Here is a 57,671-nt window from a genome sequence, read left to right as displayed (position 1 = left end):
CAAGATGATTATTTCGGGCAAAACCAATGACATCATTTATGGTAAATCCTGAATCGTCCTGTTTCAGCAGATCTCCCTTCCAGTTTTCGCCAATGCCGTCGCTGTTCAACAACAGTTGTTTTGAATTGCTTAAAGCAAAAATATTGATATTGAGATTTCGCCTTTTTAAAATATCTTTTCTGCTCTTTAAAATCTGTTCTATCAACGTTCCTCCAACCAGGCCAACCCCAAAAATTGCTACATTAATATTGGTGGAAACCCCAAAGATCTGTCCGTGAATTACATTCACCGCCTTATTAAGGTCCTGATCTTCCAGAACCAGGCAAATATTATCTCCTGTAACCGTATTATTGATCAATATTGGTTTTATCTTATTTATCGTTAAGGCATTGTAAGATTTATGGAAGCTTGAAAGGTTCTGCCCGATGATAGATACGATTGAAAGATCCTCTTTTACATAGATCCTGTTCACATCTTTCATTTTAATGTCAAGCGCAAACTCTTCTTCAAGTATTTCCTTTGCCAGGAAAGCGTCATTGGAACTCACAACAAATCCAATACCCCGCTCTGAAGATCCCTGTGAAATTATACTTACATTAATCCCGCCTTTACTTAATGCTGTAAATATTCTGGCGTCTACACCAATTTTACCAAGCAACCCTCTTCCTTCAAGGTTGATCAGCGATACATTATTCTGCACCGTTACGGAGCGTATACCTTTGTTGGTGGCATGAGACTTGATCAGAGTTCCTTTATTTTCCTTATCAAAGGTGTTGAGAAGTCGTAAGGGTATGTTCTTTTCAACCAAAGGAATAATGGTCTTGGCATGCAGAATATTTGCCCCAAAACTAGCCAGTTCATTGGCCTCCTGATAAGAAAGTTCTTCAATCATCTGGGCATTCGATACAAGATCGGGATTTGCCGTATATATTCCATTGACGTGGGTGTAACTTTCAAGCTCCGCTGCATCCAGAAAATTAGCAAAAAGTGAAGCTGAATAATTGCTTCCGTTTCGTCCTAATGTCGTGGTCTCTCCTTTTGAATTTGAAGCGATGAACCCCGTTACCAATTGTAATTCATGTCCGTTTTTGCCAAAGTATTTTTTAAAGTTGTCTTTTGATACCTCTTCTAATACATGGGCTTCCCCAAAACTACTATCCGTTTTCAGCAAGGTTCTTGAATCAACTGCCTTTGAAGGAATTCCTTTTTTATTCAAAAGGTGGCTTAGCATTTTTACAGAAAGTACTTCTCCCTGGGCAAGCACTCTGTCTTTTATTTTTTCACTGTAATCTCCCAATAAGGCAACCCCTTCAAAAATCTCGCTCAGGAGATTGAATTCGTGCTCAAAATCGATATCCCTGGAGGGTAAAATCTGGTATTCCATAAACGAATCCAGGCTTTCTTTATAATCCTCTCCGGCTTTCGATTTCTCAAGAATATCTTCCAGGTCATCCGTTGAATTACCTCTTGCAGACAACACCACTACAAACCGATCTTCCTGCTTTACCTTGTTCTCAATGATTTCCAAAACCCTTTCCAGGCCGTTCCCGTTTGCCAGGGATTTACCTCCAAACTTCAACACCCTGATACCCTTATCTTTCAAACTCTTACGTTTTGGCTGCTTGAAAATCGGGGTTAGTATTTTTTCCATTTGTTCAAACTCGATCAAAAAAGCATCATGCCCGTGAATCGATTTAATCTCTTCATAATAATTTTCTACACCTGCTTCGTTCAGAAGTTTTTGCGTTTCCTTATTTTCTTTGGGAACAAAAAAGAAATCAGAATCAACCCCTACCTGAGTCACTCGGGCCCTGATCTGGCTTGCAACCTCATTAAATGTCCCTCTGTCCCTTGTAATATCCACAGAACTCAATAAATGATTCATCATCTTGTACGTAGGTAGTGAAAACCTGTCTTCAAGTTTTCTACCATGATGAAGTAACCAGCTTTCGGTATTAAAGTTGCCCTGCTCTTCGTTCCTTGTACGGTTGAATTTTTCTTTAAACGAATCAGCAGTTCTGTAAAATAACATTGCCATCATACGAGCATCGTGAACCGGCTTGCTCGAATTTGATAAAATCTGCTGTTGCGTTTTATTATGCGCCAGTATCCAGTCAGAAGCCTTCCAATCGGAAGCCACCGGGATAAGATTTTCGATCAATTCAGGAAAAAGAACTGCCATCTCCCAAGCAATTCCTCCGCCAAGAGACCCTCCAATAACGGCGTACAAATTGTCAACCTCGATCTTTTCCAAACCAAGTCCGAATAATCTTGCAATGTCTCTTGCTGTAAAATCTTCGTAATTATCTATTCGGTTGGCCTCAACCTCGTCATAACCATTTCCGGGAATGTTAAACGCCAAAACTGTATATCTGCTGGTATCTATCAACCGGCCGAGTCCAATGAGAGACCTCCACCATCCTCCGTCTCCCGCTACATTTGAATTTCCTGTAAGGGCATGGTTTACCAACACCACTGGAGCCTGACCCAATGGAAGCCCAAATAACTGATAGGACAGACCAAATTCAGGATAATAGTATCCTGTTTCCGTCGTAAAATTCTCTATTTGTATATTAAGTAACTGTTTCAATTTCTTGCTTTTTTTAAATCATTATTGTCTGATAAGCTGATAAATCAGGTATCATTCTGTGCAATGGGTCAAAAGAAATTGTGATAAAGAAAAGGTATGGGTTCAAAAATGATGAGTTATCTTTCCAAATTGGGTAGAATGTAGCACCTTCTTATAGCTTCTTCAGGAAACATATAAGGGTTGCTAAGGCTTCAAAGGGTCTAATCCCTCCACCTTTCTTTATAACAAAAACTATTTTAATGAACTTTTTGCAAAGAAACATAATATTTTGTTTCTATACAACCACTATGTAAAAAACTTACCGGTTCTAATGAAACCGGTAAGTTTCAGATATTACAAACTTTTAAATGCGTTTTCAAGATCGGCCTTAAGGTCATCTATATTTTCAATTCCTACTGATAATCTGATCAGGTCCTGGCTCACACCCGCATCAGACTGCTGCTCTTCGGTGAGTTGCTGATGTGTTGTGCTTGCCGGATGAATGATCAGGGATTTGGTATCACCTATATTGGCAAGAAGAGAAAATATCTCTGTAGCATCCGTGAACTTTTTCGCCGCTTCAAACCCTCCTTTAATTCCAAAAGTTACAATACCGCTTTGTCCGTTTGGAAGGTATTTATCCGCAAGTGATTTGTATGGACTGCTTTCAAGTCCCGGATAATTGACCCAGGCAACTTCATCTCTCTGTTCCAGCCACTGTGCTAATTCAAGTGCATTCTCACTGTGCTGCTTGATCCTAACCGGCAGCGTTTCCAATCCCTGAATGATCTGAAAAGCATTGAAAGGACTTAAGGCCCCACCAAAATCTCTTAATCCTTCGAGTATCAATTTAAAAGTATAGGAAGCATTTCCAAGAACTTCATGATATTTCAGACCATGATAACCGGCAGAAGGTTCTGTAAATTCCGGGAACTTACCATTGGCCCAGTCAAAATTTCCGGCATCAACAATTACGCCTCCCAAAGAATTACCCTGTCCTCCAATGTACTTGGTCAAGGAATGAATAACAATATCTGCTCCGTGTTTGATCGGGTTTAAAAGTGCTGGGGTGGCCACTGTATTGTCAACTATAAAAGGAACCTTCGCTGTTTTTGCATGACCGGATATCGCTTCGAGGTCAAGAACATCCAATTTTGGATTTCCTAAGGATTCCACGAAAAATGCCCGGGTGTTGTCCTGAACAGCTGAAGAAAAGTTTTCAGGGTCGGAGGCATCTACAAAGGTTGTTTTAATTCCCAGTCGTGGCAAGGTTACATTTAATAAATTATAGGTTCCACCGTACAAACTGCTGCTCGCTACAATATGGTCTCCCGCGGTCAGCAAGGTCAGTAATCCCGTGGAGATGGCCGAAGTTCCGGACGCAAAGACAACCGCTCCGATCCCCCCTTCAATGGCCGCCAGCCTGTTTTGAAGGATATCATTGGTTGGATTGTTCAACCGAGTATAGATAAAACCAAGTTCAGCCAGAGAAAACAGATTGGCGGCATGATCCGTGTCATTAAAGACATAGGATGTGGATTGATAAATTGGAACCGCTCTTGTCCCGGTAGTTTGGGTTGTGTCGTGTCCTGCGTGAAGTGCTTTTGTTGAAATTTGTTGATCGCTCATAATAATATTTTTAATTTCTTTAGTGTATAATTTTTAAAAAAATGCCCTTTTTGCCTTGGTATTGCTAAGCGGGCACAAAAATAAGTCATTTTTTATTAATGAATATAGCAATACCTTATCATTTTGTTAAAGCACATCATATTGTGTTATTTTGTTGTTCAACTTCAATTCTATTCGGTTCTGGTCAAAAAAAAACCTCTGAAAAATTTCAGAGGTTTTTTTATATATGATCGTTTAAAATTATAGCATAAAAATCCTCTGCGTGCAACAACGCATCATCATTTCTGCCATATTTAATTTATAGTTCTTCATTGGTAATGAGCTAGCAAATATAGAAATTATTTTTAAAACAGTTCAATTATAAATAATGCCAGGTAATATACTATTACTTTAAATTTTACGTTTTGTTGATTTATAATATTTATTTTACTTAAATTTGGTGCCGTTAATCTGAGGAAAAATTTGAACTGATTGCAACCTCATGAAAAAATGCTAAAGCAGTAATTCTACTTTAGCCCCTGTTTTTCAATTCGGTTTTTTCTTAAAAATATAAAATTACTATGTCTTATTTATTTACGTCTGAGTCTGTTTCTGAAGGGCATCCCGATAAGGTTGCCGATCAAATATCAGATAATCTTTTGGATAATTTTCTAGCCTTTGACCCGCATGCTAAAGTTGCCTGTGAAACACTGGTGACAACGGGCCAGGTGGTACTTGCAGGTGAAGTTAAAACGACCACCTATATTGATGCTCCGATTATTGCTAGAGAAACCATCAAAAAAATCGGATATACCAAAGGTGAATACAAGTTTGAAGGTGAAAGTTGTGGAGTGATCTCTCTAATTCACGAGCAGTCTCAGGATATCAATCAGGGAGTTGACAGGGGGCCCGAAGAGGAACAGGGCGCCGGGGACCAGGGAATGATGTTTGGTTATGCTACAAATGAAACGACAAACTATATGCCTCTCGCTCTGGATCTTAGTCATAGATTACTGAGAGAACTCGCAAAGATAAGACGAGAGAATAAAGATATCAAGTACTTAAGACCGGATGCCAAAAGTCAGGTAACCATTGAATATTCAGATGATGGTATTCCACAAAGAATAGATACCATTGTGCTTTCAACGCAACATGATCAATTTGATGAGGACGATGCCATGCTGGCAAAAATTAAAGAAGATATCGTTGGTATATTGATCCCTCGTGTGGCCGCTGATCTTCCGGCATCTATACAATCATTGTTCAATGACCAGATCAAATACCACATTAATCCTACTGGTAAATTTGTTATTGGAGGCCCACATGGTGATACGGGTTTAACCGGGAGGAAAATAATCGTTGATACCTATGGCGGAAAAGGAGCTCACGGTGGAGGAGCTTTTAGTGGAAAGGACCCCAGTAAGGTGGATCGATCAGCCGCCTATGCTGCTCGACATATTGCGAAAAATATGGTTGCTGCTGGAGTATGCGATCAGATTTTGGTTCAGGTTTCGTATGCTATTGGTGTGGCTGAACCTACATCGATCAATGTGGAAACATACAATTCCTCTAAAATCGGGAAAACTGACGGAGAAATATCCCGAATTGTAGAAGGTATATTCGATATGAAGCCGGCTGCCATAGAAAAAAGGTTAAAACTTCGAAATCCAATCTACAGCGAAACTGCAGCTTACGGGCATATGGGTAGAAATCCAAGGACCGTCACTAAAAAGTTTTCATCGCCTTATTCAGGAGATAAGACCCTTGAAGTTGAGCTTTTTACATGGGAAAAACTTGATTATGTTGATCAGATTAAAGAAGCCTTTGGACTGTAAATAATCTTTACATTCTATGAAATACCTTGCCTTTTTGTTACTTCTCTATTTGAGTATCTCAGCCAGCGCACAAGAGCTGAAAACTGAATTTATCGAGAAGTTTGCGATTGAGGCCGATAGATTTGTAGGGATAGATGAATTCAGCAATCTCTATTACATAAGCGATAATGTACTGTATAAGAAAACCGATAAAAAAGTCTTTTCATACAGCAATCCAGAATTAGGAAGGGTTCATAAGGTTAATATTCAAAATCCTTTTAAAATCATTCTTTTCTATGCTGATTTCAATGCTGCAATTCTGCTTGACAATAACCTGAATGAGCTAAGCCCGGTTCTGGATTTTACAAGAGAAACAAAATTCAATAATGTTTCCTTTGTTACTGGTTCTTCGCAAAATAATATCTGGTTGTACGCAGATGATAATAAATTGCATTTATACGATTACAAAAGAAATACTGAACTTCTTCAGACCCTGGCACTGACATTTTACAACCCCGAATTTAAACCTATTGACCTGGTGAGCAGTTTTAAAAATGTATGGGTACTGGCAGATATTGGGGTTTTTGAATTCAACGAGTATGGTGTTTTTATTCGAGGTTATCCGTTAAAGGATACTTCGCGAATATTTCCGTTTCAAAAAGGATTTATTTATGAATCCAAAGGAGAATTCTTCTACAACGACCTGACTCAGGTTTTACCGATAGAATTCAATTATGAAGGCCCTTCGGAAACGATTTTTATCAATAGCTCTAAATTTTACGTTTATAACGGTAAGGAAGTTTATGAATTCCAAATAAAGAGCTGAAAATATCCACAATTAAAGGAATTACGCCATATTTTTTTTAATTTCGCTTTCCATTGCTTTTTAACTAAAATCAAACTAAGAAACCTATGCATATTGCTATTGCCGGAAATATTGGAGCAGGAAAAACGACATTGACCAGTTTATTAGCGAAACACTATAAATGGGAGCCTCATTTTGAGTCTGTTGCAGAGAATCCTTATCTCGATGACTTTTACGGATCCATGGAGCGCTGGTCCTTTAATTTGCAAATCTATTTCTTAAATAGCAGATTCAGACAAATTCTTGAAATTCGTGAGAGCGGAAAGAATATCATTCAGGATAGAACTATCTACGAGGATGCCCATATTTTTGCGCCGAATTTACACGCCATGGGATTGATGACTAACAGGGATTTCGGCAATTATGGATCTTTGTTTGAATTGATGGAAAGGCTGGTATCCCCTCCGGATTTGCTGATATATCTAAGGGCAAGCATACCAACCCTGGTGGGGCAGATACACAAACGAGGCAGGGATTTTGAGAATACCATCAGCATTGACTACTTAAGCCGATTAAATGAGCGTTACGAGGCCTGGATAAGCACTTATAAAAAAGGAAAATTACTGATCATTGATATTGACAATTTGAATATTGTAGATAATCAGGAAGACCTGGGCTCGATTATCGACCGAATCGATGCACAGATTCACGGCCTTTTTTAATTTTCATTTTCTGAGATCCTAATTTCATAGGCTTCGAGGAGCATCTCATAAAATAAAAAAACCCTCATGATTCATGAGGGTTTTTTAATTAAAAGCTTAACTAAACTATTTAACGTTATCCATAACATCTCCCTTGAGGGTAGAGTAATTTATTTTTAACGCATTGATGTTTCTCAATTCTTCCTTAATGTCAGTAATCGTACCCACATTAGATTCAATATCTGCCTTAATCGATGTCGTGAGCAAAGGAATTTCATCCTCAGGATGTGTTTCCCTTTCCGCAAAAATAAAGTACTTCACATCTTTAACATCAGCAATACGGTCATTCAGCTGAATCTTGTCTCCTTTTTGATCTTTTACTTTACCAACATAAATGTAACTGACCAAACTCTTGCGCTCTAACTTCTTGACTTCCGTCGCCTTTGGCAATTGAGGCTTCTTTATCTTCAACTCCGTTTCACGCATCACCGTGGTAACCATAAAAAAGAACAAAAGCATAAATACAATATCCGGCAATGATGCCGTAGATATACCCGGCATTCCTTTTTTCTTCTTTTTAAACTTAGACATAAGAATTTACTTTGTGGGTTCAGCTTCAGAAATGATCTGAGGATACTTACCCTTAATTATTTTTATTCTCTCCTTTAAGGTTTCATTGTTCGGATTATTACCCTGATCCTTTAACATCTGAGTATACGAAACCCCGTACATCTTCTCTGATAACCTGTTTCTCAAATCCGTATAGGCACCCACCAATTCATTTTGAACCGAAATGTAGGTTCCGTATGAGGTTCCTCTGTCACTTTCCAGCGATATGACCGCTTTGTTCGGATGATCTGATGATGCCGGATCTTTGGCACCTTCACACCAGTCGCATTCAGCGGGTTCGGCTCCGTCAATCGGGTTGCCCAGGCCTCCACCATTGTCGATAAACTTAATGGCTTCCTCACGAATCTGATCAATCGTCATAAAGGTTTCCCCTTCGACCAATATATCATTGTTACGGTTTACCGTTACAACAAACACATTCTTTTCTTTCAATTTCGGAGGCTCCGGGGCATCTGGCGGTTGTTTTTCAGGCAACTTCCTGCTAATTCCAGTGTCCACATCCATTGTCGTCGTTACGAGAAAGAATATGAGCAACAAGAAAGCAATATCGGCCATTGACCCTGCATTGATTTCCGGTACATCTCTTTTTGCCATAATATTATTTCGTTGAAACTAATGATTTTACAAAATCCCATAAAAAGAAGCCTAATCCTATACCTCCCAAAATCATTGAATACCAGATTCCGGTACTCACCCATTTTGAGACAGGACCAGCCTCACCATCCTTGATCACATTCCCTGAAACATTTGTTACCGCCGCATCTGAAGCCATTGCATAAGAAATCATCAATAAAACTGCCAGTCCGGCAAGTGAAATCAAGGTCTTTTTCAAAAGCTTTGGTTGTCTAACTAAATTCCATAAGGAGAATACTATTGCAATAATCGCAGTGATTATAAGGATCACCCTCGCAAATGATACAAAAGGAGATACAAGGCTATTTTGTAACTCTAAACTCTCCTTAACAGCATCATCGCCTTCCATAATTATCCTTACCAGGAAGTAAATCGCAATCAAGCCGATCAGTCCTGAGGCAAGTGATAATATTTTTGCTATCTTACTGTTCATAGTTCTCTTATTTATTTCTGATCAAAAGATCCACTAATTTAATAGAAGCGTCTTCCATGTTATTTACAATACTATCAATCTTTGAAATGATGTAGTTGTAGAAAATCTGAAGAATAATCGCTACTACCAAACCAAATACCGTTGTTAAAAGTGCTACTTTAATACCACCGGCAACAACCGCAGGAGAAATATCACCCGCCGCTTCAATAGAGTCAAATGCAGAAATCATACCAATTACCGTTCCCATGAATCCAAGCATTGGGGCAAGAGCAATAAACAGAGATAACCATGATACGTTTTTCTCCAATAATCCCATCTGGACACCTCCATAAGCTACAACAGCTTTTTCAGCAGCGTCAACTCCTTCATCCATTCGGTCTAAACCTTGGTAAAAGATTGAAGCAACAGGGCCTTTTGTATTTCTACATAATTCCTTTGCAGCTTCTACACCACCTGAACCCATAGCTTCCTCAACGCTGTTAACTAATTTGTCAGTATTAGTTGTAGCCATGTTAAGGTAAATAATTCTTTCTATGGCTATAGCCAAACCTAAAATCAAAGTTACTAATACAATCCCCATAAAGAAAGGACCACCTTCAATAAAACGCTGTTTCAAAACTTGATGAAAAGTTTTTTCAGCAACTGGTTCTGTTTGTGCGTAAATGTCTTGTACTGAGCTCAAGAACATCAATCCTGTCATTGCAAGGATAGTAAATACTTTTTTCATTTTTTTAATGTTTGTTATTTAAATTTAGTTAACGGGTTTAAAGATATAAAAATTTTTGGAACATAAGCACATCTTCCGCGGAGAGGAAGGGATTCGAACCCCCGTTACGATTTCTCATAAACACGCTTTCCAAGCGTGCGCCTTAAGCCACTCGGCCACCTCTCCAATAAGTCAAAATTTTATATGAGCGGCAAGTAACAAAAAAATATTTACTTGTAAAAGTTTTTAGCTTAAAACTAACTCATTTCACCCCTTATTTCAGTCTCGAATTTTTCTTTGAATTCATTATACGGAATCTTCAAACCCAGCATTAATTTCAGTTTGGCCACGGCAGATTCTGTTGTGATGTTTTTTCCATTTATAACTCCAATACTTTTCATTTTGGTACTGGTTTCATAGAGACCCATTAAAACTCCTCCACTGATACATTGGCTGACATTCACAATAGGTATTCCTCTTTGAATCGTTTTAATGAGTATTTCAAAAAACCAGGAATCAGTTGGAGCATTTCCTGCCCCATAAGTCTCTAATATGACTCCGTGAAGATCAGGATAATTCAAAATATATTCGACCATGCTTCTCTGAATGCCCGGAAATAATTTCAAAATAACCACATTGGCATCAAGATTTTTTTGAACTTTCAGGGGGAGGTCTTTTTTAGTTCTTTTCAGAAACTGTCGATTAAAGATCAAATGAACTCCGCTTTCTCCCAGATTGGGATAATTTGGCGACTGAAAAGCCTCAAATTGCTCTGCACTGACTTTTGTGGTCCTGTTAGCTCTGTAGAGTTTATATTCAAAATAAAGGGCCACTTCCTGCACTACAGCCTCTCCGTTCTCAAAAGCTGAAGCCACCTGAATGGCCGTAATTAAGTTTTCTTTTGCGTCCGTCCTTAAATCTCCAATAGGAAGCTGAGAGCCGGTAAAGATCACTGGTTTACTTAAATTCTCAAGGATAAAACTCATGGCAGAAGCCGTATATGACATGGTGTCAGTACCGGTAAGGACCACAAATCCATCCGTTTGATCGTGGTTTGATTCAATGATCTCGGCAATGTTGATCCAATGGTCAGGCGACATGTCTGAAGAATCAATAGGTTGCTCAAAGGCCGTTGTTTTCAGGCTGCATTCGAGTAAATTAAGTTCCGGAATCTTCGTTTTCAGGTTTTCAAAATCAAAGGGTTTTAATGCATTTGTTTCATAGTCTTTAACCATACCTATGGTTCCCCCTGTATAAATAATCAGTATCTGTGGCACCCTTTTTTCCATAAAAACCAAGTTAGCACGCTTTTTGATATAAAAGTATTAATTAAAAATTAAGATAAAATAGTTATGAGTGGTTCTTTTTTATTGATTATTATCATCGGGCTTTTAGGAATGCTGGTTCAGGGAAGATTGAAAAGCAAGTTTAAAAAGTATTCAAATCTCCGACTGCAAAATGGAATGAGCGGACGTGAAATAGCTGAAAAGATGTTAGCAGATAACGGAATTTACGATGTGCAGGTGATATCTACTCCAGGAATGCTGACCGATCATTACAATCCTCAGAACAAAACAGTTAACCTTAGTGAAGGGGTATACGCGGAGAGAAATGCGGCTGCGGCAGCTGTTGCTGCTCATGAATGCGGCCATGCCGTACAACATGCAAAAAGTTATGCCTGGCTTCAGTTGCGTTCAAGACTGGTACCAGCAGTAGGGATCTCTTCGAAACTTGCCTCGTTCTTATTGATTGCAGGTATTTTTACGGTTCAGATTTTTCCTCAATTGCTTTTACTGGGAATATTGCTGTTTGCTTCAACAGTTCTATTTACCATCGTGACCCTTCCCGTGGAATATGATGCAAGTAACAGGGCTCTGGCCTGGCTTGAGGACAAGCAAATGGTAACAAACGAGGAGCACGATGCTTCTAAGGACGCCCTGAAATGGGCAGCACGGACCTATGTCGTGGCCGCGCTGAGTTCGATCGCCACCTTACTTTACTACATCAATATTTACAACAGCAGAAGTTAGATCTTTATTTGACGGTCAATTTGCTGATCGAGAGAAATAAATGTTTCTGTTCGTGCAACACCTTTGATGTTCTGAATTTCGTGATTCAATACCTGCATAAGGTGTTCATTATCGCGACAAAGAATCTTGACAAATATTGCGTAATTACCTGTAGTGTAGTGGCTTTCAATAACCTCGTCAATTTCCTTCAGTCTTTTGATGGCTTCTTTATATTTACTTGAACTATCAAGAAAAATTCCCACAAAGGCAAGGGTTTTATAGCCCAGTACTTTGGGGTTAATGACAAACTTGGAGCCTGAGATCAGACCCGAAGCTTCAAGTTTTCTCAAGCGCTGATGAATGGCTGCGCCCGAGATCCCCACGTCCCGGGCGATACTCAAAATGGGGGTTCGCGCATCTTCCATTAACTGGTTGAGGATCATTTTGTCAATTCCGTCTATCTTAACACCCAATTCCTTCATCTTCAAAATATTTAATGTTTATGCTTTCAAATTTTAAGCAATTCCCTGTTTTTTTGTTCTGTTTCATATAAAATTAAAAAAAAAGACATGAATAAATCATGTCTTCTCTAAATATCTTAAAAATTTGTTAGCTAAGCATCTCCCTGGATCACAAATTCATCCATAAACGCTGTAGTGTAATTTCCGGCAATGTAATCAGGGTCATCCATCAACTGCCTGTGAAAAGGAATTGTTGTTTTAATTCCTTCGATAACAAATTCGTCCAGTGCCCTTTTCATCTTACTAATTGCTTCCTCCCTGGTCTGTGCGGTTACAATAAGCTTAGCAATCATCGAGTCGTAATTTGGAGGGATCGTATATCCTGCATATACATGGGTGTCCAATCTAACCCCATGCCCTCCGGGAGCATGAAAAATACTTATAACTCCGGGAGAAGGCCTGAAACCGTTAAAGGGATCCTCCGCATTAATCCTGCATTCAATGGCATGCTGTGTTGGAATATAATTAATTCCGATTATGGGAACTCCGGCTGCAACCTTAATCTGCTCCCGAATCAGATCGAAATTAGCAATTACCTGCTCGGTTATGGGATGCTCCACCTGAATTCGGGTGTTCATTTCCATAAAATAGAAATTTCTGTGTTTATCGACAAGGAATTCTATGGTACCTGCTCCTTCGTATTTAATGTATTCGGATGCTTTTACTGCAGCTTCTCCCATCTTTTCTCTGAGTTCATCAGTCATAAATGGGGAAGGAGTTTCCTCAGTTAGTTTCTGATGTCTTCTCTGAATAGAACAATCCCTTTCCGAAAGGTGACAGGCTCTTCCTTTAGAATCTCCTACGATTTGAATTTCAATGTGTCTTGGCTCCTCAATAAGCTTTTCCATATACATTCCGTCATTGCCAAAAGCAGCCTTAGCTTCTTGTCTTGCAGAATCCCAGGCATCTTGTAAATCATCAGGTGACCAGACAGCTCGCATCCCTTTTCCACCTCCACCGGCAGTTGCTTTAAGCATTACAGGATATCCAACTTTTTCCGCAGTTTTCTTCGCAACCGAAAATGAGGACATGATGCCATCCGAACCCGGGATTGTGGGAACTCCAGCCTTTTTCATGGTTTCTTTGGCAGATGCCTTATCTCCCATCAGATTGATCATTTCTTCCGTTGCTCCGATAAACTTGATACCATGCTCCTCACAAATTTTTGAGAATCGGGCGTTTTCTGATAAAAACCCATATCCCGGATGAATCGCATCTGCATTTGTTATTTCCGCAGCAGCAATAATATTTGATATTTTCAGATACGAATCCGTGCTTTGAGCTGGTCCAATACAAACGGCCTCATCGGCAAATCGGACATGAAGACTTTCAGCATCAGCAGTTGAATAAACAGCAACAGAACTAATCCCCATCTCACGACAAGTACGAATGATACGAAGCGCTATTTCACCCCGATTCGCAATTAATATTTTTTTAAACATAATCCTATCATATTATATGAATACTGAATCACTATTTAGTGTATCTACTAAAGGAAGTGATTACTTAAAACTTAAGAAGGATCGATCAGGAATAAGGGTTGATCGAATTCTACAGGTGAGGAATCTTCAACTAAAACCTTGACAATCTTACCTGATACCTCTGACTCTACCTCGTTGAAAAGTTTCATTGCTTCAATGATACAAACTGTATCTCCTGCTTCAATGGTATCTCCAACTTTTACAAATACAGGCTTGTCCGGTGACGGTTTTCTGTATAAAGTTCCTATGATAGGTGATTTTATTTCTATATATTTTGAAGTGTCTTCCGCTGTTTTTTCTTCTGATGGAGCAGGGTCAGCTGCCACAGGTGTTGCGGGAGCCTCAGCCTGCACAGGAACCGGAATCTGAACTGGAGCTGGTTGCTGGTAATAGGTTGTGGTTTCATTTTTATCACCACCCGTTTTAATGGTGATCTTGACATCACCCATCTCCAGTTTCACCTCATTGGCACCGGATTTGGCGACGAATTTGATCAGATTTTGAATTTCTTTTAATTCCATAATGTTTTGTTTAGAATATTTATGAATTGTAACACCACTTAAAATAAATGGATCCCCATGAAAAACCGCCTCCAAAAGCGGCAAGAATCACGTTATCACCCTTTTTAAGTTGAGTCTCATAATCAGCCAGAAGCAAAGGTAAGGTAGCTGAAGTAGTATTTCCGTAATATTGAATATTTAGCATTACTTTTGAAGGGTCAAGCTTAATTCTTCTGGCGGTCGCCTCAACGATCCTCTTGTTGGCCTGATGTGCTGCAAGCCAGTCAATATCTTCATATTTAAGATTGTTCCTTTCAACTATTTTTTCAGATACATCAGCCATATTGAAAACGGCATTCTTAAACACGGTCTGTCCGTCCTGTCTGGCAAAATGTAATCTGTTTTTCACGGTTTCCTCAGTTGCCGGCATAACAGAACCTCCGGCAGGAACCTTTAGGAACTCTCTCCCGGTTCCGTCGGTTCTTAAAAGCTCGTCCTGTAATCCATTACCGTCTGTTGTAGGCTCAACTAAAACGGCTCCAGCACCATCTCCAAATATAATACAGGTAGCCCTGTCCTTATAATCAATCATTGATGAATTCTTGTCTGCCCCAATCAATAAGATTTTCTTGTACCTGCCGGATTCAATATAACCGGCGGCTACTGACAATCCGTAAAGAAAACTTGAACAAGCAGATTCCAGGTCAAAAGAAAAGGCATTAACTGCCCCAATCTCGGAGGCTACAAAAGCTCCTGTTGAAGCCGCCTGCATGTCAGGTGTGGCTGTACAAAGAATAACCATTTCGATCTCCTTGGGATCCAGGTTGGTTTTTGAAATAAGATCTTCGGCTGACTTAATAGCGAGATAGGAAGTTCCTTTCCCTTCATCTTTCAAAATTCTTCTTTCCTTGATACCTGTCCTGGTGGTGATCCATTCATCATTGGTATCCACCATGGTTTCCAACTCCTTATTTGTGAGAATATAATCAGGAAGATATTTCCCTACAGCGGTAATCCCGGCTCTAACTTTAGTCATGTCTTTTTATTTGCTGTTTTATAGGTAAACAAAAGATTTAAAATAAATAAAACAGAGTCCAAAAGTAATAAAATTAAATATGTCAATTCATCAAAAAAAGACATTTTTTGTCTCTTTTCGGCTTAAATCAATAAAAAAACCCTCATAAATGAGGGTTTTTTACATATAAGTTGAAATCCGACCTAAGCCTGATTTTCCTGTGAATCAATCAAAACCTGACCTCTGTAGTAAAGCTTTCCTTCGTGCCAGTGGGCACGATGATATAAATGAGCTTCGCCAGTAGTAGGATCTTTCGCGATCTGAGGAGTCACTGCTTTGTAGTGAGTTCTTCTTTTGTCTCTTCTTTGTTTCGACGTTTTTCTTTTAGGATGTGCCATCTCTACTTCTTTTTATCTATTAGTAATTTCTTCAAATCATCCCACCTGGGATCTGTATCTTTAACTTCTTTGTTCTTATCTGGACTCAATTCTTCAAGCTTCTTTAGTATATCCGATTGCAGCGTCCCGTCCTCAATACCCGGGTGCAGCTTTTTCTGGGGAACTGCCAGAACGATCATCTCATATATATACTGAGATAAGTCTAACTGATGTTCTCCATGAGGCAGAATCAAAACTTCCTCATTATCATCGTCAAATTCCTCTCCGAATTTAACAACTAAATTCAATGCCCCTTCAATCGGCAGTTCGAATGGCTCATTTGTAACGTCGCAGGCAACAGTTGCCAAACCTTTTGACGAAAAATACAATTCCAGTAAGGTGCTTTTTTTTATAAATTCAAGAGTTACCCTGAAATCAGCAACCAAAAACTCATCGAACCCAAAGAACTCAAAGAACTGTTTATCAATTTTATATTCAAATATGTGCTTTCCTTCTTTTAAACCAAAAAACGACAACACAAAATCATTTGACTTTTTCATCTGAACATAATTTTGAGCGCGCAAAGATATGAAAAAATTGAGTATTTAAAAATAATTTATCTAGAATATTGTTTTTTCTTGTCCTTATGAATTTTTAATTTGTCGGAAACAAGCTGATGGTATTCGTTTCTAGCCTTAAACAATTTGATTCCCATAAAGATAGCTTCTTTAAAAGATCCGAAATCCGCACTTCCTTTTCCTGCAATTTCATAAGCTGTACCATGGTCCGGGGATGTTCTTATTTTCTCAAGACCAGCGGTAAAATTAACACCTTTACCAAAGGCTATGGTCTTGAACGGGGCCAGCCCCTGGTCGTGGTACATGGCTAAAATACCATCAAATGATTTGTAGGTTCCATTTCCAAAGAAACTATCAGCGGCATAGGGTCCGTAAACTAACTGTCCCTTTTTCTGAATTTTTTCAAGAACCGGCCTTACCACATCATCATCTTCTCTACCAATAACTCCCTGATCTCCACAATGTGGATTAAGTCCAAGAACAGCTATCCTGGGTTTCGAAATATTAAAATCCTCTACCAGCGACTTATACATGATATCAACCTTTTTAGTGATCAATTCTTCGGATATCAATTCAGCCACCTGGCTTACGGGAACATGACCAGTAATCAGTCCGACACGTAAATCTCCAGAGCACAGTATCATTAGGGCTTCTCCTTCAAGATTACTTTCTAAATATTCTGTATGCCCTTTGAACGAGAATTCCTCTGATTGAATATTGTTCTTGTCAATTGGAGCCGTCACCAATATATCAATTTCCCCTTTTTTCAAAGCTTCCGTAGCTTTTTCAAGTGATTTAAGAGCGTATTTACCCGAAAGTGCTGATGGCTTTCCAAGTTCTAAATCCACTAATTCCTTCCAAACGTTTAAAAGGTTAAGTTTTTGGGGAATAATCTTTGAAAGAGAATCTATCCCGTGAATATTTGTGTTGATTTTCAGCGCTTTCTTATGAAAACTGACTGCTTTTGATGAGGCAAAAATAACCGGAGTGCAGAAATCCAACATTCTGTTATCCTCAAAGGATTTTAAGATGATTTCGATACCAATTCCATTTAAATCTCCAACCGAAATCCCTACTTTTATTTTATCCGATTTTTTCATCCAACTGTTTAATAATTCTTAATTTTGACTGGTCTTTCAAATATACCAAACACAAATTTAAACAATAATTTAAGAATATGTTTACCGGAATAATAGAAGCGCTAGGAGAGGTTACCGAACTGGTTCAGGATCAGGAGAATCTGAATATTACCGTTAAAAGTAAATTGTCTGAAGAACTAAAGATTGATCAAAGCCTGGCACATAACGGGGTTTGCCTTACAGTGGTGAAATTAGGGCCGGAATCACATACGGTTACGGCTATAAAAGAAACAATTGATAAATCAAATATTGGAAAATTAAAAGTAGGATCTAAGCTAAATCTTGAACGAGCCATGAAGATGGGTGCTCGCCTTGACGGACATATCGTACAGGGCCATGTTGATCAGACAGCTGAGTGTACAGAGGTTCTTCAAATGGACGGAAGTTGGATGTACACATTCCGGTTCAAGGATACATACAATAACATAACCATTGAAAAAGGATCGATAACAGTTAATGGAGTAAGCCTGACCGTAGTGAATTCAAAGGATCAGGAATTCAGCGTAGCCATCATTCCTTACACATATGAACATACTAATTTTCATCAGATCATAAAAGGAACAACTGTAAATCTTGAATTTGATGTTATAGGGAAGTATGTAGCAAAATTAATTGGAAAGTAATTACTTTTTAGAGTTCTCATGAATCTTCTTCACTGCATATCCAACTCCTAATAAAAGTAATCCTATAACTCCTCCGTCAATGGGGTACTTGGGTGGAGGTGGTGGCGGACCCTGCGCAAAAGAGGTACTGGTTACCAAGAGTAAAGCAAGAAAAAAAATTGCCTTAAAGTATTTATTTGCCATATGATATTGCCCTTTTTAGATTTTTATAACGAAAATAAATCTAATTTGTTGCAAATATATGAAAAGGAATAAAAAATATATAAACAACAGTTAAATTATTTAACATTTATCAATTTCCATGTTTCGATGTTAACAAGGAAACTAAAAAACAAATATAAAATTAAATATTTTGGTTTCAATAAAAAAGGAATCCTTTAAAAATTACTGTTTTATTACAAGTTCTTTAATCGTCATTTAATTCAAACCCAAAAGAACGAAACATTTCTTTCAAAATCTTCATTAAACAAAAAAACCTGAAAGAATCCTTTCAGGTTTATGTGGACCCACCAGGGCTCGAACCTGGGACCACCTGATTATGAGTCAGGTGCTCTAACCAACTGAGCTATGGGTCCAAAATTGGAGTGCAATATTACTATTTTTTTACGTTATCTACAATATTTATCATTTAATAATTATATTTAAAATCTAATCCTAAAAGAAGAATAAAATGCGTCAACGCTTATATATCTCATTATTTTTTTCATTTTGTTTTCTAATTGTCAGCGGACAGGAAACTAAAGTCATCGAAACTGATGCTGATTATCAGTTTCAATCTGAAAAGAATCAATCCGCACAAACGGAATCCCAAAGGCAATCACAAACACAATCACAGACACAATCAAAAAAATCTTATCAATACCAGCCCTCATGGAGCTTTGGAGGCAATATCGGACTTTCCTTCTGGAATAATGGGACTGATATACTAATCGCTCCTAAGGCATATTATAATGTTTCTCCACAATTCTTAGCAGGTTTTGGACTCACTTATATCTATTCGAGTCAGGAAGATGATTTTGCCAAATACAGCCAGAATTCATTTGGCCCCAGTGTAATGGGTGCATTCAGACCGGTTCCTTTTTTACAATTATCAGCAGAATACGAAGGACTGCAAACCAATGGGGACAGCACGATAAAAGTGGGTGACCGCGATAAAAACAGTTATTCCTATTGGAACAATGCCCTGTACCTCGGTGCATCTTTTGTTTCGAGAAACGTATCTTTTGGGGTCAGATATGATGTATTGTATGACTCGACAAGAAGCGTATACAGTTCGGCCTGGTCTCCCGTTATTGGTTTTTACTTTTAAGATAAACTTTTTGCCATTCTCTTTTCAGCAATAAAATGGTCACCTCTTTAGCAATTTCATGTGGTTGAATTTGATCAATGGATTTTAAATCCTTCTCTGAAATATCAACGCGATAGAGAAAATTCAGATATGCTCCAAAATCATTGATGATAAGATCTAATAGGAATTTGTAAACTACTTTGACCAATTCTTCGGCTGAGATACTTGTCAAACACTTAAAATCAAGCCCTGAAAGCCGAGCATCTTTCTTGACCTGTTCAATCAGAGAAGAAATGAGGTTCGAAGATTCCAGATTGTTTATAAGCGCTAATTCAGCGTCTGTTTTCATGATTATCAGGTAGTACGATTCATCAGGTTTAATGCAAATTCCTTTAATAATTTTTTCTTTTCTGAAGCGATGGATAATTCTTCAATATCAGTCAAAGCTGCCTTTGTATATTCTTCAATCTTTTCCAAAAGCCCTTTATCTACCTGGTACTTGTTAAATATAGACTTAACACCTTCTATCTTGTCTTTGGGATCCAATTCAGACGAATACAAGGCGAGTAATTTATTTTTATCACTCAGATCTGATGCTTCCAGAGCTTTTATGTAAAGAAAAGTCTTTTTCCCTTCCAGAATATCTCCACCTATGCGTTTGCCAAAATCATTTCCTCCATAGGTATCCAGGTAATCGTCCTGCAATTGAAAGGCAATCCCCAGATTTAATCCAAAATCATAAATCCTTTGCTGATCCTGAGAAATTGCTTCTCCAATAATGGCCCCCATTTTTAATGAGGCCCCAACCAAAACAGCTGTCTTGAAACTGATCATCTTTATATATTCTTCAAGCTGTACATCAGTTTCTTCCTCAAAATCAACATCCAACTGCTGTCCCTCACAAACTTCAAGTGCGGTTTTATTGTAGAGGGATATCAAGGATTTAAATATGGATCCATCATAAGATTCAAGCCTTTGATTTGACATGATCATAAGGGCGTCACCAGAAAGAATTCCAGTATTAAGGTTCCATTTTTTATGCACTGTTTCTTTACCTCTCCTCAAATCAGCGTTATCCATAATATCATCATGGATCAAAGTAAAATTATGAAACATTTCCACTGACATGGCGGCTTCCATGGCTTTTTCATATTCTTCAGAAAACAGATGACAACCCATCAGGACCAATACAGGCCTCATTCGTTTTCCTCCCAATGTCAATATATAATTGATCGGAGTGTATAAATTTTGTGGTTCCCTGTCACCAATTTTTTCATTTAAATAGTTCAGAAAAGCATTTCTGTATTCTTCTATATTCAAAGTAATTGTTTTTTGTAAAAATAACCATTCTTGGCTAAAAACCTCCAATCGAACCTCGTAATAATCGGCATAAAAAAAACAGAACCTCCCTTGTAACTTTGGCCGCTTTTATTCGTCAAACGTGACGCATATTAATTTTATGTAAACTTTGGAAACTTTTTTTGTTTTTAAAGTTTCCGCGCTTATCTTTGCGGCCTTATGAAAGAAAAAATATTAGAAAAAGCTTCGGATATGTTCCTGAACCTGGGCTTCAAAAGTGTTACCATGGATGACATCGCCCACGAAATGGGGATCTCAAAAAAAACCATTTATGCCCATTTTCCAACCAAGCAGGAATTGGTTCAGGCGACTACTTTTTTTGTCTTAGAAAAGGTTCACGACACAATTTGTATGGTTTGTTCAGCCAAACATGACCCAATCAAAGAGATCTTTACGATAAAGACAATGGTCAATGATCAATTGAAAAACGAAAAATCAAGTCCGAGTTATCAACTCCAAAAATATTATCCAAAAATCTTCAAACAGTTAAAGGAAGAACAGTTTCAATCCCTGAATCTTTGTATTGAAGATAATCTGAAAAGAGGAATTAAAGAAGAATACTACAGGAAAGGTATTGATATTGATCTGATCACCCGGTTTTATTTAAGTGGTATCATGAATCTGTCTAACAGAGAATTCTTTCCCTCGGAAACTTACAGATTGCCTGATTTAAAAGATGCATTTCTCGAATATCACGTCAGAGCTATCGCTACCGAAAAAGGACTCAAAACATTATCAAATATTCTAAGAAAATGAAAAAGATATTTACCCTATTTTTTGTAATGTGCTGGATACCCGCAACAATGGCACAGGAGGCTTATTCATTTAGCCTTGATGAGGCGATTCAATATGCCCTAAAAAATAATTATACGGTTCGAAATGCGTCGCTTGATATCGAAGCTGCCGAGAAACAGAAATGGGAGGCCACTTCTTTCGGTCTTCCTCAGGTTGATGCTGGTATAGATTATCAAAACTGGATCAAACAACAGGTTTCATTTATTCCTTCAGAAATAATTGGAGGCGAGCCAGGTGAATTCACCCCGGTTGTATTTGGTACAAAACAAAATATGAATGCCACTGTTACGGTAAATCAATTGATTTTTGACGGTTCCTATCTTGTTGGTTTACAATCTGCCAAAACCTTTTTGATGATTTCCAATCTTGCCAAGGAAAAAACAGATCAAACCATAAGGGAGGCAGTAATTAATGCCTATGGCAATGTTTTAGTTGCTCAGGAAACCCTGGCAATTCTATATAAGAATAAAGAAGTTCTTGAAAAAAACCTGAATGAAACTCGAATCTTACTACAAAACGGATTCACTGAGGAACAGGATTTTGAGCAACAGCAAATCACGCTCCTGAATATTGAAAATGAGATTAACAGATCTTCAAGGCTGGAAACTATTTCCAAGCAGGCATTGAACATTACTTTAGGAATACCCATTGAAACAGAGGTTGAACTCACAGAAAATCTGGAGAATCTGGCTTTAAAAAGTACAGACCTGCAAATGCTTTATCAAGATTTTGACCTGGAAAACCATGTAGATTACAGAATCGCTGATAATCAGGTGCTTTCAGATGAGCTTTTGGTAAAGTACGAAAAAAGTAAAAGTATTCCGTCGATAAATGCCTTTGTCAATTACAGTACTTTTCAGTATGGTGACGAATTGGCATTTCAAGAATTCGATGAAAACTGGTTTGATTCATCTTTATTTGGGATCAGCATGAAAATACCTGTTTTCAGTAGTTTACAAAGAAGTTCAAGAACTCAGCAGGCAAAAATAAATTTGATGCAATCTGAAATTGAAAAATATGAGATTTCTGAAAATTTAAAGCTTCAGGTAAGTACAGCCAAAAATAAATATCAGTTTTCTCTTGATCAGTTTCAGACTTCTAAAAAGAATCTTGCTCTTGCTGAGCGGATCGCCGAAAAAGAGCAGATAAAATTCTTTGAAGGCCTCAGTAGCAGTATTGACTTAACTAACACCCAAAATCAATTGTTTGGATCTCAACAGGATTACATACAATCTATACTTGAAATTATTCAATCAAAAGTAGAATTAGAAAATGCACTTAACTTATTTTAATATGAAAAAGATTTTCCCCATTTTATTCGTTATACTTTTCACGGCTTCATGCGGTAGTGGAGACAATAAAAGTGTTGAAGATGTGATCGAGTCGAGAGATCTTGAATCCATCAGAGCAAAAAAATCTGAACTGGTATCTGAACAGAACTCGATCAAACAGGACATTAAGAAACTGGATATTATCATTGCAGAACTGGATGAGAGTAAAAAAATCCCTCTTATTACAACTTATAAGCTTGAAACAACTGACTTTAAGCATTTTCTTGAGCTACAAGGAAACGTTACCACTAAAAACCTACTGATTATATATCCGGAATTCTCGGGGGTTTTATCTACTGTTTTCGTCAAGGAAGGTCAAAAAGTGAAAAAAGGTGAAGTATTGGCTCAAATAGACGACGGAGGTCTTAGTCAGCAACTTGCTCAGTTGAAAATTCAGGCTGATCTTGCAAAAACCACTTACGAAAGACAACAACGCTTGTGGGACCAAAAGATTGGAAGTGAAATGCAATACCTGCAGGCCAAATCCAATTATGAGGCTCAGATACAGGCTATAGCTCAACTGGAGCAGCAAGTCGATAAAACGATCATTAGAGCTCCTTTCTCAGGGACCATTGACGATGTTCTTACAGAACAAGGAAGTGTTGTCATGCCCGGACAGTCTCAAATCATGAGAATTGTAAATCTTGACAATATGTATATCGAAACCGATGTCCCAGAAAAATATATTAGGAATATCACCAGAAACAAGAGGGTGCAGGTTGAATTTCCTGTCTTAGGCAAAAAGATCGATTCGAAGGTCAGACAGGTTGGAGATTTTATTAACCCAAATAACAGAACCTTTAAAGTTGAGATCGACCTTCCCAATAAAGACAGATCTATAAAGCCAAATTTGACGGCAAAATTAAAAATCAACGATTACTCAAATGAAAATGCCTTGTTGATTCCTCAAAGTATTATTTCAGAAAACGCAAGCGGAGAACAATATGTATACGTGATATCTGAAAACGATACGAAAAATGAAGCTACGGCGGAGAAAAGAGTAATTGTTACCGGCCTTACACAAGGTGACTATATTGAAGTGACCCAGGGCCTTCAAGCCGGAAACGAAATTATCATGGAAGGAGCACGAAGTGTAAACGACGGCCAAAAAGTGAAAATAATCAATCAAGACTCTTAATTATGGTCAAACAGAAAAAAGTCATCGATAAGGAGTTTGGTTTATCATCATGGGCCATTAACAATAAGACAACAATTTACGTTGTCATTCTGATCATACTATTCTCAGGTTTGTCAGCTTACAACAGTATGCCCAGAGAAAGCTTTCCGGAAATAAAAGAAACCAAAATTTATGTCAGTTCGTTATATCCGGGTAATACGGCAGAAGATGTTGAAAAACTGTTGACGGATCCTATTGAGGAAAAATTGAAAACCATTTCAAATGTTGTTGAAATCACTTCTACTTCTCAGGAGGATTATTCAATGGTAATCGTTGAATTTGATGAAAACATAAGTGTTGACGCTGCCAAACAAAAAGTAAAGGACGAAATTGACTCTGAAACTGCAAGTGAAGACTGGCCAACTTTTAATGGTGCCAAAGTAGAACCTAATGTTTTTGAGTTAAACCTTTCAGAGGAAATGCCCATCCTTAATATCAATATTTCAGGTGATTATCCGGTTGAAAAGTTGAAACTTTATGCTGAATATCTGGAAGATGAAATTGAAGGATTACCAGAGATCAAGCAGGTAGATATTCGAGGAGCTCAGGAAAGAGAAGTTGAAGTGGCTGTTGACATTTATAAAATGATGGCTGCAAAAGTAAGTTTTGAAGATGTTATCAGTGCGGTCAGTAACGGAAATGTAACCATGTCGGCCGGTAATCTCGTTTCCAGCGGGCAACGTAGAACCATCAGAATCATTGGAGAAATTGATGACCCATCGGATCTTGACCTTTTTGTGGTCAAATCTGAAAACAATAGCCCTATTTACCTGAAGGATGTTGCGGATGTCAGTTTTAAGGAGAAGGAAAGAACAACCTACGCCAGAGATTTTGGAGAAGTCGTTGTAATGCTCGATGTAAAAAAACGGGCAGGAAAAAATATGGTTGCTGCAGCCGAAAAGATTCGAGTCATTGTTGAAGAAGCCCGAATCAATGAGTTTCCAGCAGATCTTGAGATCAGTATAACTAATGATCAGTCTTCAAAAACCATTGGTCAGGTTGATGACCTGGTCAATAATATTGTTTTTGGAATCATATTGGTTGTCACTGTTTTAATGTTTTTCCTTGGATTTAGAAATGCACTTTTCGTAGGGTTTGCGATTCCTATGTCGATGTTACTTTCCCTGATGATTTTGAATGCACTGGGATATACTATGAATACCATGATCCTTTTTGCCCTGATCATGGGATTGGGTATGCTGGTTGACAATGGAATTGTGGTGGTCGAAAATGTGTACCGCCTGATGGACGAAGAAGGAATGAGCAGGAAAGCTGCGGCAAAAAAAGGTATCAGCGAAATTGCTTTTCCCATCATTATTTCAACGGCGACAACAATTGCCGCATTTATTCCTCTGGGATTGTGGCCCGGGGTAATGGGTGAATTTATGATTTACCTTCCCATAACGCTTTCTGTGGTATTGGGCTCCTCACTTTTTGTTGCCATCTTCTTTAATTCTGTATTGGTCTCGCAATTCATGAGTACTGAAGATAAGAACATGTCTCGTAAAAGTATTTTTTCAATAACCGGTATTTTGGTCCTTTTTGGCCTTCTGATACTTTTTGTTGGAGGAGAATACAAAATATTCGGGTCGATCATGCTGACAACTGCGCTTCTATTATGGATCTACAGGCTTTTTCTGAGAAAAATGGCCAATTATTTTCAGAATAATATCCTGACAAAATGGGAAGTCTTGTACGAAAAAACCTTAAAAGGAGCTCTAAGCAGCTGGAAACCTTATGCCCTATCCGTTGGAACCGTTCTTCTGCTGTTTCTTGTGTTTTCAGGATTCGGAGCTTCCGTTCAAATGCAGAGAACAAAAGTGGAGTTTTTTCCTGACAATGTTCCAAATCAGATTATTGTATATATAGAATATCCTGAAGGTACTGATATTGAAAAGACAAATGAAATCGCCAGTGATATTGAAAAAAGAGTGTATTCCTTTTTAAATGCTGAAGAATACAGGGATAATGATTTTAATTTTTTAGTAGAAAGTGCCGTGGCCCAGGTGGGTGAAGGTGCAGGAAATCCGCAAACGGATGGTGGTTCGGCGGCTGAAATGCCTCATAAGGCAAAAATAACGGCCTCCATGCGCGAGTTTAAATTCAGACGCGGAAAAGACAGTGAAGCCCTCAGGCAAAGAATCCAGGAAGCCCTTGTTGGCATTTACCCGGGTGTGGCCATTAGCGTGGAAAAAGATGCGAACGGACCTCCTGCAGGATATCCTATTAATATTGAGATAGAGGGAGATGATTATGCTGAACTCATATTTACTGCTGAGAAGATGAAAGATTTCATCAACAGGCAAAGTATTGAAGGAATTGATGAATTAAAAATTGACGTAAACCGATCAAAGCCCTCCATGTATGTTTCTGTCGACAGGCGTAAGGCAGGAGAATTGGGTGTCAATGCGGGCCAGGTAGGACAGCAGCTTAGAAATTCAATTTTTGGAGCCAAGGCAGGAATATATAAAGAAGATGGTGAGGATTATGATATATACGTAAGGTTTAATGAACTGAACAAGAATAACAAAAGCGCGGTATTCAATCAAAAAATTACTTTCAGAGATCCCGCAACAGGTAAGATCAAGGAAATTCCGGTATCTGCCGTAACAAGTCAAAAAAACAATTCAGGATTCAGTGCAATTAAACACAAAGATGTAAAGCGAGTCGTAACCTTGTACTCGGCTCTTTCACCTGGTTTTACAGACGCCGGGGCAGTAGTAAGCAGAATTCAGTCAGAAATGGAAGGATTTTCCGAGTTACCGAATGGCGTAAAAATTGACTATACAGGTCAGATAGAAGAGCAGAATAAACAGATGACCTTTTTAGTAGGTGCTTTTATATCAGGACTGGGACTCATCTTTTTGATCCTGATCTTTCAGTTTAACTCAGTTTCAAAACCAGGAATTATCATGTTGGCCATTTTCCTGAGTCTGATAGGTGTATTTAGCGGCCTTATCCTAACTGGTAATTCTTTTGTTATCATGATGACCATGGTAGGAATTATTTCTCTTGCGGGAATCGTTGTGAATAATGGGGTGGTATTACTTGATTATACCCAACTACTCATAGACAGAAAAAAGGCTGAGCTGGAACTCGATGAAGATGATTATCTGGATAAGAAAGAATTACTCGGATGTATTGTAAAAGCGGGTAAAGCAAGGTTGAGACCTGTGCTTTTAACGGCTATAACGACTATTCTGGGGCTGATACCTCTTGCAATAGGATTCAATATAAACTTCTACACTTTGTTTACCCAGTTAGATCCGCAAATCTACGTTGGAGGTGACAATGTTGTTTTCTGGGGGCCGTTGGCATGGACGGTTATTTACGGCCTTTTTGTAGCAACATTTTTGACTTTGATCGTGGTGCCCATTCTGTTCTATTTGGTCACAAGGTTCAAAATGTGGTTAAAAAGAAAACCTGAAGAAAAAAAAGTAGCAGCATAAAAAAAGTAATTGAAATAAAAACCGGGCAAAGCCCGGTTTTTTTGTTTAGAACCAGAAACCTACATTGATGTACCAGTGATTTTGTTCATTGTCAGGATTCCATGAATAAATCAGTTCCACCGGTCCAATAAAAGTGTTGACTCCGTATCCCGCAGCATAACCCGATCGGGTATCTTCAAATATTCTGCCATCATTCCAGATATCTTCGTTCAATCTTCCAAAATTGCCCGTAAAAGAAAGGAAATTCTTCTTAAAAATTTCATACCTGAAAGTCAATGCCGTTCTTAAAAATGCAGATTCATTTAGCTCTGCAAATCCATACCCGTAAAATGGTATAAAGGTATTTATGTAGTTTTCATTATAACCCCCAAGATGGTAATCCAAAACCTTATTCTCATTGTTGCCAATGGTAACACCTGCCTCTGAAATTAGATGTAACGTAAGTTTATCAAAGAAAGAATACGCGAGACCCACCCTTCCGTACAATTGTGAAAATGTATTGAAGTTATTGTTAAAATCGCTTGACAGTCCGTAGAGAAGATATTCGGAATTCAGATACACTCCTTTTTTGGGAAAATAGTTGGAATCATAGGTGTCCAGCATTACTTTTCCAAAAGCACTGAAAAAATGACTTTTCTCAAAATAGATGCGATTGGTCACGTTATCAATGACCTCATCCGTATAGGTATTAAGGAATTTGTGTTCGATCCCCACTCTAAAGGCCCACCTGTCTTTGATGGTGGATTGAAGAAATAGCCTCGTTGTAAAATCTAAATATTTTATGGGAACCTTTAAGCCGGTATCAAGACTCCCGTTACTTCTTGTGTCAGGAAGCGTACTGGTAACCACATCTGCCTTAAATGTATTGTAACGGGAATTTATTCCAAAACTCCAGTTGAATCCATTGTCGTAAAAATAATCGATATTGTATCGGATATTATCACCGATCACAAGGTCCGCCGAAACAAAGTCATTTTTGAAAAATAAATGTTTGTTCGTAAAATTAACGAGGATTCCTGTTTTGTAAAGGTCATCATAGTGTGCCCCAAATTGAATGTAAGTCTCTTCATTATTTTCATTAATCTCAAATTCTACCCTGACCCCTTCCCCATCCGAGATCAGCTTATAAAAAATACTTTCAAAATTACCCGTAGCAGTCAATACATCGATTCCACGCATAAAATCTTTTCTGCTTATTCTCTCGTTCTTTTCCAGGCCCAGTTTCTTTATACAATACTGATCCGTGTAATTCCGATTTCCTTTAATCTTTATATCCGTTATAAGGAAATCATCTCTGAATCTGAACGATTCAATGGTTCTTGTCATGGGTTCTCCCTTTTGTCGGCTTGCAATATCTTTTAATTCCACTTCAACCTTTTGCATGGCTTCTTCACCTCTTTTCAATATTTCCTCACTTTCATCAAATGAAAATGTAGTGAACTCCTCTAAGTCAGGACGTATGTAAAGATCGCATTCGTCAATTTTATCATCCCATTGTTTATACATCTGGAAGCCTGCTATCTGCAACAGGATCTCTGGAAGTGTTTTAATGTTTTCAATATCCTTTAATCCTCCTGAAACATTGACTCCAATAATGTAATCAACACCCTTCATTCTCATTTTCTCAACAGGGAAATTATCAACAATCCCTCCGTCTACAAGTACTTTTCCATCCACTTTTACTGGTGTTAAAAGTCCGGGAAAAGCACCGCTTGCTCGAATTGCCTCGGGTAAAAAGCCTTTGTCCATAACTACCTCCTCACCTGTTTCCAGATTTGTGGCGATACAAAAAAATGGAATATCCAACTCACTGAAATCATCGACTTCATGAACATGTTCCGTTAATTGTGAAAAGATATTGAAAGCATTCTGGCCCTTTGACACGGCGGAGGGCAATTCAATTTTACCTTTCGTAAGAGGCAGCGAAATCGCATATTTACCATCGTTTTCTTTCTGATAAAATGACGAAACTTCTCTTGGAAGGTCATCTCGGACCAAGCCACTCAGATCGTTTACCCTTAAAACCGAATCCAATTCCCGGGCATTGTATCCGGAGGCATAAAGGCCTCCAACGATGGCTCCCATGCTTGTCCCAGCTATATAATCAACCCGAATACCAGCCTCTTCGAGTTTTTTCAATACGGCTACATGAGCAAAACCTTTTGCTCCTCCTCCACTTAAAACCAGGCCTATTTTCAGATCTTCAGCGGGTTCAGCCCTTTCCTGCCCAAAAACAGGATGCATGAAAATAAATATCAAAAGGAAAAGATAATATTTCATGAAACTGAATTTGAAGGGTTTTCAATATTAAAATGACTGCATATTTTCAATGCCTTGTCCTTACCTATAAGTTGCTCTAAATCCTTAAACGTTGCAGATTTTAAACGTTTTATCGACTTGTATTTCTTTAATAAGGTCAAAACCGTTTTTTCACCAATTCCGTTAATATTGGTTAATTCACTGTTAATGGCCCCTTTACTCCTTTTATTTCTATGATGCGTGATACCAAATCGATGAGCTTCATTTCTCAACTGCTGAATGATCTTCAGCGATTCCGATTTTTTATCAAGATACAGCGGAATGGAATCGCCAGGATAATAAATTTCTTCCAGTCTTTTTGCTATTCCTATGATGGCTATTTTACCCCTAAGCCCAAGTACTTCAAGACTCTTTAAGGCCGAAGACAACTGCCCTTTGCCTCCATCGATAACAATAAGCTGAGGCAAATCCCTTTCTTCTTCAAGCAGCCTCTTATATCTTCTGTGAACCACCTCTTCCATAGAAGCATAGTCATCAGGACCATCTACTGTTTTAATATTAAAATGCCTGTATTCCTTTTTATCAGCCTTTCCGTTTTTAAACACCACACAGGCAGCAACCGGATGCGATCCCTGAATATTGGAGTTGTCAAAACATTCAATATGACGTGGTTCGTCTTTGAGTCTCAGATCTTTCTTCATTTGAGCCATGATCCTGTTCACATGTCTGTCAGGGTCAATAATCTGAATTTGCTTAAAACGTTCCTGTCTGAAATATTTGGCATTTCTTTCGGATAGTTCAACAATACGTCTTTTATCTCCTTGTTTTGGGACGGTTACTTTGACTATACTGCCTATCTCCACCGGAAAAGGAGTATAAATTTCTGTTGAAACAGAATTAAACCGATCCCGGATCTCAACTATAGCCAGTTCCAGTAAATCCTTGTCCTTTTCGTCAAGTTTCTTTTTAATTTCTACCGTATGCGATTGTATTATGGCGCCATTGGTAATCTTTAGAAAATTAACATAGGCAAAGGACTCATCAGAAACGATACTAAAGACATCTACATTAGTTATTGAAGGATTCACAACCGTAGATCTCGCCTGATAGTTAGATAGCAATTCTATCTTTTCCTTAATCTTCTGTGCCTCTTCAAATTCTGCATTTGAGGCAAATTCCAACATTAAGCTTTCAAACCGCTTGATAGAAGATTTGAAATGACCCCTGATAATATTCCTTATTTCCTTGATATCCTGATCATATTCATCTTCCGACTGCAAACCTTCACAGGCTCCTTTACAATTTTTTATATGATATTCCAGACATATCTTATACTTGCCTTCCCGAATATTCTCCTTAGATAAATTATATGCACAGCTGCGTAAGGGGTATAATTCCTTAATCAGGGAAAGCAAGGCTCTTACCGTTCTGACAGAAGTATAAGGGCCAAAATATTCTGATCCATCCTTCCAAACATTTCTTGTTAGAAAAACACGGGGAAATGGTTCTTTCTTAATGCAGATCCAGGGATAAGTTTTATCGTCTTTTAAAAGGACATTGTACCTGGGCTGATACTTTTTGATCAGGTTGTTTTCAAGCAACAAGGCATCGGTTTCAGTCTCCACAACTATATGCCTGACCCGACATATCTTACTGACGAGTACCCTGGTTTTTCCATTCTCATGTTGTTTGGTAAAATAAGAAGAAACCCTCTTTTTAAGATTTTTGGCCTTGCCTACATACAATAGTTTTTCATCCCGATCAAAATATTGATATACACCGGGGGAGTTGGGCAGGGATTTTATTTGAACTTCTAAATCCAATAAATTCATTCAATTTATGAGACCTGTTTCTAATTTCTCATTGAATTGAATTCTTAACATTCGTTTTTGTCTCTTTTTCGAAAACCCTTAGTCAAATATTCGGGATTTTCTTACATATTCTAATGAAAAAGAATTACCAGACAATTTCAAAATATATATTGAAACCATCATTTTTTTTTCTTTATGACACCTGGCATATCGAAAAATACTGAATTAAACAACTTAAAAAATAAATATTTAAAGAATCAATAAAAATTGCTAACTAACTCATTAAGTTTGATTTAAATCCAATTTCTATGATCAATATTCGTATTTTTGCGATATGATATAACCTTATAAAAATAAGGCATAAAACTTCAAGGACATGAAATATTGGAAAAAACTTCCACATCAAAGTTTACAATCAAGAATTGAACAGGCACTGAAAGAAAATGTAGATTTCGAAAAAGATACCTCACTCGGATATCCTGCATCCAAACTGGATGATAAAGTGTTTTATTCAGATGCTCCTTTCCTGAAAGATGCCCCTACCCTGAAGACCTATGTTGCCAATCCGAATCATATCGGATGTCACACCTATGGGAGTTCTGAAAGTGCCTTCAAAGGAACCCAGGAAATCGAAAGAGAGGTTTTAAGAGTTCTTGCCGTTGATTTTTTCAAAATGGAAGATGAACAGTTTGATGGTTATATTGCCCCTGGAGGAACCGAAGCCAATATTCAGGCCATTTGGGTTTTTCGAAACTATTTTAATCATAATTTTGATGCCTCGAATGATGAAATAGCGATTCTGGCTTCTGAGGATACCCACTATTCCATCCCCAAGGCTTCCAATCTTTTGAATCTTGATTTATTACAGGCTAAAGTTGAGTTTGACACCAGGCAAATTGATCCGGAAGCCCTTAAATTGATGATTGAAGAAGCGGTTTTAAATGGGAAAAAATATTTTATTGTAATTGCAAATATGGCAACGACCATGTTTGGTTCAGTTGATGATCCAGACGTTTACACAGATATCCTGGAGTCTATGAACCTGGAGTATAAAATGCATATTGACGGTGCTTATGGAGGGTTCGTCTATCCCTTTAGCAATCTCAAATCTGATGTAAACTTCTCTAATCCAAAGATTTCCTCTATTACAATTGACGCTCATAAAATGTTACAGGCACCATACGGAACCGGAGTATATTTGGCCAGAAAGGGATTGATCGAAAATGTTTTGACCAAAGAAGCAGAATATGTTGAAGGAATGGATCTCACACTTTGCGGAAGTCGATCAGGAGCCAATGCCATTGCCGTTTATATGATTTTATTTACCTACGGACCTTATGGCTGGTATGAAAAAATAAGTATTCTTCAAATGAGGACAGATTGGTTCTGCAAACAACTCGATCAATTGAACGTTCCATATTTCAGAAATGAGCACATGAATATAGTTACCCTATATTCCTCGCATGTTCCAAAGGACATCGCAGAAAAATTCGATCTTGTTCCGGAACAGCACAATGATAACAATAAATGGTACAAGGTGGTCATCATGGACCATGTGGAAATTGATAATCTGCTTCAACTTATTGATGCTCTGAAGGAAAGAATTGAAATTGCCTAGTTTAGGTCGTCTTCTTCTGTAATATTTTCAGTGATTCCTTCCTTCTTTTTTGAAAATATAGTTTTATTGAACACAATCAATAGACCCACTCCTGTGCTTATAGCTGTATCCGCGACATTAAATACGGGATCAAAAAATGTAAGGTTCCTGTTTTCGAATAATGAAAACCTGTCTCCTCCAAAAACAGGGATCCATTCCGGAAGATCGTAGCCAATACTTGGTACCCATTCCGGTAAAATGGTATCAATTACAGGGAAATACAGCATGTCAACTACTTTTCCGTAAAACAAAGAGTCATATCCTCCTTCAGGAGGAAGAAACTCGGCTACTCTCCGATAGCTGTCACTAAATAAAATCCCGTAAAAAACGGAATCAATGATGTTGCCCATGGCTCCGGCAAAGATCAGGGCAATGGCGGTGATCAAAATATAATGTCCTTTATTTCGGATGGCATCATATAACCAATAACCAATACCTGCGATGGCCACCAGTCTGAAAAGTGTCAGGAAAAGCTTTCCGGATCTTCCGCCAAATTCCTTTCCCCAGGCCATTCCATTATTTTCAAGGAAATGAATCCGAAACCAATCAAGTCCCAAAACCTTTATTTCTTCACTAAGAACAAAATGAGTTTTGATATAGACCTTTGATATTTGATCAATCAACAAAATCAAAATAATAATTACAACTGCTCTTTTCACGGGTTTCCTTTCTTTGTTATCCTTTTCAAAAGGCTTTTTTAAGCGCTACAATAATACTAAAAAATTAGCCTTTTCTTTCATATAAATAAATATTGGCCATAATGGTTCTTATATTGATTGATTGCCCAGATGTTCCCACAGTGTGATGGAACAGTTTTTTAGACTCAATTAAACTATCCCCTTCGAAATCAGTATTCAAAATTCCCATTTTTGTTTCAGCATCTATAACCCCTTTTTCAATATCTTTAATGATGACACTCCCGGTATTTAGTCTGATATTAATATGATCTTCAGGATTGCTGAGTTTGATAATGCCGTCCTCAACCTTTAGATTTATCTCCCCATAAAAGGAATCGGAATAAAAATTACCCTCAATAATTGAAACGTAAACAATTTTATCTTTAGGAATCTGAACCCTGTAGGAAGTATAGTTGGGTTCAATACTGCATACTTTATCTAATCCTTCGACTTCTTCAGTTTGAATCGGTCTCGCATCTTTTATGAAAACTGTATTTCCTTTTTCCTCAATCTTAAAGTTCGGAGCCTGGGTCAATGCTTCTGCATAAACAGCTATTTCACCCTCTTTTACAGAATTTTCCAGCCTTATGTGATCAATAAGATCTAATTCGATGAGAATTTCATCGGCAGATGAGAAAATTTTCTTTTCGACCAGTTCCTGACAAAACACAGGAAGAGACATAAAAAGCAGGAGGATCCATGAGCAAGATCCTCTTAACCTGCCATATATTGTTTCAGACTTAATACTGTTGCTTCTTAGCCTCTATACTTAAAGTAGCATGAGGAACCAGCTTGAGCCTTTCTTTCTGAATAAGATTACCGGTAACCCTGCAAATTCCATAGGTCTTATTCTCGATTCTTAGCAAGGCATTCTTTAAATCCCGAATAAATTTTTCCTGACGAATCGCCAATTGCACATTAGCTTCTTTTGACATTGTTTCAGACCCTTCTTCAAAAGCTTTAAAGGTAGGTGATGTATCGTCAGTACCATTGTTACTGTCATTCTTAAACGTACTTTCTATCAGAACCAAATCTTCCTGGGCGTGTCTGATTTTTTCTTCTATGATCGATTTAAACTCTGCTAAATCCTGATCTGAATATCTAATTTTATTCTCGCTCATTTCTCTACTTTTTCTAAGGACATACTTGTGTTAACCTGATCAAACACAATTGTATTTCCATTTTCGACTTCTTCTTTTAATATTAATTCTTGCGTTAAGGTTTCATTTTTTATGTATTCGGCATTTTTATTTACCGCTTCATCCAGAACTCCGTCTTTTTTGATGGATAGCCTTATTTTGTCGGTCACTTCAAGGCCACTCTCTTTTCTTAAATTCTGAATTCTGTTCACCAGTTCTCTGGCAATTCCTTCATTCCTAAGCTCCTCTGATATAGAAACGTCCAAAGCTACTGTTAAATTGCCTTGATTCGCTACCAGCCAACCTTCAATATCCTGAGTAGATATCTCTACTTCATCCAGAAGTAAATCAACTTTGTCCCCATTTAACTTAATTGTAAGCTTCCCTTCGGTTTCAATAGTTGCAATATCTTTTTCGGAAAGATTATTGATTGCCTGACCAACGAACCTCATATTCTTTCCATATTTTGGCCCAAGGACCTTAAAATTTGGTTTGATATTCTTTATAAGTATGCCAGAGGCGTCTTTTAATAACTCAACCTCTTTAACATTTACTTCCGACCGAATCAAATCTGATACGGCCTCAATATCCAAAGAGTCCTGTTTATCCATAACAGGAATCATTATTTTTTGCAAAGGCTGGCGTACTTTGATCATTTCCTTCTTTCTGAGAGACAGTACCATAGAGGAAATGGACTGTGCCTTGTGCATCTTTCTTTCCAAAGAAGGATCAATCAATGCTTTGTCAGCTTTAGGAAACTCTCCCAAATGTACAGAACTTAATTTATTTTTTGAAACGTTTTTAGTTAAATCTCTGTATAAATTATCCATAAAAAACGGAGCAATAGGAGAAGCCATTTGCGCTATCCTCAACAAACATGTATACAATGTCTGGTAAGCAGAAATCTTATCTTTCTGATAATCACCCTTCCAGAATCTTCTTCTTGACAATCTTACATACCAGTTACTCAAATTCTCACCAACAAATTCCTGTATCTCCCTTGCTACTTTTGTAGGCTCATAATCATCATAAAAACGCTCAACCTTGTTATTTAATGTATTCAGCTCAGAAAGGATCCAGCGATCTATTTCGGGCCTCTCATCAAAAGCTATCTCATCTTCCTCATATGAAAACTGATCAATATTGGCATAAAGTGAAAAGAATGAATAGGTATTGTAAAGCGTTCCGAAAAATTTTCTTCTTACTTCTTCTACCCCGTCCAGATCAAATTTTAGGTTGTCCCAGGGATTTGCATTTGAAATCATATACCAACGTGTGGCATCAGGACCATATTTTTTCATCGTTTCAAACGGATCCACAGCGTTTCCAAGTCGCTTGGACATTTTCTTGCCGTTTTTATCAAGTACCAGGCCATTTGATACTACATTTTCATAGGCAACACTGTCAAAGTTCATAGATGCTATGGCATGCAGGGTATAAAACCAGCCTCTTGTCTGGTCAACTCCTTCAGCTATGAAATCAGCGGGAAAGAACTCCTTTCCATCTATTTTATCTTTGTTCTCAAAAGGATAATGCCATTGTGCATAAGGCATTGCTCCTGAATCGAACCAAACATCGATCAAATCCGATTCTCTTTTCATAGGTTTTCCGGAAGGAGAAACCAGAACGATCTGATCAACTACATTCTTATGAAGGTCAATTTTTTCATAATTTTCTTCACTCATATCACCAACTACAAAGTCCTTGAAGATATCCTCTTTCATAAAGCCTTTCTCAATTGATTTTTGCATTTCTGCTTTCAATTCAGCAACAGATCCTATGATGACCTCTTCTGACCCGTCTTTGGTTCTCCATATGGGTAATGGTGTACCCCAGAAACGTGATCTTGATAAATTCCAGTCATTTGCATTTTGCAACCAGTTTCCAAACCTTCCTTCACCCGTCGATTTAGGTTTCCAGTTGATAGACTGATTCAATTCATACATCCTGTCTCTTTTGTCAGTCACCTTGATAAACCAGGAATCCAACGGATAGTACAAGATCGGCTTGTCAGTCCTCCAGCAATTTGGATAACTGTGTTTATACTTTTCAACCTTAAAGGCCTTGTTTTCTTCTTTTAGCTGAATTGCCAGTTCAACATCTACTGATCTTTCAGGGGCCTGACCTTCATCATAATACTCATTCTTAACATACTTTCCTGCATATTCTCCCATATGACTGGTAAACTTCCCTTGCAAATCAACCAATGGGACAGGGTTATCGTGATCATCAAGGACCAGCATAGGAGGAACTTCAGGATTCGCCTGCTTTGCAACCATTGCATCGTCAGCCCCAAAAGTTGGTGCAGTATGTACGATTCCGGTTCCATCTTCCGTTGTAACGTAATCTCCTGAAATCACCCTAAACGCATTTTCAGGATTTTGATAAGGCAAGGCAAATTTCAACAATTGTTCGTATCTGATTCCAACCAATTCAGAACCTTTGCATTCAGTGAGAATTGAATAAGGTATGGATTTGTCTCCTTCCTTGTAGGATTTCAATTCCTCTGTATCCTTGGCTATTTTGTACTTTTTGCCGAATTGATAATTCAATAAAGCCTTGGCCAGTATAACCTTAACAGGTTTGAACGTATACTGATTGTAAGTACTTACAACAACATAGTCAATTTTATTACCAACAGTCAGAGCGGTATTTGAAGGAAGTGTCCAAGGCGTCGTGGTCCATGCGAGCATGTACAAATCATCCCCAAGATATTTTAAGTTTTCCGGAAGTGAATCCTCTTGCACCTTAAACTGAGCTACAACCGTTGTATCCGTAACATCCTGATAGGTGCCTGGCTGATTCAGTTCATGACTGCTTAAGCCAGTTCCTGCCTTTGGTGAATAGGGCTGAATGGTATATCCTTTATACAATAAACCCTTCTGGTAAAGTTCCTTTAAAAGCCACCACAGGGTTTCCATGTATTTTGGTTTATACGTAACGTAAGGATCATTCATATCCACCCAGTGGCCCATCTTCTTCGTCAAATCCTCCCAGATATCGGTATATCTCAAGACTGCCTTCTTACAGGCCTGATTATATTCTTCGATACTGATCTTGGTACCAATATCTTCCTTTGTAATTCCAAGTTCCTTCTCTACACCTAATTCAATGGGTAAGCCATGGGTATCCCATCCTGCTTTTCTTGGCACCTTGTATCCCTGAAGTGTTTTGTACCTGCAAAATAAATCCTTGATGGCTCTACCCATCACATGATGAATTCCAGGCAGTCCATTTGCCGATGGCGGGCCTTCGAAAAAAACAAAAGTCTCACTGTTTTCTCTTGAGCTGATACTTTTCTCGAATATCTCTTCCTTTTCCCAAAAATCAAGAATGTTTTTGGCAATTTCCGGCAGATCCAACCCCTTGTATTCTTTAAAAGTCTGACTCATGTTTTCTTGCAAATTCTATTAAGTTTGCAAAAGTACATATTTTCTTAAAAATTTTTGATCAAACCCATAAAAAAAGCATCCAAATTCAAAGGATGCTTTCATTATTTTTTTACTGATTATCAGATGGCTACTTTTTTATAACCACAAATTCTGTCCGTTTGTTTTGCCTGTGTTCCAACTCGGTACATTTTACACCGTTAGAACATTTGTTGACCAGTTTTGTTTCGCCAAATCCTTTTCCCGTGATCCTTCTTGAATCCACACCTATTCCGATCAGATAACTCACAGTTGAAGAAGCTCTTTTCTGAGAGAGCCACATATTATAACCATCACCACCTCTTGAATCCGTGTGAGAACCAAACTGTATGATCATTTCAGGGAATTTCTCCATAAGTCGGGCAACTTTAGACAACTCATCATAAGAACTTTCAAGAATATTTGCTTCATTCAGTTCAAATTCAATGGATCTAACATTGAGAACCTCTTTGCCATTGACTTCCAAAAACTCTTTCTCATCCAGTTTTAAAATGACCTTGTTTTCAAAAGCATTCTGCCTGTTGGTCACTAAAGTAGAATCTGCCTGGAAATATCCAAATTTATCACCTTCGATTTTATAGGTTGCATCACATTCCACCTTAAAAAAGAATTCGCCATTCTTTAAGGTTTCAATTCTCCTTAATTTTTCCCCTTTACTATTGTAAATAGTTGCAAAAGCGTTTGATAAGGGTTGACCGGTAATCTCGTCTACGATTTTTCCCTGAACTACCTGATCACAAATAGGATTAACCGTCAACTCTTTAAACGAATAAATATCGTCATCCCCTTTACCTCCTCTTCGGTTCGATGAGAAATATCCTCTCTGGGTGGTCTTGTCAATGATAAAGGAAATATCATCTCCTTTACTGTTCATGGGCTTTCCCAGATTTATAGGCTCTTCTATAGAACCATCCAGTTTTGTCATGTAGATATCAAATCCTCCTTCACCTCCGGGTCGGTTTGAGGAAAAATAAAGAATGTCACCATCAACATAGGGTGTATATTCCTTGTACTTGGAATTGATTGTGGGGCCAAGATTTCTCGGAGCCCCATAATGGCCTTTGTTTATCGTTACTTCATATATATCGGTTCCGCCCATACCTCCCGGCATATCACTTATATAATAGAGCTTCTTACCATCTTTACTGACAAAGGGATGGCCCGTACTGAATTTATCATTATTGATCGGTAAGGTCATGATATTATTTCTCACTCCAGATGAGGTAAGGCTGGCCCGGAATATTTTCAAGTTACTCGATCTTACCTTTCCTCCCATATAATTATTTGAAGTAAAATAGATCTCTTTCAAATCAGGGGTAAAAGCCACCATAGCATCGTGATACTTGGAGTTTACGGCACTTGAAAAAGGCCTTACACGAGTGATCTCACCATCCGGTTCTACATTACCTATGTAGAGGTCTAAAAACGGCTGATCATTTCCTTCCCATCTTTTATTAGAAATACCGTTTTTTCTGGATGATGAAAAGACAATTTTATCTTTTCCATAAAAAGTCGTTCCAAAATCTCCATTCTCAGAATTTGCTTCAAGACTCTTTACTTTATACTCCGCTGCTGTCAGTTGCGGAAATACACTCATTGACAGCAATAAAATTGTTATTGCACAAAATCTTTTCATATAAGGATCATTATAAAAAAACCAACGAAATTCGCTGGCTTTTATTATTTGATTTGGCTACATTTTTATGATAACGAATTCCGTACGCCTGTTCATGGCATGTTGTGCCTCAGTACAGTCGACTCCGTCCGCGCACCCATTGATCAGTTGCGTTTCCCCATAGCCCTTACCCGTAATACGGCTTGGATCGATTCCTCTTTCAAGGATATAGTTCACTGTAGAAGCTGCTCTTCTCGTAGACAGCCATATATTGTATCCGGTAATACCCCTTGAATCCGTATGAGAACCTGATTCAATTATCATTTCCGGATATTTGTTCATCAGATCAACTACCTTATCCAATTCACGCTTCGCTTCTTTATTCAGATAAGAAGAATTCAGTTCAAAATAAATCGGTTCAATATTGACAACATAGGTACTAGGTCTTACCTTAACAATCTCTTCAGGTAACTCCTCAGGCATACCTTCCGGCTTGTCCTCAACCACAGCTACAACAGGCTCAACCTGTTCAACAATCTCTCCTGTACCTAGCAAAATCAGCAATTTGACTTTTTTATCCGCCTCAGAAGATGTAGTAAACGTTTTTCGCTGGGTCGTATAACCTTCCTTACTACCCTCAAGTTTATAGTCGGTTTCACAAAAGGCAGGCAATTCAAAGACACCTTCCTCATCCACAACTACTTCTTTTATCAAATTCCCGTCCTTATCCTTAATAGCAACTACCGCTCCTCTTATAATTTCGGTTGTATTCTGATCTCTGACTTCTCCGGTAATCAACTGGCTACATCTGAATACAGGTGCTTCTTCTTCTATAAACGAATAGATATCATCATCTCCATCGCCACCGCTTCTGTTTGAGGAAAAATAACCTTTCCTAGTCTTTGAATTGATGATAAATGTTAAATCATCGGCAGTTGAATTTATTGGCTCGTTTAACAAAATGGGCTCCGGTGTGTAATCAACAAGTCTTGTTGCATATACGTCGAAACCACCCATTCCCCCATCCTTATCAGATGAAAAATACAAGACCTCACCGTCAACAAATGGCGAAAATTCCTTTGCCGGAGAATTGATCTTCCACCCTAAGTTCTCAGGATTTCCAAAACCACTTTGGTTAATGGATACCTTAAAAATATCTGTTTGACCATAACTGCCAGGCATATCCGAAATAAAGTAGAGTGTTTTCTCATCCTGACTCAAAGCCGGGTGTCCAACAGAATATTCTACGTTATTAAAAGGCATAGGGATGATATTAACCCATTCTCCTTTCTCATTTACAGTTGCCTTGAACATGGCCAGATTTGCCATTTGCTTTTCATCTCGTGCAAGTTTCTTGTTGTAAAAATTATTTCGGGTAAAGTAAACTGTTTTTCGATCTCTCGTAAAGACAACATCGGCCTCATGATATCGTGTATTAACCTCTCCAGGCACAAGGGAAACCTTTTCAAGGTCCCCATTTGGGAGAATATTTCCCACATACAATTCAAGAAACCTTTGGTTATTGTCTTCCCAAACATCGTTAACCAGGGTTATTCCTTTCTTCGGTGAAGCAAAAACCAATTTGTCTTCTCCAAAAAAAGCCGCTCCAAAATCAGAATTCTTTGTATTTACGGTGAGTCGATTGATTGCATATTTCCCTGCTCCTTCAGTTTGAGCGTAGAGAACTCCCATCGAAAACAGGAGCAATACCAAGATGTACTTTTTCATAAATTCCCCTTTTTTATGTTTTTTTATATTTTCCTAGAAGAATCTAGGTGACTTCAAATTCTTCTTAGAGAAGTCGATGTCATATAATAATATGATCTCATGTGATCCACCGGTATTTGAATTAGAGAATTCTGAAATTGTGTAATCGTAAGCATATCCAATTCTAAAGTCAGGGGTAACTCCGAAATTAAACAAAACGCTTACGGCATCATCAATTCTGTAACTCGCTCCCAATTCAAATCTGTCATACATCAGAAAGTTTGCATTGATATCCACTGAAAGCGGAGCGCCACTTACCCCCTTAAACATGACAGAAGGCTTAAACTTCAATGTACTTGACAGATCGAAAACATATCCACCAGTTAAAAAATAATGAACTTCTTCTGAGGCCTTGGTGTTGATATTGTCTTTATCTAAATGTTCTGATTTCAAAATATTCGGAACCGAGAATCCTGCATACCATTTATTTGTATAATAATAAACTCCTGCTCCGAAATTTGGAAATGCATCGTTAATATTTTCATCAAAAACCGGATCTCCGGCACTTGAAGTCTGTGGTAACACAACGTCCAACAGATTAACATTTAACAAAGTCACACCTCCTTTTAATCCAAAGGCCAATCTTCCTTCATCTGATGTGGTTAGCGTGTAAGAAAAGTCGGCATAAATATTCTGCTCCTTAGCCGGGCCGATCTCATCCGCAATGACAGAGAGTCCTACCCCAACCTTTTTTCCTAACGGCGCATGAACATCAAAAGTCAATGATTTTGGTGCTCCATCCACACTTGTCCACTGGCTTCGCCCCAACAAACCTAAACTTAAGGTCCCTCTAGAACCAGCGTACGCTGGATTTACAACGTTCATGTTGTACATATATTGTGTGTACTGGGGATCTTGTTGGGCTTTGGTCTCGTTAAAGAATAATAAAAAACCAAAAATTAAGAAAATTGTTATTTTTTTCATTTGTTAAATTTTATTCATTTGACAATTGCATTGTCATTTAAATAGTACAGGGTCAGGAAAATTTGTTTCAGCAAACCTTGTACTCCCTTTTTTTATATAAAGGCAGCATATTGAATAAACTATGCTGCCTTGGATGTTTTCTTAATAATTGACATAAACCCATCCCTTGTCAGGAGATTTGTTACCGTCGTTATATTTGATCAAATAGAAATATGTTCCTGCTGGTACCAGTTGTCCTTTACTTAAGGTCATGTTACCTGTGGATCTTCCGTCCCACCAATCAGGATTTAAACTTCCATTATTCATGTATTTGTATACACTGTTACCCCATCTGTCAAATACTTCCATGCTAAAGTCAGGAGTTTCAATAAGTCCAGGTATACTGAATAAATCATTTTCCCCGTCACCATTCGGTGAGAATCCGCTAGGAATCAGACTTGTATTGAATACCAGTCTTACTCCGTCAGAGATCAATTCATCATTCGGGTCACATGCGAAATCAGGAGAAGTTAATACAACTCTGTACCTGCTTCCTTCCAGCCTTCCTCTTGCCTCATTAATTCTTAATCGGTCCGTATCAACACCGTTGTATTTGGAGTCATTGGCAAGATCAACCCAAGTAGTACCACCGTCCATACTTTGCTGCCACTGATAGAAAGTCGCAACCGCAGAAACTTCGAAAACAGCATCATCACCAAGAGCAATCTCGATCTCTTCAGGCTGATTTTCAATAGAGGATGGTTCTCCAGCTTCCTGGAAATCAAATACACCATTGTCATCGAGATCATTCGGGGTATCGTATGCGTCATCAGGGTCATTAACAGGTCCATTGGCATCTGCAATAACCTTTCCGTCTGCATCCACGGTCACAGGGGATGTTCCTAATCTACCATCTCCATCCGGATCAGTGAATCCTGCCTCTATGGCATCGGCACAACCGTCACCATCCGCATCAATACTGATTCTATCCGGTATGCCATCCAGGTTAGAATCTGTAACCTGTCCTTCTACAGAATCAAAAATTCCATCATTGTCATCATCCACATCTACAATATCAAACACACCATCATTATCAGAATCCAATAGTATGTTATAGCTTGCTGATTCTGAAGTATCTCCAGGGTCACAGGCAAAGGCAATATTTGTAACCACCACTCTGTATTCATCAAAATAATCCGGGATTACAAGATTAGAAACGGTTAAAGTTGCCGTGTTGGTACCACTATATTTGGAATCATCACTTAACGGTACAAAACCAGCACCATCGATACTAATTTCCCACTGATAGGTATCCCCATCTGAAGCAGCAGTAAACGTTGCACTTCCGCTAAGTATAAAGTCCTGATCTGAAGGATCCTGGGTGATGTTTGCTACATCTCCAGCCTCCTGGAAGTCTGGTGTTCCGTTATTATCAAGATCATTTGGCGTTGTGTAACCATCTGTTGCACTCGTTACCTGACCATTTACATCCACTTCCGGAGGAATTACTGTTCCAAGCATACCCATTCCATTGTCTGTAAAACCAGCTTCCGTAACATCGTAACATCCGTCTCCATCAGAATCCAGTTCGAATCTGTCAGGAATGCCATTACCATCTGTATCCCTGTCAACTACGCCGTTATCCTCAACTGTATCAAGAATACCATCATTGTCATCATCGACATCAACTATATCCGGTACCAGGTCATTATCATTATCAGGAAGGCTAACGATCAATGCCGAGTCCGAAGTTGTTACAGGATCACAGGCAAAAGCAATATTGTTAACTCTCACTCTGTATGAATAACCTAACATTCCTACTCCAACATTTGAAATTGTGAGACTCGCCGTTGTAGCTCCTGAGTAATCACCGCCGTCAACCACATCATTCCAAGTCGTTCCATCGGTGCTTTCTTCCCACTGATAGGTGTCTGCCGAGGCAGTGACATCAAATGTAACCGACCCGCCCGGAATAAAGTTTTGATCTGCTGGTTGCGTTGTAATTGCAGCCGCGCTTCCGGCTTCCTGGAAATCAGGAATTCCATTGTTATCTAAATCATTAGGTGTTGTATATCCGTCTGTGGCACTTGTAACTCGTCCTGTTGCATCAACATCCGGTGGATTTACGGTTCCAAGCATTCCCATTCCATTATCTGTAAATCCAGCTTCTGTTACATCAAAACATCCGTCTCCGTCAGCATCAAGATTCAGAGCATCCGGATTTGTTAATGGATCTGTATTACCCGCTTCTTCGGTATCTAAGATTCCATCATTATCATCATCAACATCTACGATATCAAAAACACCATCATTATCAAAATCACTTGGTACGATGTACCTTGCCTCCGTCGAAACGGTACCTGCATCACAGGCATAAGCAACATTGCTCACAACCACCCGATACCTGTAGGTTAACTTACTTACATCTGAATTTGTTACCTGAAGATCAGCCGTTGTTACACCGGCATAATCTCCACCATCAGTCAGCGGAGTCCAATTGGCTCCGTTATCCTGGCTTTCTTCCCATTGATAAGTATCTGCCGTTGCCACAACACTAAAGGTTGTAACCCCGATGATCAGTGCCTGATCCGTAGGTTGTGTCGTAATCGTTGCAGCAGCTCCCGCTTCCTGGAAATCAGGAGTGCCATTACCATCCGCATCAACCGGAGTTCCATAACCTCCGTTAGGACCCAAACTGGTAACTATACCCGTTACAGGGTCTACCTCCGGCGGGTTCTGAATACCCACTTCATTGATACCATTGTTATCATAAAGATTTTCATCAACATCAGAACATCCGTCACCATCTGCATCCAAATCAATCCTGTCCGGGAATCCATCATTGTCAGTATCTCGGTCAACTATACCATTATCTTCATCTGCATCCGTTATACCGTCATTGTCATCATCCTCATCAACTAAATCAAATACGCCATCCTTATCAAAATCATCAGGATTGATAAAAGTTACCACAACCGAAGTCGTGGTTGGATCACAGGCAAATGCACTGTTGGAAACGACTACCTGATACTCATATCTTACTTTAGAGAAGTCCGCATTTGTAATTTGAAGGCTGGCTGTTGTTGCACCGGCATAATCACCACCGTCAACCACATCTACAAAACCATTTCCGTCTTGCCTGTCTTCCTGCCATTGGTAGGTGTCAGCTACTGCTACAACACTAAATGTGGTAACTCCAATGATCAAATCCTGATCCGTTGGCTCTGTTGTAATACTCGCTGCTGATCCCGCTTCCTGGAAATCAGGTGTTCCGTTCCCGTCCGCATCAACAGGTACACCGTAACCTCCGTTAGGCCCTAAACTGGTAACTATTCCATCAATATCAACTGCCGCAGGAACCTGTGTCCCAACCTGGTTGATACCATTATTGTCGTATAAATTCTCATCAACATCAAAACATCCATCTCCATCTGCATCCAAATCAATCCTGTCCGGGAATCCGTCCGTATCCGTATCTCTGTCAACTACACCATTATCTTCATCTGCATCCGTTACACCGTCATTGTCATCATCCAAATCAACAATGTCAAACACACCATCACCATCAAAATCATCTGGAGTAATATAACCTACATCAACAGAAGTGGTTGTTGGATCACAGGCAAAGGCAATATTGTTTACAATTACCTGATACCTGTATAAAAGTTTACTTACATCACTGTTGGTTACCTGAAGGTCAGCTGTTGTTGCACCGGCATAATCACCACCGTCAACCACATCTACAAAACCATTTCCGTCTTGCCTGTCTTCCTGCCATTGGTAGGTGTCAGCTACTGCTACAACACTAAATGTAGTAACTCCAATGATCAAATCCTGATCCGTTGGCTCTGTTGTAATACTCGCTGCTGATCCCGCTTCCTGGAAATCAGGTGTTCCGTTCCCGTCCGCATCAACAGGTACACCGTAACCTCCGTTAGGCCCTAAACTGGTAACTATTCCATCAATATCAACTGCCGCAGGAATCTGTGTCCCAACCTGGTTGATACCATTATTGTCGTATAAATTCTCATCAACATCAAAACATCCATCTCCATCTGCATCCAAATCAATCCTGTCCGGGAATCCGTCCGTATCCGTATCTCTGTCAACTACACCATTATCTTCATCTGCATCCGTTATACCGTCATTGTCATCATCCAAATCAACAATGTCAAACACACCATCTCCATCAAAATCATCTGGAGTAATATAACCTACATCAACAGAAGTGGTTGTTGGATCACAGGCAAAGGCAATATTGTTTACAATTACCTGATACCTGTATAAAAGTTTACTTACATCACTGTTGGTTACCTGAAGGTCAGCTGTTGTTGCACCGGCATAATCACCACCGTCAACCACATCTACAAAACCATTTCCGTCTTGCCTGTCTTCCTGCCATTGGTAGGTGTCAGCTACTGCTACAACACTAAATGTGGTAACTCCAATGATCAAATCCTGATCCGTTGGCTCTGTTGTAATACTCGCTGCTGATCCCGCTTCCTGGAAATCATAAACTGTGTTATTATCCAAATCGTTAGGTTCTGTAAAACCATCCCCGATCGGACCTAAAGCATCATCCGTTATCAAACCGTCAGAATCAACAACTACAGGTGATGTGCCTAATATCCCATCATCATCACCATCCGTAAATCCTGCTTCAGTCACATCAAAACAACCATCTCCGTCAGAATCCAGTTCCAGCATGTCATCGATACCATTCCCATTTGTATCTCCAACCTCATCAACATTGAGAATACCATCGTTATCTGCATCAAGATCAGCAGAGTCAGGAACACCATCTTTATCAGTATCTGCACCGATAACCAAAGAATAATCCTCAACCTCCCCTGCAGAAGCATAACCCCCTGAATCAGAAGAAGTTAAATCATTGTCTGTTGTATATCTAAATCTTGCATAGGTAGCTCCCTCATTAATGTCTGTTCCCAAACTGGTCAAATCCCAATTTAATGTATATGTATTCTGCCCTGAATTTGCAGCAATTTCTAAACTAGTATATTCATCAGTGTCAAAAACTCCATTTCCATCAAAATCAATCCAAGCATGTAGATAAGACATGTCTTCATAACTACTGGTAATAACAATATCCACATCAACAGATGTGGATGATGTCAAAATTCCATCAAACTCAGACGGATCAACTCCATCCTCATCATTTTGATTATCATTATCATCGCCATCAGCTCCAACTCCTGGAAAACCATCACTTTCAGCATCCTTTGAATTTCCAATTCGAATTTTATCTTTTGACGCATCAAAAACATGAATTGCTCCACCGGAAGACAAAAGGGTCCCATAAGAATCTGGCGCATCTCCATAATCAAAGCCTTGAGGAGGAATTATATCCCAGTTCTTTAACCTCAAACTAATATAGGCCGCAATACCGTTTTTTGTAATTGTTCCTCCCGAACTATTTTGAAGGTTCAAAAAACCATTGCTTTTACCAAAAGCATCAAGATTATTCAGAATAGCATCAATTGATGCACTGGTCAATGGAACATTATTAAGCCTAACATCAACTAATTCAGTATTATTTGAGATATCAAGATTTGTAATTAGAGGATTGGATCGAGCAGAGAGTTTTTCCAACTTCGGATTTTGTGAAATATCTAAAGATGTCAAGTTTAGGTTAGCGTCAATTTCAAGTTCTACCAAATCTTTATTTTCACTTAAATCAATCGAAGTTAAATCATTTCGGCTAACATTAAGTTCCAACAAGTCTTTATTATTGGTCAAATCCAATGTCGTGAGCAAATTATCATCAACATATAATCTTTCCAGTTTATTTAGATCTGAGACATCGATTGAAATTATTTGAAGTCCAACCCCGTCATCTGCGGTCAAAGTGGTTATTCCATTAAAATTTCCCGGGGTGTCCGAGGTTTGAACAGTGATCGGATCATTACCAATGTTTGGACTAAAGTTAAAACTTGGAGTCAACGTATTATTTACGCTCAAGTTAATCGTACCACCACCACCTATAGCAGTCCAATCCATTAATTTAATGGGATTACTAATACTCATGTTCCAGTTTACAGGACCAGGTGGATCTCCTAAATCGGAAGTAGTTACAATTGTTAATGTACTTTGAGAAAATACTAAATTAACTGAAAGCACGAATAACAAACCAAGAAACATCCGTTTCAGAGATAAGTTTTTTGAATTTCCAAATTTGAAATTAAAGTAATCTCTTTTCATATGATTAATTTTATAAGAATGAAACATTAAGCCAAATGTTTCATTATTTTGTATTGAGCCTTTTATACGTTAAAAACTCACTTCGCCTTGAAGACAAAGTGAGTTGATAATTAGCATAAAATCAAGCTTTTAATTTTATAAGATTCGTTTTTATTTTTGAATATTTTTCCCACATTCTAAACCGTATAAGCAAATATATAAAAATTTGGTACATATCACTTTTAGCACATTCTTTTTTCTTAAGCAAATGTTAACAAGGTTTTAAACATTATTCCTGGGGAGAAGGTACGAGTTCAAAGCCGCTTTCATTGGCTATTTTAAACTCAGTTCTACGGTTCAACTGATGTGCTTCACTCGAGCACTTCACACCATTGGCACATTCATTAACCAATTGGGTTTCACCATAGCCTTGGTACGTAATTCTTGAGGCGTCTATTCCTTTCGAAACTATATAATCAACCGTAGCTTTCGCACGTTTTTCAGATAATTTCATATTGTATTTATCCTTACCTCTTGAGTCTGTATGAGATCCTGCCTCAATCAGCAACTCCGGATACTCATTCATCACCTGAACTACCTTATCTAACTCTTTGGCAGCATCCGGACGAATATTGTATTTGTCAAAATCAAAGTATATCGTATTGATGTTCACTTTGTTTGATACAAATTGAGCAGGTAGATTCAAATTAACTATATACGGAGCCTGATCAATATCGTTCACCGTACGAATAGTTTGTTCCGCATTCAAAAACCCTTTATTTGTTGCAAATACGGTATACGGCGTATCACATAAGGTCAAATCAAAAGTATATGATCCATCAGGGCCTGCAGTTACAGTTTCTATAACTTCTCCACTTTCATTTCTAAGTTCTATCGTAGCTCCCGCAACAATTTCTCCGGTCGCCTCAGATCTCACATTAACAGTGATATCCTGCCCACAGTAAATATGCAGTCCCGGATCAGCTAAAAACGAGTAGATATCATCATCTCCTTTTCCTTCATCTCTGTTCGAAGAGAAGAAACCTCTGTCTTTATCATCATCAATGATAAAAGCAAAATCATCTTCTATACTGTTCACAGGCTCTTCCAGATTCAATGGAACTGAAACAGTGGTGTCAAAAATCTTACTGGCAAAAACATCCAGTTTTCCATACCCGGGATGTCCGTCTGAAGAAAAATACAAAATATTGTCTTTTCCAATATAAGGAAACATTTCTCTTCCTTCCGTATTAACTCTGGGCCCTAAGTTTCTGATGTTACCAAAAGAGCCGTCTTCTTTTATATCCACCACATAGATATCTGTTTGCCCATACCCTCCTGGCATATCTGAAACAAAATACAGCTTGTTGTCTTCATGATTCAAAGCAGGGTGGCCAATTGAGTATTCCACATGGTTAAAAGGCAACTTTTCTTTTTCAGTCCATTTTCCATCAACACTCAGTGAGGCCCTAAACAATTGTAAATTGTTTACTCCTGAGGAATCTGTTAGATACTTTTTCTCGTAAAAATTATTTGCCGTATAATAAATTGTTTTAAGATCTTTCGAAACAGCGACACCAGCTTCATGATATTTGGTGTTCACATCTCCGGGCATCCTCTTTTTTTGAATGACCTGTCTGTCATCAGTGATCAGACCTGTGTATAGATCTAAAAATTGCTGACCATTTTCCTTCCAGGTCTTTTTCACAATCATCGTGTTTGTTGTAGGGGCGGCGAATATAACTTTATCCTTACCAAGGAAAGCTGTTCCAAAATCGGATTCCTTAGTATTAATATCCAGATTTTTTACTGTGTAAACACCTGGAGTTGTTTGAGCAGCAACGTAAACACCGCTAAAAATCAAACAAATTAAAATTATTACATTCTTCATCTTGGGGAATTTTGGGTAAATTTAATTAATTATTTAACATCTAAAAGAATCTTGGTGATTTTAAGTTCTTTTTAGTGAAGTCTATATCGTACAAGAGAATAATTTCATGAGACCCTCCTGTATTGGCATTTGAGAATTCTGAAATTGTATAATCATAGGCATAACCAATCCTGAATGCTCTGGTCACTCCAAAATTGAATAGTATACTAACCGCATCCTGGTACCTATAACTTGCTCCTAGTTCAAATCTGTCATACATCAAGAAATTCGCATTGATATCAAATGACAAGGGTGCTCCGGTAACTCCTTTAATTAAAAAAGAAGGTTTAAATTTCAAGGTACTGGACAGATCAAAAACATATCCGGAAGTAAGAAAGTAATGAACTTCTTCCGAGGCTTTTGTATTCACATTGTCTTTATCCAGATGTTCCGATTTTAACATATTTGGAACTGAGAATCCTGCATACCATTTTTCCGTGTAATAATAGACCCCGGCACCAATATTTGGAAAAGCATCATTTATATTTTCGTCAAAAAGCGGATCATCGCCGGTTGAGGTTTGAGGCAGAACAACATCTAAAAGGTTTACATTTAAAAGTGTTACTCCACCCTTTAATCCAAACGCCAGTCTTCCTTCCTGAGAAGTTGTAATGGTATAGGAAAAATCAGCATAAATATTCTGTTCCTTTGCCGGTCCAATTTCATCTGCAATCACCGAAAGCCCAATTCCAACTTTTTTACCTACCGGGGCATGGGCATCAAAAGTCATCGTTTTTGGAGCCCCATTGACATTTGTCCATTGACTTCTTCCAAGTAAACCCAGACTCAGGGTACCTCTTGAACCCGCATATGCTGGATTAACAATATTCATATTGTACATATATTGTGTATACTGGGCATCTTGCTGTGCATAAAAATCTGTTATCCAAAGTAACAGTCCTAATACGATATACAGTTTAATATTTTTCATTGTTAAATTATATTTTTTTGACAGGCAGGTCTTTCACTGCCTGTCTTGTTTGTATCATTTTTTATTTATTCAAGTATACCCAACCGGTTATCGGTTTTCTGTCATCTCTATTAAATTTGATCAGGTAGAAGTACGTTCCTGCAGGCAATACATCATCTCCAAGATTTAAATTACCCGTAGACCTTCCATCCCACCAATCTGGCGTCAATGCTCCTCCTCGTTTGTATTCATATACCTTATTTCCCTGTCTGTTGAACACCTGCATCTCAAAGTTCATATAAGTTGATAAAGCAGGTATTATCAGTGTGTCATTCTTGCCATCACCATTTGGTGAGAAACCATTTGGAACAATGTCGCAAGGTGTAACATCCAGATAATTCGGAGTCAGGTCTTCATCGCAATCATCATTGGTAGGATCACCATCTTGATTATCATCTTCCTCTATTGTATCGATTCCGTCGTTGTCATCATCTATATCTCTGAAATCAACGTCATCCTCAGTATCCGTATTAGGTAACTCCAAAAGAGGGTCAATTATTTCATCATTAGGAATAAATCCATCATTATTTTCTGATCCTTCAAAGGCATCATCCAGTCCGTCACCATCAGAATCACTGCCTGACAGGGCGACATCTGCTACACCGTCATGATTGAAATCGTGTGCTTCAATTTCATCCGGAACGTTATCATTATCTGAATCTCTATCCAAATAATCCTCGTCACCATCACCGTCCGTATTGACAGGTGTCAATCCGTTCACACTTCCGGAAGACCCTTCATAAGCATCATCAACTCCATTATTATTGGCATCCGTAAGACCAGGTAAAATGTATCCAACGGTACTTTGCGCCTCTATGTTATCCGGAATACCATCATCATCTGCATCCAGATCCAAATAATTGTCAAATCCATCTCCGTCTTCATCGCTTGTACCTTCAACAACAGTCAGGATTCCGTCATTATCATCGTCCATATCAAGATAGTTTCTAATTAAATCTCCGTCTGTATCATCATTAGAAGGATCATTATCTCCATTTAAATCTTCTTCATTGGTTGCAATTCCGTCATTGTCATCGTCCTCGTCTCTAAAATCAGGCGATGCATCTCCATCAGCATCCGGAAGAATCGATAGATTGACAATTTCATCATTTGGTACAAAACCATCATTCACATCGGATCCTTCAAAACCGTCATCCAGACCGTCTTCATCAGCATCTGAACCGATAAGGAATGCATCAGGCAGACTATCGTGATCGGCATCATGACCTTCCAGACTATCCGGAACATTGTCATTATCAGAATCTGTATCGATATAATCCGGAGTTGAATCCCCGTCATTATTGAATACACTCAATCCTTCTCCCGCACCAGCTGCGCTTTCATAAGCGTCATCCAGTCCATTCTTATCTGAATCTATTCCGGATGGTGCAATATAACCTGCTGCATCTTGAGCCTCGATATTATCAGGTAATCCATCATTGTCCGCATCAAGGTCCAGACTATCAATATAGCCGTCACTATCCGAATCATTACCTCCTTCAACCGTATCCAGAATACCGTCATTGTCGTCATCGATATCATAAATATCCCCAACCATATCTCCATCAGTGTCAACCAATACTTCAATGGTTACCGTAGCCGTAGACCTGTCCCCATTTGCACTTCCGATCAATCCTTGTCCATCTTCAATGGTGTAGGTAAAGGAGTCAAATCCAATATAATCAGCATTTGGAGTATACAGTATGTAGTCATCCGTAGGATCGGTTGGTGTACCATTATCATTAACGCTGGCCACTCCATTTGAAGGTTGACTTGCCAATAGAACCGGTATTGTTCCTGCTCCGTCTCCACCAAAGTCATCGGCACCGTTTCCGTTATCGATCAATACCATGATAGGGTTGTTGGCAGTATTCTCAACGGCAATGACATCGTCATCAATTGCTGTAGGCAAGAAGTTGATTATCATATCATCAAGGATACTTTCATCATCATCTTCAATACCATCAGCATAATCATCTGCATCAAAACTTACTGAAGGTTCGCTGTCAAAATCAATCACATCTGAAGCAATGATCTCTGCCTGGTTTACATAAGTTCCGGTTGTCAGTACTTCCGCACTAAACTCAAGTGCCAAACTGTTTCCACTGCTAACAGCTAGTGCATTCCATGAAATCGCTGATCCGGCAAGGCTACTTCCTGCTGTTATTGGTGTAATATTTCCAAAACCGTCAGGTAGGATATCTTCAACAGCAATTCCTGTTGCGTTACTTGGGCCATCATTAGTAACAGTGATGGTAAAAGTCACGATATCTCCTGTTGTAGGATTCATGTCATTTACAGTTTTCACTATGCTTAAATCAGCTACCGGAATCGGGTTTGTCGTAATCTCGAAATAATCATCCTCTGTTGCAACTCCGTTATTTGGTGTTGAGTTCGGATCAAAATTATCTGAGGCAGTTACTTCAGCAACATTTGTATAGTTTCCTGTTGCATTAACACGAGCCGTAATATTGATCACAGAGGTGTTACCTGAGGTTATACCTCCAACTGTCCATATTCCTGTTGCGTCAACATAGGCACCAGAATCATCACTTATATAAGCGTATCCACTTGGAAGTAAATCAGTCACTTGAATTCCTGTGGCATCACTTGGACCATTATTGGTGATCTCAATTGTGAATACGACCTCTCCTCCAACATAGGGTGTTGCATTATCTACTGTCATATTCATTGATAGATCTGAAACAGGCAGCGGATTTGTGCTTACTGCATCCTGATCGTCTTCAGTGACAATACCATTAGCCGGAGTTGAATCGGGATCAAAATTATCTGCCGCAGTTACTTCAGCTGTATATTCATAGGTGCCTGATGCATTCACCGTTGCTGTGATGTTCAGTACATTATTGTCTCCTGAAGCAATGGCTCCAATAGTCCATAATCCTGCCACCGCATCATAATTACCATTTCCACTATCATTTACATAGGTATATCCATTTGGTAATACATCTGTTACCTGAATTCCCGTTGCATCACTAGGACCGTTGTTTGAAACCCTTATAGTGAACAATACATCATTTCCAACATAAGGTGTGTTATTATCTACATCAACAGTCAGTTCAATATCTGAAACTGCCACTGGTGATATACTGATACTCACCTGATCATCCTCATTGATATCACCGTTATTCGGTGTTGAATCAGGATCAAGGTTGTCAGAAGCTACCACTTCCGCTACGTTCTCATAATCACCACTTGCATTAACGCTTGCCGTAATATTGATCGTTGCTGTACCTGAACCTGCAATAGGATCAATTGTCCATACACCTGTGACCGGATTGTAGTCTCCTGATGCATCATCACTAACAAATGTGTATCCACTTGGAAGTAAGTCTGCTACAACTACACCTGTTGCATCACTCGGACCATTATTTGTAACGCCAATAGTAAAGACTACGGTGTTACCCACTAATGGTGTTGCATTATCAACCATCATATCGATTTCAATATCAGAAACAGGATTCGGTGTTGATGTAACGCTGGCATAATCATCTTCCGTTGGAACACCGTTATTTGGCGTTGAATTCGGATCATTATTATCTGAAGCTGTCACTTCACCAATATTTGTATAATCACCACTTGCATTGACAGTTGCTGTGATATTCATAGTAGCCGAACTACCATTGTTCAACGGAGCAATTGTCCAAACACCAGTGGTTGAATTATAACTACCTGAAGCATCATCACTAACAAATGTATAACCTGATGGTAACAGATCTGTTACTTCTACTCCTGTAGCATCACTTGGACCATTATTATTTACAGTCAAGGTAAACACTACCTGATCTCCAACATTTGGTGTATCGTTATCAATATCCATTGTGAAGCTGATATCAGATGAAGCCTCTGGTGTGACTGAAATACTATCCTGGTCATCTTCATTGATGTCATTGTTATTCACTGTTGAATCAGGATCAAGGTTATTCGCTGCAGTAACTTCTGCAACATTTGTATAATCTCCGGATGCATTTACTGTAGCTGTGATATTGATCACCGCTGAAGTTCCGTTTAAGATTCCTCCGATGGTCCATAGACCAGTTACTTCATTATAGGTTCCTGCATCATCACTTACATAAGTATATCCGTTAGGTAACAGGTCTGTAACCTGAACTCCTGTTACATCACTTGGTCCGTCATTCTGAACTTCTATTGTCAATACTACATTGGTACCTACGACCGGATTCGAATTATCTGCTGAAGCTGCCAAGCTTAGATCTGATACTATGATAGGTGTAATTACCGAGGCTGTTTCAGGGCTTGTAATTTCTGTAGATGTAATTGAAACTGTATTTACTAGATCAACTGCATTCTGGAAATCTATTAAACTTGTCGTATAGCTCACTGTATACGTCCAGGTTTCTCCAATATCAAGTACTCCCGGAGTTCCTGCATCACCATTCGGCCCCACTACTGTTCCGTTAGAACCGTCTGGTAGGGTATTTATAATAGTAACACCTGTAACATCCAGTGTTCCCGTATTAACCAGTTCAATCGTATACTCCAGGGTCTGTCCAACAGCATTTACTGAAGCAGGTCCTCCTGTTTGAGACATACTCACTGTATAATCTGCTATACAACCAGGAGCCGCAAGCACTACTGGTGTTCCATAAGCTGTTGAACAACTAGTCACGTTATCGCGTACTACTATTGTATAGGTTCCAGCTATTAATCCTGAGAAGGTATTCGAAGCCTGGAAGTTTACTCCATTATCAATACTGTATTCAAGATTTGAACCTGTAGCAGAAATTGTAATGTTACCATTATCCAATAATGGACAAGCGATAAGGGTTGGGTCGGTACCCGTTACATTGTCTATTGTTGGGGCTATGTTCTCTAATACAGAAACCTCTGTTCTGTTAGGGCTTACACAAGATGAAGATATACTTCTTGCTTCAGCATAGACTGTCCCTGCAACTGAAGGAGTAAAAGATGTATTACCTGAAAGTAATAAGTTACCACCAACCGGAGCATCATACCAATCTGCAGTTTCTCCTGCATTAACAGTTACACTTATGGATGGTATAACCTCTCCTTGGCAAATCTCCTCATTTCCGGAACTAACAGGTGCAGCAAGGTAATCAATCACTACATTTTGAGTCTGTGTTGAGAGGTTACCTTCTGAATCTTCAAAGGTCCAAGTAACCACTGTTGTACCCTGAGCAGTAATTGGGAATACGGCATTATTGGATACCGATACTGCTCCGCCACAATTGTCCGTAGCCGTTGGAGCCGTCAAACTTGTTACTTCACATTGTGCTATTACATCTGGCAAAGAAACTGAATCAGCAACCGATGCAGTTACATCATCAACGATCACTGTCTGATCTACATCCACACTATTACCATTACCATCATCAAAAGTCCATGTGATTGTAAAGGTTCCTTGTGTATTATAGGTAAGCGGATCTGTCGTTGTTCCTGTGATCGTACCGGCACATGCATCTGTCGTGGTTGGTGCTACAGCTGTGGCTGAACACTCGCCTGTTACATTAGCCAGGGTTGGTGCAACCGGTGCGGTTATATCATCAACGATCACTGTCTGATCTACATCAACACTGTTTCCATTACCATCATCAAAAGTCCATGTGATTGTAAAGGTTCCTTGTGTATTATAGCTAAGTGGATCTGTTGTTGTTCCTGTGATCGTACCGGCACATGCATCTGTCGTGGTTGGTGCTACAGCTGTGGCTGAACACTCTCCTGTTACATTAGCCAGGGTTGGTGCAACCGGTGCCGTAATATCATCTACCACTACTGT

At 38.7% G+C, this 57,671-nt stretch carries 41 protein-coding genes, 2 tRNA genes and 1 riboswitch (1 of these 44 running past the window's edge); of the genes, 11 read left to right on the top strand and 32 right to left on the bottom strand.

Annotation, left to right across the window (positions count from 1 at the left end):
• Both thrA and LCM02_RS12275 read right to left on the bottom strand, forming a co-directional pair.
• Positions 1-2,590: the 5' portion of a bifunctional aspartate kinase/homoserine dehydrogenase I gene (gene thrA, locus LCM02_RS12280; protein ID WP_224930369.1), read on the bottom strand. Its footprint begins 830 nt before the window's first position; only the first 2,590 of its 3,420 coding nucleotides appear in the window; the start codon lies at positions 2,588-2,590; its stop codon lies beyond the left edge, outside the window.
• Between the two features lie 113 nt (positions 2,591-2,703).
• Positions 2,704-2,818: riboswitch (SAM riboswitch) on the bottom strand.
• A 105-nt stretch (positions 2,819-2,923) separates the two neighbouring features.
• On the bottom strand, positions 2,924-4,198 hold the full coding sequence (locus tag LCM02_RS12275; protein ID WP_224930366.1) for an O-acetylhomoserine aminocarboxypropyltransferase/cysteine synthase family protein: 1,275 nt from the start codon (positions 4,196-4,198) through the stop codon (positions 2,924-2,926).
• Between the two features lie 560 nt (positions 4,199-4,758).
• On the opposite strand from LCM02_RS12275, the gene metK reads away from it, so the two are divergent.
• The 3 genes from metK (at position 4,759) to LCM02_RS12260 (ending at position 7,518) form a co-directional block, all read left to right on the top strand.
• On the top strand, positions 4,759-6,012 hold the full coding sequence (metK, locus tag LCM02_RS12270) for a methionine adenosyltransferase (protein WP_224930362.1): 1,254 nt from the start codon (positions 4,759-4,761) through the stop codon (positions 6,010-6,012).
• Between the two features lie 16 nt (positions 6,013-6,028).
• Entirely contained in the window at positions 6,029-6,817 is a 789-nt protein-coding gene (locus LCM02_RS12265; protein ID WP_224930359.1) for a hypothetical protein, read from the top strand.
• Positions 6,818-6,903: 86 nt separating this feature from the next.
• A complete protein-coding gene (locus tag LCM02_RS12260; RefSeq protein WP_224930357.1) occupies positions 6,904-7,518 on the top strand; it encodes a deoxynucleoside kinase in 615 nt (204 codons plus the stop codon).
• Positions 7,519-7,623: 105 nt separating this feature from the next.
• Here LCM02_RS12260 and LCM02_RS12255 read toward each other — a convergent pair whose 3' ends face one another.
• The 6 genes from LCM02_RS12255 to LCM02_RS12230 form a co-directional block, all read right to left on the bottom strand.
• Entirely contained in the window at positions 7,624-8,088 is a 465-nt protein-coding gene (locus LCM02_RS12255) for an ExbD/TolR family protein (protein ID WP_224930355.1), read from the bottom strand.
• A 6-nt stretch (positions 8,089-8,094) separates the two neighbouring features.
• Complete coding sequence (locus LCM02_RS12250) at positions 8,095-8,721, bottom strand: ExbD/TolR family protein (protein WP_224930353.1); 627 nt, start codon at positions 8,719-8,721, stop codon at positions 8,095-8,097.
• A 4-nt stretch (positions 8,722-8,725) separates the two neighbouring features.
• A complete protein-coding gene (locus tag LCM02_RS12245; protein WP_224930351.1) occupies positions 8,726-9,193 on the bottom strand; it encodes a hypothetical protein in 468 nt (155 codons plus the stop codon).
• A 7-nt stretch (positions 9,194-9,200) separates the two neighbouring features.
• On the bottom strand, positions 9,201-9,920 hold the full coding sequence (locus LCM02_RS12240) for a MotA/TolQ/ExbB proton channel family protein (protein ID WP_224930349.1): 720 nt from the start codon (positions 9,918-9,920) through the stop codon (positions 9,201-9,203).
• 78 nt (positions 9,921-9,998) lie between these two features.
• Positions 9,999-10,085, bottom strand: a tRNA-Ser gene (locus tag LCM02_RS12235).
• Positions 10,086-10,156: 71 nt separating this feature from the next.
• On the bottom strand, positions 10,157-11,188 hold the full coding sequence (locus tag LCM02_RS12230) for an asparaginase (RefSeq protein WP_224930347.1): 1,032 nt from the start codon (positions 11,186-11,188) through the stop codon (positions 10,157-10,159).
• A gap of 63 nt (positions 11,189-11,251) precedes the next feature.
• On the opposite strand from LCM02_RS12230, the gene LCM02_RS12225 reads away from it, so the two are divergent.
• Positions 11,252-11,929, top strand: coding sequence for a zinc metallopeptidase (locus tag LCM02_RS12225; RefSeq protein WP_224930345.1), 678 nt, complete (start codon positions 11,252-11,254; stop codon positions 11,927-11,929).
• Here LCM02_RS12225 and LCM02_RS12220 read toward each other — a convergent pair.
• The 7 genes from LCM02_RS12220 to pdxA form a co-directional block, all read right to left on the bottom strand.
• Positions 11,926-12,390, bottom strand: coding sequence for an Lrp/AsnC ligand binding domain-containing protein (locus LCM02_RS12220; RefSeq protein WP_224930344.1), 465 nt, complete (start codon positions 12,388-12,390; stop codon positions 11,926-11,928). The genes LCM02_RS12225 and LCM02_RS12220 overlap by 4 nt on opposite strands.
• 131 nt (positions 12,391-12,521) lie before the next feature.
• Positions 12,522-13,871, bottom strand: a complete 1,350-nt coding sequence (gene accC / locus LCM02_RS12215; RefSeq protein ID WP_224930342.1) for an acetyl-CoA carboxylase biotin carboxylase subunit — start codon at positions 13,869-13,871, stop codon at positions 12,522-12,524.
• Between the two features lie 71 nt (positions 13,872-13,942).
• On the bottom strand, positions 13,943-14,431 hold the full coding sequence (accB, locus tag LCM02_RS12210) for an acetyl-CoA carboxylase biotin carboxyl carrier protein (RefSeq protein ID WP_224930340.1): 489 nt from the start codon (positions 14,429-14,431) through the stop codon (positions 13,943-13,945).
• 19 nt (positions 14,432-14,450) lie between these two features.
• On the bottom strand, positions 14,451-15,446 hold the full coding sequence (locus LCM02_RS12205) for a beta-ketoacyl-ACP synthase III (RefSeq protein WP_224930337.1): 996 nt from the start codon (positions 15,444-15,446) through the stop codon (positions 14,451-14,453).
• Between the two features lie 182 nt (positions 15,447-15,628).
• Positions 15,629-15,823 carry a 50S ribosomal protein L32 gene (gene rpmF / locus LCM02_RS12200; RefSeq protein WP_224930335.1) on the bottom strand — a complete coding sequence of 65 codons (195 nt, stop codon included), beginning with the start codon at positions 15,821-15,823 and terminating at the stop codon, positions 15,629-15,631.
• A gap of 2 nt (positions 15,824-15,825) precedes the next feature.
• Positions 15,826-16,362: a YceD family protein gene (locus tag LCM02_RS12195; protein ID WP_224930332.1), complete on the bottom strand. Its 537-nt coding sequence runs from the start codon at positions 16,360-16,362 to the stop codon at positions 15,826-15,828.
• A gap of 56 nt (positions 16,363-16,418) precedes the next feature.
• On the bottom strand, positions 16,419-17,480 hold the full coding sequence (gene pdxA, locus LCM02_RS12190; protein ID WP_224930329.1) for a 4-hydroxythreonine-4-phosphate dehydrogenase PdxA: 1,062 nt from the start codon (positions 17,478-17,480) through the stop codon (positions 16,419-16,421).
• Positions 17,481-17,557: 77 nt separating this feature from the next.
• On the opposite strand from pdxA, the gene LCM02_RS12185 reads away from it, so the two are divergent.
• On the top strand, positions 17,558-18,142 hold the full coding sequence (locus tag LCM02_RS12185) for a riboflavin synthase (RefSeq protein WP_224930326.1): 585 nt from the start codon (positions 17,558-17,560) through the stop codon (positions 18,140-18,142).
• On the opposite strand, the gene LCM02_RS12180 is transcribed toward LCM02_RS12185, so the two are convergent.
• Together LCM02_RS12180 and LCM02_RS12175 are read right to left on the bottom strand one after the other, a co-directional pair.
• Positions 18,143-18,325 carry a PID-CTERM protein-sorting domain-containing protein gene (locus tag LCM02_RS12180; protein WP_224930324.1) on the bottom strand — a complete coding sequence of 61 codons (183 nt, stop codon included), beginning with the start codon at positions 18,323-18,325 and terminating at the stop codon, positions 18,143-18,145.
• A gap of 318 nt (positions 18,326-18,643) precedes the next feature.
• Positions 18,644-18,717: transfer RNA gene (locus LCM02_RS12175), tRNA-Ile, on the bottom strand.
• Between the two features lie 95 nt (positions 18,718-18,812).
• Between LCM02_RS12175 and LCM02_RS12170 the strand changes: the two genes are divergently transcribed.
• Positions 18,813-19,451, top strand: a complete 639-nt coding sequence (locus LCM02_RS12170) for an alpha-ketoglutarate decarboxylase (protein WP_224930321.1) — start codon at positions 18,813-18,815, stop codon at positions 19,449-19,451.
• Here LCM02_RS12170 and LCM02_RS12165 read toward each other — a convergent pair.
• Both LCM02_RS12165 and LCM02_RS12160 read right to left on the bottom strand, forming a co-directional pair.
• On the bottom strand, positions 19,432-19,779 hold the full coding sequence (locus LCM02_RS12165) for a hypothetical protein (protein ID WP_224930318.1): 348 nt from the start codon (positions 19,777-19,779) through the stop codon (positions 19,432-19,434). The genes LCM02_RS12170 and LCM02_RS12165 overlap by 20 nt on opposite strands.
• Before the next feature lie 5 nt (positions 19,780-19,784).
• A complete protein-coding gene (locus LCM02_RS12160; RefSeq protein WP_224930315.1) occupies positions 19,785-20,750 on the bottom strand; it encodes a polyprenyl synthetase family protein in 966 nt (321 codons plus the stop codon).
• Positions 20,751-20,948: 198 nt separating this feature from the next.
• On the opposite strand from LCM02_RS12160, the gene LCM02_RS12155 reads away from it, so the two are divergent.
• From LCM02_RS12155 to LCM02_RS12140, 4 genes are read left to right on the top strand one after another with little or no spacing between them, the layout of a single operon-like run.
• The gene (locus tag LCM02_RS12155; RefSeq protein WP_224930312.1) at positions 20,949-21,545 is read left to right on the top strand and encodes a TetR/AcrR family transcriptional regulator; all 597 of its coding nucleotides are present in this window, start codon (positions 20,949-20,951) and stop codon (positions 21,543-21,545) included.
• Complete coding sequence (locus tag LCM02_RS12150) at positions 21,542-22,876, top strand: TolC family protein (protein WP_224930309.1); 1,335 nt, start codon at positions 21,542-21,544, stop codon at positions 22,874-22,876. Before LCM02_RS12155 ends, LCM02_RS12150 begins: the two co-directional genes overlap by 4 nt.
• Position 22,877: 1 nt before the next feature.
• Entirely contained in the window at positions 22,878-24,053 is a 1,176-nt protein-coding gene (locus tag LCM02_RS12145) for an efflux RND transporter periplasmic adaptor subunit (RefSeq protein WP_224930306.1), read from the top strand.
• A gap of 2 nt (positions 24,054-24,055) precedes the next feature.
• Entirely contained in the window at positions 24,056-27,541 is a 3,486-nt protein-coding gene (locus LCM02_RS12140) for an efflux RND transporter permease subunit (RefSeq protein ID WP_224930303.1), read from the top strand.
• Positions 27,542-27,586: 45 nt separating this feature from the next.
• Here the strand turns inward: LCM02_RS12140 and LCM02_RS12135 are convergent, their stop codons facing one another.
• Together LCM02_RS12135 and uvrC are read right to left on the bottom strand one after the other, a co-directional pair.
• The gene (locus tag LCM02_RS12135; protein ID WP_224930300.1) at positions 27,587-29,821 is read right to left on the bottom strand and encodes a patatin-like phospholipase family protein; all 2,235 of its coding nucleotides are present in this window, start codon (positions 29,819-29,821) and stop codon (positions 27,587-27,589) included.
• On the bottom strand, positions 29,818-31,632 hold the full coding sequence (uvrC, locus tag LCM02_RS12130; RefSeq protein WP_224930298.1) for an excinuclease ABC subunit UvrC: 1,815 nt from the start codon (positions 31,630-31,632) through the stop codon (positions 29,818-29,820). The genes LCM02_RS12135 and uvrC overlap by 4 nt, the downstream gene beginning before the upstream one ends.
• A 355-nt stretch (positions 31,633-31,987) precedes the next feature.
• On the opposite strand from uvrC, the gene LCM02_RS12125 reads away from it, so the two are divergent.
• The gene (locus LCM02_RS12125; protein ID WP_224930295.1) at positions 31,988-33,229 is read left to right on the top strand and encodes a pyridoxal phosphate-dependent decarboxylase family protein; all 1,242 of its coding nucleotides are present in this window, start codon (positions 31,988-31,990) and stop codon (positions 33,227-33,229) included.
• On the opposite strand, the gene LCM02_RS12120 is transcribed toward LCM02_RS12125, so the two are convergent.
• The 11 genes from LCM02_RS12120 to LCM02_RS12070 form a co-directional block, all read right to left on the bottom strand.
• Positions 33,226-33,927, bottom strand: coding sequence for a lipoprotein signal peptidase (locus LCM02_RS12120; protein ID WP_224930291.1), 702 nt, complete (start codon positions 33,925-33,927; stop codon positions 33,226-33,228). The genes LCM02_RS12125 and LCM02_RS12120 overlap by 4 nt on opposite strands.
• 64 nt (positions 33,928-33,991) lie before the next feature.
• The gene (locus tag LCM02_RS12115; protein WP_224930288.1) at positions 33,992-34,627 is read right to left on the bottom strand and encodes a hypothetical protein; all 636 of its coding nucleotides are present in this window, start codon (positions 34,625-34,627) and stop codon (positions 33,992-33,994) included.
• A gap of 58 nt (positions 34,628-34,685) precedes the next feature.
• Positions 34,686-35,066: a TraR/DksA family transcriptional regulator gene (locus tag LCM02_RS12110; protein ID WP_224930285.1), complete on the bottom strand. Its 381-nt coding sequence runs from the start codon at positions 35,064-35,066 to the stop codon at positions 34,686-34,688.
• Positions 35,063-38,476, bottom strand: a complete 3,414-nt coding sequence (gene ileS / locus LCM02_RS12105; protein ID WP_224930283.1) for an isoleucine--tRNA ligase — start codon at positions 38,474-38,476, stop codon at positions 35,063-35,065. Before ileS ends, LCM02_RS12110 begins: the two co-directional genes overlap by 4 nt.
• Positions 38,477-38,603: 127 nt before the next feature.
• Entirely contained in the window at positions 38,604-40,148 is a 1,545-nt protein-coding gene (locus tag LCM02_RS12100) for an OmpA family protein (RefSeq protein WP_224930279.1), read from the bottom strand.
• Between the two features lie 57 nt (positions 40,149-40,205).
• The gene (locus tag LCM02_RS12095) at positions 40,206-41,855 is read right to left on the bottom strand and encodes an OmpA family protein (protein ID WP_224930276.1); all 1,650 of its coding nucleotides are present in this window, start codon (positions 41,853-41,855) and stop codon (positions 40,206-40,208) included.
• Between the two features lie 33 nt (positions 41,856-41,888).
• Entirely contained in the window at positions 41,889-42,818 is a 930-nt protein-coding gene (locus LCM02_RS12090) for a PorP/SprF family type IX secretion system membrane protein (RefSeq protein WP_224930273.1), read from the bottom strand.
• A 141-nt stretch (positions 42,819-42,959) separates the two neighbouring features.
• Positions 42,960-49,016, bottom strand: coding sequence for a T9SS type B sorting domain-containing protein (locus tag LCM02_RS12085; protein WP_224930270.1), 6,057 nt, complete (start codon positions 49,014-49,016; stop codon positions 42,960-42,962).
• 268 nt (positions 49,017-49,284) lie between these two features.
• Positions 49,285-50,886 (bottom strand): OmpA family protein, encoded by a 1,602-nt coding sequence (locus tag LCM02_RS12080; RefSeq protein WP_224930267.1) that lies wholly within the window; start codon positions 50,884-50,886, stop codon positions 49,285-49,287.
• A 40-nt stretch (positions 50,887-50,926) separates the two neighbouring features.
• Positions 50,927-51,856 (bottom strand): PorP/SprF family type IX secretion system membrane protein, encoded by a 930-nt coding sequence (locus LCM02_RS12075; protein WP_224930263.1) that lies wholly within the window; start codon positions 51,854-51,856, stop codon positions 50,927-50,929.
• A gap of 61 nt (positions 51,857-51,917) precedes the next feature.
• Positions 51,918-57,671, bottom strand: a 5,754-nt coding sequence (locus LCM02_RS12070; protein ID WP_224930259.1) for a T9SS type B sorting domain-containing protein, incomplete at its 5' end; no start/stop codon positions are given.

The organism is Lutimonas saemankumensis, assembly GCF_020171465.1.
Taxonomy (GTDB): Bacteria; Bacteroidota; Bacteroidia; order Flavobacteriales; family Flavobacteriaceae; genus Lutimonas; species Lutimonas saemankumensis.
The sequence above is the reverse complement of the archived record's forward strand: the minus strand, read 5'-3'. Positions and strand labels throughout refer to the sequence as shown.

Bases quoted from the DNA above. Each gene is read 5' to 3' on its own strand.
- LCM02_RS12255 (WP_224930355.1), bottom strand. From the start codon at position 8,088: ATGTCTAAGTTTAAAAAGAAGAAAAAAGGAATGCCGGGTATATCTACG.
- pdxA (WP_224930329.1), bottom strand. From the start codon at position 17,480: ATGAAAAAATCGGATAAAATAAAAGTAGGGATTTCGGTTGGAGATTTA.
- metK (WP_224930362.1), top strand. From the start codon at position 4,759: ATGTCTTATTTATTTACGTCTGAGTCTGTTTCTGAAGGGCATCCCGAT.
- LCM02_RS12180 (WP_224930324.1), bottom strand. From the start codon at position 18,325: ATGGCAAATAAATACTTTAAGGCAATTTTTTTTCTTGCTTTACTCTTG.
- LCM02_RS12250 (WP_224930353.1), bottom strand. From the start codon at position 8,721: ATGGCAAAAAGAGATGTACCGGAAATCAATGCAGGGTCAATGGCCGAT.
- accB (WP_224930340.1), bottom strand. From the start codon at position 14,431: ATGGAATTAAAAGAAATTCAAAATCTGATCAAATTCGTCGCCAAATCC.
- LCM02_RS12095 (WP_224930276.1), bottom strand. From the start codon at position 41,855: ATGAAAAAGTACATCTTGGTATTGCTCCTGTTTTCGATGGGAGTTCTC.
- LCM02_RS12185 (WP_224930326.1), top strand. From the start codon at position 17,558: ATGTTTACCGGAATAATAGAAGCGCTAGGAGAGGTTACCGAACTGGTT.
- accC (WP_224930342.1), bottom strand. From the start codon at position 13,871: ATGTTTAAAAAAATATTAATTGCGAATCGGGGTGAAATAGCGCTTCGT.
- LCM02_RS12170 (WP_224930321.1), top strand. From the start codon at position 18,813: ATGCGTCAACGCTTATATATCTCATTATTTTTTTCATTTTGTTTTCTA.
- LCM02_RS12115 (WP_224930288.1), bottom strand. From the start codon at position 34,627: ATGTCTCTTCCTGTGTTTTGTCAGGAACTGGTCGAAAAGAAAATTTTC.
- LCM02_RS12220 (WP_224930344.1), bottom strand. From the start codon at position 12,390: ATGAAGGAATTGGGTGTTAAGATAGACGGAATTGACAAAATGATCCTC.
- LCM02_RS12080 (WP_224930267.1), bottom strand. From the start codon at position 50,886: ATGAAGAATGTAATAATTTTAATTTGTTTGATTTTTAGCGGTGTTTAC.
- LCM02_RS12090 (WP_224930273.1), bottom strand. From the start codon at position 42,818: ATGAAAAAAATAACAATTTTCTTAATTTTTGGTTTTTTATTATTCTTT.
- ileS (WP_224930283.1), bottom strand. From the start codon at position 38,476: ATGAGTCAGACTTTTAAAGAATACAAGGGGTTGGATCTGCCGGAAATT.
- LCM02_RS12140 (WP_224930303.1), top strand. From the start codon at position 24,056: ATGGTCAAACAGAAAAAAGTCATCGATAAGGAGTTTGGTTTATCATCA.
- LCM02_RS12265 (WP_224930359.1), top strand. From the start codon at position 6,029: ATGAAATACCTTGCCTTTTTGTTACTTCTCTATTTGAGTATCTCAGCC.
- LCM02_RS12075 (WP_224930263.1), bottom strand. From the start codon at position 51,856: ATGAAAAATATTAAACTGTATATCGTATTAGGACTGTTACTTTGGATA.
- LCM02_RS12135 (WP_224930300.1), bottom strand. From the start codon at position 29,821: ATGAAATATTATCTTTTCCTTTTGATATTTATTTTCATGCATCCTGTT.
- LCM02_RS12240 (WP_224930349.1), bottom strand. From the start codon at position 9,920: ATGAAAAAAGTATTTACTATCCTTGCAATGACAGGATTGATGTTCTTG.
- LCM02_RS12110 (WP_224930285.1), bottom strand. From the start codon at position 35,066: ATGAGCGAGAATAAAATTAGATATTCAGATCAGGATTTAGCAGAGTTT.
- LCM02_RS12145 (WP_224930306.1), top strand. From the start codon at position 22,878: ATGAAAAAGATTTTCCCCATTTTATTCGTTATACTTTTCACGGCTTCA.
- LCM02_RS12100 (WP_224930279.1), bottom strand. From the start codon at position 40,148: ATGAAAAGATTTTGTGCAATAACAATTTTATTGCTGTCAATGAGTGTA.
- LCM02_RS12195 (WP_224930332.1), bottom strand. From the start codon at position 16,362: ATGAAAAAGTCAAATGATTTTGTGTTGTCGTTTTTTGGTTTAAAAGAA.
- LCM02_RS12225 (WP_224930345.1), top strand. From the start codon at position 11,252: ATGAGTGGTTCTTTTTTATTGATTATTATCATCGGGCTTTTAGGAATG.
- LCM02_RS12150 (WP_224930309.1), top strand. From the start codon at position 21,542: ATGAAAAAGATATTTACCCTATTTTTTGTAATGTGCTGGATACCCGCA.
- LCM02_RS12205 (WP_224930337.1), bottom strand. From the start codon at position 15,446: ATGACTAAAGTTAGAGCCGGGATTACCGCTGTAGGGAAATATCTTCCT.
- uvrC (WP_224930298.1), bottom strand. From the start codon at position 31,632: ATGAATTTATTGGATTTAGAAGTTCAAATAAAATCCCTGCCCAACTCC.
- LCM02_RS12230 (WP_224930347.1), bottom strand. From the start codon at position 11,188: ATGGAAAAAAGGGTGCCACAGATACTGATTATTTATACAGGGGGAACC.
- rpmF (WP_224930335.1), bottom strand. From the start codon at position 15,823: ATGGCACATCCTAAAAGAAAAACGTCGAAACAAAGAAGAGACAAAAGA.
- LCM02_RS12260 (WP_224930357.1), top strand. From the start codon at position 6,904: ATGCATATTGCTATTGCCGGAAATATTGGAGCAGGAAAAACGACATTG.
- LCM02_RS12125 (WP_224930295.1), top strand. From the start codon at position 31,988: ATGAAATATTGGAAAAAACTTCCACATCAAAGTTTACAATCAAGAATT.
- LCM02_RS12085 (WP_224930270.1), bottom strand. From the start codon at position 49,016: ATGAAAAGAGATTACTTTAATTTCAAATTTGGAAATTCAAAAAACTTA.
- LCM02_RS12155 (WP_224930312.1), top strand. From the start codon at position 20,949: ATGAAAGAAAAAATATTAGAAAAAGCTTCGGATATGTTCCTGAACCTG.
- LCM02_RS12275 (WP_224930366.1), bottom strand. From the start codon at position 4,198: ATGAGCGATCAACAAATTTCAACAAAAGCACTTCACGCAGGACACGAC.
- LCM02_RS12245 (WP_224930351.1), bottom strand. From the start codon at position 9,193: ATGAACAGTAAGATAGCAAAAATATTATCACTTGCCTCAGGACTGATC.
- LCM02_RS12165 (WP_224930318.1), bottom strand. From the start codon at position 19,779: ATGAAAACAGACGCTGAATTAGCGCTTATAAACAATCTGGAATCTTCG.